The organism is Streptomyces sp. NPDC087263 (assembly GCF_044744645.1).
Lineage (GTDB): Bacteria > Actinomycetota > Actinomycetes > Streptomycetales > Streptomycetaceae > Streptomyces.
Window position 1 is genome coordinate 510,982 of the sequence record NZ_JBIUYT010000001.1, and the last position, 55,628, is coordinate 566,609.

Genomic DNA, 55,628 nt, shown 5'->3' on the forward strand with positions numbered 1-55,628 from the left:
CCTGTGGCGCCCCGCCGGGCGACAGGTCCACCATCTCCCCGCCCCCGAGGGGTGGTTGACGGGAGCGGGCCTGTGGAGCGGCGAGGGGGTGCTCCAACTCCCTTACGCGACAGGGTCGGTGGCGTACGGGGTGGCGAGGGTGAAGGCACCTGCGGAGGAGCAGGAGGAGGAGCAGGAGAAGGCCGCTCCGGCTCCTCCTGAGCGGACCGCCACCCCTCGCCCGATCCCTCTCCAGCAGGCACCTCTGAACGGAGGGAAGGTCTCAGCCCGTCTGGGGGCACCCCCTCTGGGGGAGTTCGAGGACGAGGCCGTCCAGGCCGAATGGGGGTCCGGGGGCGCGGCCCCCCGGGACGGGAAGGGCAGGAGCGGCGGGGGCGAGAAAAACGCAGCCCCCGCCGAAGCGCCCGCCCTGACCGCCGGTTAGAATCCCCCGGCACAAGAAGGATCTTGTCTACGGGGTGAACACAAGATGAGCGAAACCGGCACGATGGAATGGCCGATCACTGACACCCAGACCGAGGGCCACGGAAAGCACCGCGGCCCGGTGGTCTCCGGCGGGGACGCGGACGCGACCCCGCAGGGCCGCCACCGCAAGCCGTCCGACCAGGGCAACCAGGCCTGACGACAGCTCGCAGTCAGAACCGGCGACACCACGGCCCCGCCCGCTACAGAGCGAGCGGGGCCGTTCCGTGCACCAGAGCCCTCCCCGCCAGGAGAGCTATCCGCGCCTGAGCCCCAACACCTCCGCCGCAGCGAACGTCTCCCCCGCCGGCCGCTCCGCGTAGTACGGGCTGAGCAGCGCGTCCAGTTCGTCGTACGTGAAGGTGTCCTGCTTGCTGTCGAACTTGGCGGCCACCCGCGGGCGTTCGACGATCGCGACCATGCCTCCGTGCACGACGAGAAGCTGACCGTTGACGTGCGCTGCGGCGGGCGAGGCCAAGTAGCCGACGAGCGGGGCGACATGCTCGGGAGCGAGCGGATCCAGGCCGTCCGCGGGCTCGGCGAGGCCGGCGAACACGTCCTGGGTCATACGGGTTCGGGCGCGCGGGCAGATCGCGTTCGCGGTGACGCCGTACTTCGCGAGAGCCAGTGCCGTGGAGGTGGTCAGCCCGACGATTCCACCTTTGGCCGCCGCATAGTTGGGCTGCCCCGCCGAGCCGGCGAGGAACGCCTCCGACGAGGTGTTCACGATCCGCCCGTACACCGGCCCGCCCGCCTCCTTGGACCGCACCCGCCAGTGCGCGGAGGCGAAGTGGATGGTGTTGAAGTGGCCCTTCAGGTGCACCCTGATGACCGAGTCCCACTCGTCCTGCGACATCGAGAAGACCATCCGGTCGCGCAGGATGCCCGCGTTGTTGACCAGGATGTCGAGCTTCCCGAACTCGGCGACCGCCAACTCGACCAGGGCGCGCGCCTGTTCGTGGTCGGCGACGTCACCGGCGTGGGCGACGGCCCGGCCGCCCGCGGCCCGGATCTCGGCGGCGACCTCCTCGGCGGGGGTGTCCGACGCCTCGCCGGAACCGTCCCGTCCGGGCCGGCCGTAGTCGTTGACGACGACGGCCGCGCCGAGACGTCCGAGTTCGAGCGCCTCGGCCCGGCCCAGCCCGCGGCCGGCGCCCGTGACGATCGCGGCCAATCCCTCAAGTGGCAGTGACATCAAGGTCCTTAGAGGTCGCGAGGAAGCTGTGGTCGGGGTCAGATCTCGATGCACGTACGCAGCGCCGTGCCCGTCCGCATCTGGTCCAGTGCCTCGTTGATCTCGGCGAGCGGCACCCGGTGGGTGATCAGGCCCTCCAGGTCGATGCGGCCCGCGCGCCACAGGGCGACGGTCCGCTCGTAGGAACGCAGGACGTCTCCGCCGCCGTACATCGAGGGCAGGATCCGCTTCTCGTCGAAGAACAGCTCGAACATGTTGAGCTGGAGGAAGTCGTCCATGGCGCCCGCGCCGACGATGACGAGGGTGCCGCCGCGCCGGGTGTTCTCGTACGCGGTGCGCGCGGTGGCGGAGCGGCCGACGACCTCGAAGACGTAGTCGAAGCCCTCGCCGGCGGTGATCCGCTGTTTGGCGTCCGGGAGTTCGTCCGGTGAGACGGCCTGGGTGGCGCCGAACCGCAGCGCGGCCTCGCGGCGGGAGGCGACCGGGTCGACGGCGACGATCTCGGCGGCGCCCTTGAGCCGTGCGCCCTGGATGGCGGAGATGCCGACGCCGCCGCAGCCGATGACGGCGACCGACGAACCGGCTTCCACGTCCGCGGTGTTGAGGGCGGCGCCGAGTCCGGTGGTGACCCCGCAGCCGATGAGGGCGGCGATGTCGAAGGGCACGTCGTCGGGGATCGGCACGGCGCAACCGGCGTCGACCACGACCTCCTCGGCGAAGGTGCCGGTGCCCGCGAAGCCGAAGACATCGCCGCCGGGGCGCCGGAAGTTGGGGGTGCCCGCGTTCATGAACCCGGCCAGACACAGTTCGGTCTGTCCTCGCTTGCAGGCGGGACAGACGCCGCAGGCCGGCAGCCAGCAGACGACGACCCGGTCACCGGGTTTGACGTTCATGACGCCCTCGCCGACCTCGACGACCTCACCGGCGCCCTCGTGCCCGGGCACGAACGGCGCGGGCTGCGGCAGTACGCCGCTCATCGCCGACAGGTCCGAATGGCACAGCCCCGTGGCGCGCACCCGGATCCTCACCCGGCCCGGACCGAAGCCCACCGCCTCGATGTCGTCGAGGACTTCCAGCTTGTCCTGGCCTATCTCGTGCTGTACGGCTGCGCGCATGGTGCGGCTCCCCTCGGGAAGGACGTCGGGAAGGACGTCACGGAGGTACGTACGACGGTCAGGCGTGCTCAACGATCGTGTCGGCGAGGACCGGAGCGTCGTCCCGCTCCGCCGCGGTCACCGCCACCTGGATCCCGCCGGGGCGCCGCCACATCCGGATACGCAGGGTCTCGCCGGGATATACGACACCGGCGAAGCGGGTCGTGTACGAGCGGACGCGGGCCATGTCTCCGCCGAGCAGCGTGTCGACGACCGCCTTGAGCGTCATCCCGTACGTGCACAGCCCGTGCAGGATCGGCCGGTCGAACCCGGCGACCTTGGCGAACTCGGGGTCGGCGTGCAGCGGGTTCCAGTCACCGGAGAGCCGGTAGAGCAGGGCCTGGTCCTCCCGGACCAGGCGTTCAACTGCCTTGTCCGGCGGCCCGGTTGGTGCTTCGAGGCGGGTGGCGGGGCCCCGGTCGCCGCCCCAGCCGCCTTCGCCCCGTACGAAGATCTGGGCGTCGTTCGTCCACAACGGGCCCTCGGTGTCGGTGACTTCCGTGCGCATGACGAGGATCGCGGCCTTGCCCTTGTCGTACACCGCGGCGATCCGCGAGGTGGCCGTCGCCCTGCCCTCGACCGGGATCGGGCGGTGCAGGGTCAGGCTCTGGCCGCCGTGCAGGACGCGGGCGAGGTCGACCTCGACGCCGGGCATGGAGAGGCCGGCGATCACACCCGGGCGGCCCGCACCGGCGACGGTCGCGAAGCTCGGCAGGACGTGCAGCCTGGACTCCAGGGTGTAGCGCAGCTCGTCCGGGTCGGTCGCGGGGTTCTCCCTGTCGGGATTCGCGCCCGCGCCGAGGCCCAGGTGGTAGAGCTGGACGTCCTTGTGACCCCAGGTGATCTCTCCGGTCCGGGGTTCGGCGGCGAGGGCCTTGGCGGCGTCGATGGGCATGGGGCTCCGCTCCTGGTCACTCGTGATCGCCGGCAATCGATGGTTGGCTGGTTGGCTGGTTGATCGTCTGTGGAAAACCTCGGTACGGCCGTCCGCACCGTCGGCCGTACCGAGGTCGACGCTGGGCCGTGGAACCCGCCTCTTCTAGAACGCGTTCCAGTCCGGCGAACCCCTTGTATAGCCCAGCACCGGGTAGTTGTGAAGACTCCTGACACCATGTCAGATCGGGGCGGGATCGAGGAGTCATGACATTTGTCCCACCCAACTCCTTACAAACGCATCTCCCGGTCGGGGCCCCCTGTCCGTAGCGTCGTACCCATCGCATTCGACGAGGGGGAGACGCGATGGCCGGGACGAAGAAGAGGAACTGTCGCATCCCCGAGCTCGGGAAGTCCGGGAAGTCGCGGCCGGACGACGTGGGCCACCCGCCCAGCGGCTTCGCGCTGCTGCCCTGGCTGCTGATGGGCATGGGCTCGTTCTCCAACCTCGTCCAGGGCAGGACACCGAACCCCCTGATCGCCGGTCTGGGTCTGCTCGCCTTCAACTCCCTCTACATCTACGTCGTGTTCCGCGCCTTCGCGAAGGAGACGCGGGAGGCCCGCTCCACCCGGGTGGCGCTCGCCCTGATGGCATTGCTGACCTCTGGCCTCACCATCGGGTACGGCGACACGTGGCTGTGGTTCTTCCCGCTGCTTGGCCTGGCCGTGGGCGCGGTCGTCAGGGGCAAGCCCCTCGGCCGGATCGCGCTCGGCCTGAGCGTCCTCGCGGGGACCATCGCCTGGTTCCACGAGGGCTGGGCCGCGGTCAACATCGCCTACGGCACCTTCCTGTCCACCGCGGTGACCGCCGCGATCCTGTCCCTCTCCGACGCGGTACGTGAACTGCGCGCCGCCCGAGAGGAGTTGGCGCGCCGTGCGGTCGAGAAGGAGCGGCTGCGTTTCTCCCGCGACCTGCACGACCTGCTCGGCCACACGCTCTCGGTGATCGTCGTGAAGTCGGAGGCTGCCCGCCGGCTGGCCCCCCGCGACCTGAGCGCGGCCCTCGTCCAGATCTCGGACATCGAGTCGGTCGGCCGCCAGGCCCTCACGGAGATCCGTGAGGCGGTCACCGGCTATCGCGAGGGCAGCCTCGACACGGAACTGGACGGCGCCCACTCCGCGCTCTCCGCGGCCGGAGTCGAGCCGGCCGTCCGCCGGTCGGGCATACCTCTCGCGCCCCAGACCGAGGTCCTCCTGGGCTGGGTGGTCCGCGAGGCCGTCACCAACGTCGTACGGCACAGCGGCGCCACGCATTGCGACATCAGCGTCGACAGCACCTCCGAACGGGTCCGCCTGACCGTCACCGACGACGGCACCGCCCCTGCCACCACGCAGGAGCCGGGTACCGGTACCGGCATCAAGGGCCTCACGGAGCGCCTCGCGGCGGCGGGCGGCTCGCTGGAGGCGGGGCAGGGTTCGCGCGGCGGGTTCACGGTGTCGGCCGAACTTCCGGTGGAGCCGGTGGACCCACTGGGCCTGAGGGATCCGGGAGAACCGCAGCTGGTCAGTCACCGGGGGTGAGCACGACGCGCCGACCGGGCGCCGTGGGGGCGTTCCATACCTCCTCGACCTCGGACAGGGGCACGGCGAGGGGGTCGACCGCGAGGGTTCCGGCGGCGATCTCGGCAACGAGGGCGGGCAGTTCGGCGAGGATTCCGGCGGTGCTGACCGAGCCCTGGCCGCTGCCCATGATCTGGAGGTTCGCCGCGCGCAGCAGGGAGGAGGGCAGGGTGATGTCCGCGCCGGCCATGGAGCCGATCTGGATCCAGGCCAGCGGCTTGGCACGGTCGGAGCGGGCGGTGAGCAGGGCGGCCATGGCGTGTTCGGCAGTCGGGCCCCACAGGTAGTCGATCACCACGTCCGCGTCACCCGCGCTCCGGCCGAGCCGGTCGGCGACCTTCTCGGGGTCGTCCAGCAGCGAGACGGTCTCGTCGGCGCCCAGGCCGGGCAGCAGGTCCAGGCGCTCGGCGTCGCGGCCGGCGCCCACGACATGGGCGGCGCCGAGATGCTTGGCGATCCGGACGGCGAGTTGTCCGGCGTTGCCGGTCGCGCCCAGGACCAGGACGCGGGCGCCGGGCTTGAGCGTGACGCGGCTGCGGAGGGCGACCCAGGAGGACATGGCGGGGTTCATCGCGGCGGCCACCGCGACCGGATCGGTGCCGGCCGGCAGGGTGATGGCGCGGCGACGGTCGACGACGGCCTGCTCCGCCATGGTGCCCAGGCCGGTGTCGTCGGCGACGAAGTAGAGCAGTTCGCCCTGCGCCGTACGGCCGACCGCGTCGACGCCGGGTACCAGCGGCAGGACACCGCCGGAGGTGTAGTGGGTGCCGTCGGCATCGGAGCGCACCCGGGGGTGGAGACCGGCGGCCAGCACGTCCACCAGGATCTCGTGCTCCCCGGCGGGCCGGGGTGTGTCGATGATGTCGAAGCGGGGCGGGGTGTCGAAGGAACGGACGACGGCTGCGTGCATGACTGGCCTCCTGGGGCGGGTGGGCACCCGCATGATGTGCGCCGCATGATGTGCGCCGCATGGTTTGCGCCGCATGGTTTGCGGCGCATGGTTTGCGGCGCATGGTTTGCGGCGCGTACTGCTTTCGTTTCGACAGACGCGATAGTTTGCGTCACGTACCAATTCGAAGGTAGTTTGTGCCACGTACTAAGTCAAGCGGAGGCGGCGACGATGACCCCAAGCTCCCCCAGTTCCCCCGGCCCCGGCCCCACCTCGGACCCGGCGGGCGGCCCGGCCGCCCGGAGAGTCGATGAACCGCAGAACACCGTCGACGCCCTGGTCCAGCTGTCGTTCCTGGTCCAGGGCGTCCTGATCCGTATCGCCACCGACCACGACCTCTCCCTGATCCAGGTCCGCCTTCTCGGCATCCTGCGCGACCGCACGCCCGGCATGCTCGAACTCGCCCGTCACCTGGGTCTGGACAAGTCCTCCATGACCGGCCTGGTCACCCGCGCCGAGAAACGCGGCCTGGTCCAGCGCCTGCCCTCCCCCGACGACGGCCGCGCCGTCCTGGTCGGCCTCACCCCGCAAGGCCGTCAGCTCACCGAGACATGCACCGCTGAGGCCGAGCAGCAGATCACCGCCCTGACCGCGTCCCTGACCGGCGCCGAACACACGCAGATCCTCGCCCTGGCCGCGAAGCTCCTGCACAGGCCCCCGACCCATACTCTGACCCCGTGAACGAGATGCCCCGGGACCACCGGCCCGCCAAGTCCATTCGCGTCCTGCTCGCCGAGGACCAGGGGATGATGCGGGGCGCGCTCGCTCTGCTGCTGGGCATGGAGGCGGACATCGAGGTGGTGTCGCAGGTGTCGGCGGGCGACGCGATCGTGGACGCGGCGTTGACGTACCGGCCCGATGTGGCGCTGCTGGACATCGAGTTGCCGGGGATGAGCGGGCTGGACGCGGCGGCCGAACTGCGGGACCAGGTGCCGGACTGCCGGGTACTGATCCTCACGACCTTCGGGCGCCCCGGGTACCTGCGGCGGGCCATGGAGGCGGGGGCGGCGGGGTTCCTCGTCAAGGACGGGCCCGTGGAGGAACTCGCCCAGTCGATTCGCCGGGTGCTGACCGGCGAGAGCGTCATCGATCCGGCGCTCGCCGCGGTCGCACTGAGCGCCGGGCCCAATCCGCTCACCGCCCGCGAGTGCGACGTACTGAACGCCTCGGTGGACGGCGCCACCGTCGCCGACATCGCGGCCAAGCTCCACCTCTCCGAGTCGACCGTCCGCAACTACCTCTCCTCCGCCATCGGCAAGACGAGCACGCGCAACCGCATGGAGGCGATGCGGGAGGCGCGGCAGCAGGGCTGGCTGTAACTCCGGCCTTTGCTGTCAGTGGCGGTCGTCAGCCCGAGTCGTTCTTCCAGCTCCGGCACCTCGAGGCCGCCGACCTGCGGTACACCGTCCTCGACCGGCCGACCGCCGACCGGCTGCGCACCGCGTTTCCCGACCTCGGGCAGGATCTGCGGTCCTGAGGCGGCAAGCAGAAGCTTCTCGAACGTACGTACGTTTCATTCTGACGCCAGGTCAGATCTTCATGCGTAGGTCAAGAATTCGTTAGTGCGCCGAAGTATCGGAATAGTTGCCCGGGCACACCGGGTTCACCTTGCACGTATCCCGCACGGATCGCTCACCCCCTTTTCTTTCTCGTCCGGCCTGGAGGCCCCACGTAATGACGCACACGACGACCGAACAGCCCACCCGGAGGCCGAGCGGCGCGATCGTGCCGGTGCTGGCCTTCGCGGGCATCGTTGTCGCGGTGATGCAGACCCTGCTGGTGCCGGTCATCAAGGACCTGCCGGAGCTGCTCGGCACCTCGCCCAGCAACGCCACCTGGGTGCTGACCTCGACCCTGCTCGCGGGAGCCGTGGCCACGCCGATCATGGGCCGCCTCGGTGACCTGTACGGCAAGCGGCGCATGCTGCTCCTGAGCCTGTCCGTGATGGTCGTGGGCTCACTGATCGCCGGCTTCACCAGCCAGCTCCTCGTGATGATCGTCGGCCGTTCCCTCCAGGGCTTCGCCATGGGTGCCATCCCGCTGGGCATCGGCCTGATGCGCGACATGCTGCCCCGCGAGAAGCTCGGCAAGGCGATGGCCCTGATGAGCTCCTCGATCGGTGTCGGCGGCGGACTCGCGCTGCCGCTCGCGGCCGTGGTCGCGCAGCACGCCGACTGGCACTCGCTCTTCTTCCTCTCCGCGGGCCTGGGCGTCCTCTCCATCGGCCTCACCCTCGTCGCCGTACCGGAGTCCCCGATGCGCGCGAAGGGCACCTTCGACGTCCTCGGCGCGATAGGGCTCTCCGCGGGCCTCATCCTCTTCCTGCTGCCGATCACCAAGGGCAGCGACTGGGGCTGGACCTCGGTCACCACGCTCGGTCTGTTCGCCGCGGCGGCCGTCGTGTTCCTCCTGTGGGGCGTGATGGAACTGCGGGTGAAGGCCCCTCTGGTCGACCTGCGCACCACTTCCCGTCGCGCGGTGCTGTTCACCAACCTCGCCTCGATCATGGTCGGTGTCGCCTTCTACGCCGTCTCGCTCGTCCTGCCGCAACTGCTCCAGCTGCCGAAGTCCACCGGCTACGGCCTCGGCCAGTCGATGGTCGTCGCAGGTCTGTGCGTGGCGCCGCTCGGCCTGACGATGATGTTCACGGCGCCGGTGTACGCCAGGATCTCCGCCAAGTACGGCCCCAAGGTCACCCTGATCCTCGGCATGCTGATCATCGCGATCGGCTACGGCGCGGGCCTCGGCCTGATGAGCGCCGCCTGGCAGACCATCGTCATCGCGGTGATCCTGGGCGCCGGTATCGGCCTCGCGTACTCCTCGCTCCCCGCGCTGATCGTCGGTGCCGTCCCCGCTTCGGAGACCGGCGCGGCGAACGGCCTCAACACCCTGATGCGTTCGATCGGTACGTCGGTGTCGAGCGCCGTCATCGGCATGGTGCTCGCGAACACGGCCACCGACGTCGGCGGCGTCGCCGTCCCCACCATGCACGGCTTCCGGGTCTCCTTCATGATCGCCACCGGCGCGGTGGCCGTCGGCCTGGTGATGGCCCTCTTCCTGCCCCGCGGGCGCCGGTCGACCGCACCGCAACTGCGGGCCAGCAGCGAGGAGGACGCCGCCCTCGATCGGGCCCAGGAGCTTCTCGGCGGCTTCCGCGGCCGCGTCCTCGACGCCGGCGGCACCCCCGTCGCCCGCGCCAAGGTCACCCTCATCGACCGGCGCGGCCATCAGGCCGGTGCCACGCTCTCCGCCGAGGACGGCAGCTACACGCTCGCCGTACCCGCCGAGGGCCCGTACGTCCTGGCCGCCAGGGCCACCGGCCACGGCCCGCTCGCCTCGTCGGCGACACACGCCGGGGACGACCGTACGGTCGCTGTGGACCTGGCGCTGCCGGGCGAAGCCGTTCGGGCCTGACCTGTCATCGTGTGCACCCCCGTCGCCCAGGCGACGGGGGTGCTGGTGCACCATGGGGCGCCCACACACACGTACACCCTGTTCGTACTGCTCCTATGGAGGACCCCCATGCCCGCGGCACCCAAGCCGGAGATTCTCGCCGCCTTCGAGGGCGCCAAGGGGTTCATGCCCACGGGCGAGGGGCTCGCGCTGTACGAGGCCGCCGTCGAGGCCGGTCGGCTCGGGCTGCCGCTTCTCGAGGTCGGCACCTATTGCGGGCGCTCCACCGTTCTGCTCGCCGACGCGGCGCGCGAGGCGGGGGTCACGGCGATCACGGTCGACCACCACCGGGGCAGCGAGGAGCAGCAGCCGGGCTGGGAGTACCACGACCCGTCGACGGTCGACCCGGAACTCGGCCTGATGGACACCCTCCCCACCTTCCGCCGCACCCTCCACAAGGCGGGCCTGGAGGACCACGTGGTCGCCCTCGTCGGCCGCTCGCCGCAGATCGCCGCCTTCTGGAAGTCCCCCCTCGGCCTGGTCTTCATCGACGGCGGTCACACCGACGAGCACGCCTCCGGCGACTACGAGGGCTGGGCGCCGCACGTCGCCGAGGGCGGGCTGCTGCTGATCCACGACGTGTTCCCGGACCCGGCAGACGAGTTCACCGGCCAGGCTCCGTACCGCGTCTATCTGCGGGCCCTGGAGTCCGGCGCGTTCACGGAGGTCTCGGTGACGGACTCGCTGCGGGTGCTGCGGCGTACGGGGCCGGGGATCTGAGGCAGGGCGCGTCCGTTGGAAAATGCCTGGAGGCGGTCACGGCCTCCGTGCTCACATGGACCGCATGATGTCTGCCGACCGGCTCCTGGCCTTCGCGGCCATGTCGTTCCTGCTGATCGTGATACCCGGCCCGAGCGTGCTGTTCGTGATCGGGCGGGCGCTGGCGCAGGGGCGTCGGGCCGCGCTGACGACGGTCGCGGGGAACACCCTCGGGGCGTACGTCCTCGTCGTGGCGGTGGCTCTCGGGGTCGGGGCCGTGGTGGAACGCTCGGTCCTCGTCTTCACGGCGCTGAAGCTGGTGGGCGCCGCCTACCTGGTGTACCTCGGGGTGAAGGCGGTGCGCCAACGCCGTTCGCTACAGGCCGCGTTCACCGCTCAAGGTCCCGCGCACGGCGGACTGCGGACGCTGTGGGAGGGGTTCGCGGTCGGGGTGGCCAACCCGAAAACCATCGTGTTCTTCGCCGCCGTACTGCCCCAGTTCGTCGACCGGAGCCAGGGGCACATCACGGCTCAGATGCTGCTACTCGGCCTGGTCTTCAATCTCATCGCGGTGGTGTCCGACAGCGCCTGGGGGCTGGTCGCGGCCACCACCCGCGGCTGGTTCGCCTCTTCGCCCCGACGGCTCGCCCTGATCGGCGGATTCGGCGGGCTCACGATGATCGGCCTCGGCGTGACGGTCGCGGCGACGGGCCGCAAGGAGTAGCTCCGCCGAGCGGATCACGGCGCTCGCGGCACCCTGCGGACCGCGTGGAGCGCCGACCCGTAGGGTGGCACCCGTGTCGTACCTGGGCCCTGAATTCAATCCTTCCCAGCCGCGCCGTCCCCGGCGCGGGCCGCTGACCGTGGCGGTCGCCGCGCTGGTGCCGGGTGCGCTGGCCGGGTGGCTGGTGTGGCAGACGGTGGGTGACGACTCCGGGGGCGGGGCCGCGCCGCAGCAGCAGGCGCGGGGGACCGCCCCCTCCGCGGCCGGATCCCCTCAGGCGTCGAGCACGAGCACCGACGACGGCAAGGAAGCAAACCCCGCGTCGTCCGCGCCCGCCGCCGCGACCCCCCTCAAGGGCAAGGTCGTCGTCATCGACCCGGGGCACAACCCCGGCAACTTCCAGCACACGGCCGAGATCAACCGCAAGGTGGACATCGGCACGAACTCGAAGGAATGCGATACGACGGGTACGGCGACCAACGCGGGTTACGCGGAGGCGCAGTTCACACTCGACGTCGCGCGACGGCTGCGTACGATCCTGCAACAGCAGGGCGCCACGGTGAAGTTCACCCAGGACGGGGACCGTTCCTGGGGTCCGTGCATCGACGAACGGGCCGCGATCGGCAACGAGGCGCACGCCGACGCGGCCGTCTCGATCCACGCGGACGGCGCGGGCGCCGGACAGCGCGGTTTCCACGTGATCCTTCCCGGGCCCGTCCACGACGGCGCGGCCGACACCCGCCCGATCGTCGCCCCGTCCCGCGAACTCGGCGAGCGCATCGCGGGCGACTTCGCCCGTGAGACGGGCACCGCACCCTCCAACTACATCGGCGAGGGCACCGGTCTCGACGTCCGGACGGACCTCGGCGGTCTCAATCTGTCAACAGTTCCGAAGGTGTTCATCGAGTGCGGCAACATGCGTGACAGCAAGGACGCGGCACTGCTGACCAGCGGCGCCTGGCGGCAGCAGGCGGCACGAGGGATCTCTGAGGGAATCGTGAGTTTCCTGCGCGGGTGACGATCAGTGCGCTCAACCCGGCGGACACCCTGGTGGGACGGGAGATAGTGTCGTCCCTACGATGAGGGGCCACCCCCGCGCTTCACACCACGGCCTTACGGGGACAAGGTGAACAGCGACGCCTCCCGACCGACGACGAGACGACCTGCGAAGGACCGACTGAAGTGAATATCCGCTCCCTCACTCGAGGCGACGGCGTGGTGATCGGAGCAGCGGTACTGCTCCTCATCGCCTCGTTCCTCGCGATCTACTCCATCGACGGGGCCCCCGACAGCTACGAGATCCCGAACGCCTGGCAGAGCGGGCCCTTGTTGCTGGGCGTCGTCCTTGCGGGGATCATCGGCGCCGCGCTGATCGTGGTCTCCCACGGCCTTCCGCAGCCTCCCAAGGTCGCCGGCCTGGACATCGGCCCGTTCGGCGTCGCGTTCACGGTCTTCGCCGCCTGGAGCGCGCTGGGGAACCTCTTCGACCCGCTCGGCGGCACGGACAACGTGGGTAACGCCTCGGACAGCGGCGTCAGCGCCGGTATCGGCCTGATCCTCATCTTCATCGCGACCCTGATCCTCGCCGGCGGCGCCATCGCCACACCTCTCGTCCCGGCCCTGAAGGTCGCGCTGCTCCCCGCCCCCAAGCCGGCCGCCCCCCAGCCCTACGGCGGTCAGCCCCAGGGTGGGTACGGCTACCCGGGCGCGGGCGCCCAGCAGCCCGGTCAGCCGTACGGTGCGCAGCCGCAGGCGGGCCAGCCGTTCGGCGGTCAGCCCAGCCAGCCGCAGCAGGCGCCTGCTCCGCAGGTGCAGCAGCCGGCCGGGGACTTCTCCCCGTTCTGGTTCGCGGTGCCGGTGCCGCGTCCGCTGTACGCGGAGGACGGTTCGCCGACGCCGATCGCCGAACTGGCGCCGGGCACCTGGTATCTGGCCGTCGAGCAGCGCGGCCCGAGCCTGGTGGCGCAGACACAGGACGGCCGTCGTGGCGTTCTGCAGGACACCTCGGGGATCCAGCGCGGCTGACGCGCACCACGGTCCCGCACGGCCCCTCGCCCTTCCGGGCGGGGGGTCGTTGTCGTACGCTCACCCGGCCGACAGCTGACACTCCGTCAGAGCAGGGCGTCTGGAGGGCACATGCGACTCGGTCTCGCACTCGGCTACTGGGGCCGCGGCCCTGCCGCCGACCACATACCGCTCGCGCAGGAGGCGGAACGTCTCGGCTACCACTCCGTGTGGACGGCCGAGTCCTGGGGGTCCGACGCCTTCACCCCGCTGACCTGGATCGCCGCGCGGACCTCCCGCATCCGGCTCGGCACGGCCGTCGCACAGATGGCCGCCCGCTCCCCCACCACCACCGCGATGCACGCGCTCACGCTCGACCATCTCTCGGGCGGGCGCATGATGCTCGGCCTCGGGCTGTCGGGCCCGCAGGTCGTCGAAGGCTGGTACGGGCGCCCGTTCCCGAACTCGCCGCTGACCGCGACCCGGGAGTACGTCGATGTCGTACGCCAAGTCCTCAGGCGCGAGGCCCCCGTCGAGCTGGACGGACGTTTCCACTCCCACCCCTACCGCGGCGCCGACGGCACCGGCCTCGGCAAGGCGCTCAAGTCCATCACGCATCCCCTGCGGGCCGGCCTGCCCGTCCTGCTCGGCGCCGAGGGCCCGAAGAACATCGCGCAGACCACCCGCATCGCGGACGGCTGGCTGCCGCTGTACTGGTCGCCGACACGTCCGCAGGCGTACGAGGGCTCACTGACCGGCCTTCGTGACGGCTTCCTCATCGCCCCGATGGCCCACGCCCACGTCTGCGACGACGTCACCGAAGGACTGCTGCCGGTCAAGGCCATGCTCGGCTTCTACATCGGCGGGATGGGGCACGCGGCACGCAACTTCCACGCCGATCTGATGGCACGGATGGGCTTCGAGGCGGAGGCCCGGCGTGTCCAGGAGCTGTTCCTCGCGGGGCGCCGCGAGGAGGCCGTACTCGCCGTGCCCGACGCCTTCGCCGACGAGATCTCCCTCGTCGGTCCGCGCGAACGCATCGCCGAACGCCTGGAGTTGTGGCGCAAGGGCCCGGTGACCGACCTCCTCGTCCTCTCCCCCGACCCGCACACACTCCGCGTACTCGCCGAGCTCAACTCCTAGGACCTGTCCGGCCGGGCGAACCCGTTCGGGTTTCATGCACCGTTCTCGGGCAACACGGAACACATGTCCTCTCGAAACCGCAACGGTTCCAACCAAGCGGGGAGGGTCATCGCGATCGTCGCAGACGTGATGGCGCTCATCCTCGGGGTCTGGATCCTGATGTACCTACTGGACGCGAACCGCGCCAACGACCTGGTGCAGTTCATCCACAACGTGGCAGCGTGGCTGGCCGGCTGGTCCCGCGACCTGTTCACGTTCGACAAGGAGTGGGCGCGCGTCGTCGCGGGCTACGGCCTCGCAGCCGTCGTGTACCTCTTCATCGGCCACGCCATCGCCAACCGTATGCACCGGTACTGAGAACCTGCGCATCCTGGGGCTCCGGCTGAGTCTGCTATCGGCAGCAGTCGGGGTCCAGGCCGGTCGGGAGGCGTTCGCCGCTGAAGACGGCGCAGGTGGGCTCGTCACCGCCCAGTGCGGCGACGGCCAGCAGAAGCGAACCGGCTGTCCAACTGGTGAGTTCCTCGGGCCAGACGGCCTGGTCCTCGAAGACATAGCCGGTCCAGTACAGGCCGGTCTTCGGGTCGCGCAGGTGCTGGATGGACTGGAGGATCTCCAGGGCGCGGTCGGACTCACCCACGGCCCAGAGCGCCAGGGCCAGTTCGGCCGACTCACCGCCGGTCACCCACGGGTTGGGGACCACACAGCGGACGCCGACCCCGGGAACCACGAAGCGGGCCCAGCCCTCCTCGATACGGGACTTGGCCTCGGCGCCGGTCAACGCGCCGCCGAGCACCGGGTAGTACCAGTCCATCGAGTAGCGGCCCTTGTCGAGGAACCGCTCGGGGTGCCTGCCGATCGCGTGCCGCAGCGCGCCCACCGCCAACTCCCAGTCGGGCTGCGGCTCCTCACGCTGCTCGGCGATGGCGAGCGCGCAGCGCAGGGCGTGGTGGATCGACGAACTCCCGGTCAACAGCGCGTCGTTGACGGCCCGTCCGTCCTCCTCACGCTTCCAGCCGATCTGCCCACCGGGCTGCTGGAGCCGCAGCACGAACTCCATCGCCGCGTAGACGGTCGGCCACATCCGGTCCAGGAACGCGTCGTCGCCCGTCGCGAGATAGTGGTGCCAGACGCCCACCGCGACGTACGCGCAGAAGTTGGTCTCCAGGCCGCGGTCGGTGACGTCCGCGAAGTCCCCGTCGGCGTACGCCGCGTACCACGAACCGTCATGGTTCTGATGGCGCGCGAGCCACTCGTACGCGCGCTCCCCCGCCTCGTGCTCCCCCGCCGCGTCCAGCGCCATGGCCGCCTCGGTGTGGTCCCACGGGTCCAGGTGATGCCCGCGGAACCACGGGATGGCACCGTCCGGGCGCTGCACCGCGAGGATCCCGCGCACCGTGGCCGCAGCCTCCTCGGCGGTGAGGACCCCGGGCAGGACGAGGTGTTCTGTCCGGGGAGTCGTCACCGGCCGGCCACCTCGACGGACTCGGCGGAGTCCGCGGACTCGACTGCTTCGGCCGACTCGACCGGCAGGTGCGGCTTGGTCGCGTACGCCACGAAGCTCTTGCCGAGCAGCGGGTTCAGTGCCTGTTCGGCGACCCGGGTGGCGAGCGGTTTCTTCATGATGTCCCAGACCAGGAGCTTGTGGTACGCCCGCACGGGCAGCGCCTTGTCGTTGTCGACGCCGAACGCGCACTTCAGCCACCAGTAGGGCGAGTGCAGGGCGTGCGCGTGATGGGTGCCGTACGGCCTGAGCCCGGCTTCCCGGATCCTGGCGAGGAGTTCGTCCGCCTTGTAGATGCGGATGTGGCCGCCCTCGACCTCGTGGTACGCGTCGGACAGCGTCCAGCAGACCTTCTCCGGCCCGTATCGCGGGACGGTGATCGCGATGCGGCCGCCCGGCCTGAGCACCCGGACCATCTCGGCGAGTACGCCCTTGTCGTCCGGGATGTGCTCCATGACCTCGGAGATGATCACGACGTCGAAGGACTCGTCGGGAAAGGGAAGCGCCAGGGCGTCGCCCTCCATGGCCGTCGCGGTCGCCCCGGCGGGCGCCTCGCCCGCCTCCTTCATCGCCGCGAACCACTTGGCGACCTCGCGGATCTCCTCGCCGTTCTGGTCCAGCGCGACCACCTGGGCACCGCGCCGGTAACACTCGAACGCGTGCCGGCCGGCACCGCACCCGAGGTCCAGTACGCGGTCACCCGGGGCGAGCGGGAACCGGGAGAAGTCGACGGTCAGCACGTGGCCCTGCTTTCGCGGTCGGGGGTGGGGGGTGCGGGGGCCGCCGTGGGGGCGGGGGCGCCTGTGGCGGGGGCGGGATCCGTTGAGGCCGCGGAGTGGCCGGGAGGTTGGGCCGCGGAGCGGTGAGGGCTTGGCGCGGAGCGGCTTACGGCCCCGCCCGCGGGATCGGCGGTGGACCCGGACGCAGGGCCACTGGGGGACCTGCCCGCGGAGCGGGTCATTGCCTCGCGGTAGTGGGTCACGGTGCCCTCGGCGGCGCGGGCCCAGGTGAAGCGGGCCAGTACCCGCGCGCGTCCGGCGGAGCCGAGTCGGGCTCGGAGTTCGGGGTTGCCCAGGACGCGGCTCAGCGCGGCGGCCAGCGCACCCGAGTCACCGGGGGGCACCGCGAGGCAGGTCTCCCCGTCGGGCCCGGCGACCTCCGGGATCGCACCGCCGGTGGTGGCCACGAGCGGTGTCCCCGTCGCCATCGCCTCGGCGGCGGGCAGCGAGAACCCCTCGTACAGGGAGGGCACGCAGGCGACCTCGGCCGACCGTACGAGGTCGACGAGTTCGGCGTCGGAGATCCCCTTGACGAACTCGACGGCGCCTTCGAGGCCGTACCGCTCGATGGCCTGGGCGACGGGCCCGTCCTCGGCACGCCTGCCGACGACGACGAGGTGCGCGCCGGGGCGCTCGGTACGTACCTTCGCGAGCGCCTCGACGAGGAAGACGAGCCCCTTGAGCGGTACGTCCGCGCTGGACGTGGTGACGATCCGGCCCGGCACCTGAGGCACCGCCGGATCCGGCGAGAAAAGGTCGGTGTCCGCGCCGATGTGGACGACGTGGATGCGGTCGTCGCGTACGCCGAGGTGCTCGACGATCTCCTGGCGTGACGTACCGGAGACGGTGAGCACGGAAGGCAGGCGGCGCGCGACCCGCTTCTGCATGCGGGTGAAGGCGTACCAGCGGCGGACGGACATCCGTCGCTTCCAGCCCTCGGCCGCGTCGATCTCCAACTGCCGGTCGACGGTGATGGGATGGTGAATGGTGGTGACCAGCGGGGCACCGACATCCCCCAACAGCCCGTACCCCAGCGTCTGGTTGTCGTGGATGACGTCGAACTCGCCGCGCCGGGCCCGGAGATGGTGGCGGGCGCGCAGCGAGAAGGTCAGCGGCTCGGGAAAGCCGCCGGTCCACATCGTGCCGACCTCCAGCGCGTCGACCCAGTCCCGGTACTCCCCGCGCTTGGGGGTGCGAAAGGGGTCCGGCTGGCGGTACAGGTCGAGGCTGGGCAACTCGGTGAGACTCAGGGCAGGAAGGCCTTCGTCCAGCACCGGATAGGGCTGGGAGCCGATGACCTCGACATGGTGTCCGAGTCGGGCGAGCTCGCGCGAGAGGTGTCGTACGTACACACCCTGGCCGCCGCAGAACGGGTTCCCCTTGTAGGTGAGAAGCGCGATGCGCAACGGTCGTTCGCCGTCGGCGGCCGCGCCCTCGCCGGGGCCCGCCTCCATGGCCTCAGCGGTCACTCTCGGCCCCCTTCTCCCTGCACATTCCCGCGAGATTACGCCGGGACGCTAATCTAGAACAAGTTTCAGACTTGATCGTTCAAGGAGCTTTGAATCTACCGGCAGGTAGCCCCGCTGTGAGCGGTGCATCGGGTGATTCACGCCACGACCGCGTGGCGTGGTCGCCCGGTCCGCGCGACGGTCGTGAGCCCTGCCGTGCCGACTCGTCACTCCTCTCGCTGATGTCACGGAATGTCACGGAACGGGACCCATGCCTGCGGAAGCCAAGGCGGACACGAACAGCGCGCGAACAGACTCACGACCGGACTCACGACCGGAGCGACCGGACTCACGACAGGACTCACGACAGGAGCGTCCGGACTCACGACGGGGCTCGCGTCCGGAGTCGCACCCCACCGCGCAGCACCACACCCCTCGCCCCCTCTCGTACTCCACCGCGCTCCCCGACTCTCCCCCGCTCACCGAGCGGCAGGAGGCGCGCCGCCGCCGGATCCTGCACGCGAGCGCGCAGCTGGCCAGCCGGGGCGGTTTCGACGCGGTGCAGATGCGTGAGGTCGCGGAGTCCTCGCAGGTGGCCCTGGGCACGCTCTACCGCTACTTCCCGTCGAAGGTCCATCTGCTGGTCGCCACGATGCAGGACCAGTTGGAGCACATGCACGGCACCCTGCGGAAGAAGCCGCCGTCCGGGGACACCGCGGCCGAGCGCGTCGCGGAGACCCTGATGCGGGCCTTCCGCGCCCTGCAGCGCGAGCCGCACCTCGCCGACGCCATGGTCCGCGCCCTCACCTTCGCGGACCGCAGCGTCAGTCCCGAGGTCGACCAGGTCTCCCGGATGACCACGGTGATCATCCTGGACGCGATGGGCCTCGACGACCCGACCGCCGCCCAGCTCTCCGCGGTCCGCGTCATCGAGCACACCTGGCACTCGGCCCTCATCACCTGGCTCTCCGGCCGTGCCTCGATCGCCCAGGTGAAGATCGACATCGAGACGGTCTGCCGGCTGATCGACCTGACGTCCCCGGATGACAAGGGCTGATTCACCTCGTACGGCTACTCCTCGGGCGGGAACACCGGCTCCCTGCTCCCCAGCAGTGTGATCATGATCGCCTCCACCGGGCACCCCTCCGCCGCCTCCAGGATCTTCTCGTTGGCGTCGGGCTCCGGGTCGGCCGGGTGGGACTGCCTGCCGGTGTCGAGGCGGAACGCGTCCGGGGCGAGGTGCACGCACTGGGCGGAGCCGATGCAGACGGAACGGTCGACCTCGACCTGCCAGCGGTCACCCATCCCTACGCCTCCCAGCCGGCCGGCAGGTGGATCATCTTGTGCTCCAGGAACTCACCGAAGCCCTCGGGGCCGAACTCCCGACCCAGGCCTGAGTTCTTGTAGCCACCGAACGGGCCGAGCATGTCGAGGCTGAAGGTGTTGACGGAGTAGGTGCCGGTGCGGACCTGGCGTGCGATGTCGATGCCGTGCGCGACGTCCGCCGTCCAGACGCTGCCGCTCAGCCCGTAGTCGGAGTCGTTGGCGATCTTCAGCGCCTCGGCCTCGTCGCCGTAGGGGAGGAGGCAGATCACCGGGCCGAAGATCTCCTCGCGGGCGATCCGCATGGAGTTGTCGACGTCGCCGAAGAGGGTCGGCTCGACGTACCAGCCGCGGTCCAGACCGGGCGGACGACCGCCGCCCGTAAGGACCTTGGCGCCTTCCTCCTGGCCGATGCGGATGTAGTCGAGGCTGCGCTGCTGCTGCCGCCTGGCGACCAGCGGGCCGACCTGGGTCGCCGGGTCCAGTGGGTCGCCGACGACCAGCGCGCTCGCCGCCGTCGCGAAGGCGTCCGCGAACTCGTCGTAGCGCGAGCGCGGCACGAGGATGCGGGTCTGGGCGACGCACGCCTGGCCGTTGTTCATCCAGGCCGCCGAGACGATGCCGGGGACGGCTGTGGCGAGGTCCGCGTCCGGCAGGACCACCGCCGCCGACTTGCCGCCCAACTCCAGTGTCACGCGGGTGAGATTGCGCGAGGCGACCTCCATCACCCGCCTGCCCGCCGCGACGGACCCGGTGAAGGACACCTTGTCGATCCCCGGGTGACCGACCAGGTACTCGCTCACCTCACGGTCCGCCGGGAGGATCGAAAGGACGCCCTCCGGCAGCCCGGCGTCCTTCGCGATCTCCCCCAACAGGTAGGCGTCCAGGGGCGATTCGGGCGACGGCTTCAGTACGACGGTGCAGCCGGCCAGCAGCGCGGGCGCGAGCTTGGCGGCGGTCACGAACTGCGGCACGTTCCACGGCACCACGGCCGCCACGACCCCCACCGGCTCACGCCGGACGAGGATCTTCCCGAGGACTCCGTCGCGGGTCTCCTCGTACGTGAAGCCGCGGGCGACCGTGATCGCCGCGTCCCACACCATCATCGCGCCGAGGGCCTGCGCGAGGATGCTCCAGGAGTACGGGGAGCCGTTCTCGGAGGAGATGACACGGGCGATCTCCTCGTGCCGTACGGCGATCCCGCCCTTGATCCGGTTCACCACCTCGATCCGCTCGTCGAGGCTCATCCGTGGCCAGGGCCCCTCGTCGAACGCCTGCCGCGCGACGGCGACGGCCCGGTCGACGTCCGCCGTGGAGGCGTGCGGCACCCTCCCGATGACCTCCTCCGTGTGCGGCGAGATCACCTCGATGACGTCCTTGCCCAGGGGGTCCGTCAACTCCCCGCCTATGAACAGCTGTCCGTGTTCCGTGAGTTCGGTCATGGCCGACTGCCTCCCCGGGGACGTTCTCTGACGATGCATCAGATGACTAGAACTGATACCAGTTCCGGTGAGTGGAGTCCACGGGTCGGACTCTCGGCTCTTCGGGCCGCCTTCGGCTCGCTCTTCGACTCTTCGGGTCTTCGGCTCTTCGGGCCCATAGGGCGGACAGTCGTCTCGGGCTCCCATTGGAACTGGTTCTAGTTATAGTGGCCGGTACCCGGGACGCGGCGATTGGTGGAAGCCCATGACGCAGGTGACCGATCACAGCGGCGGCGTACGGTCGATCCGGGTTCCCATCCCGGACAACCCCCTCGGCCACACGCTCGTGTACGTCGTCGACACCGACCGCGGCGCCGTCCTGATCGACACCGGCTGGGACGACCCCACCTCCTGGGACACCCTCGCCGAGGGGCTCACCGCCTGCGGCACCTCCGTCGCCGAGGTACACGGTGTGGTCATCACCCACCATCACCCCGACCACCACGGCCTGTCGGGCAAGGTGCGGGACGCGTCCGGGGCGTGGCTCGCGATGCACGCGGCGGACGCCTTCTTCGTACGGCGCACCCGAGAGAACCGGCCCGAGCGGTGGTACGCGTACATGGCGGCGAAACTGACGGCCGCGGGCGCGCCCGAGGAACACCTGGCGCCCCTGCGCAGGGCTCGCCCCGGCGCCCTGCCCGGCTTCTCCCCCGCACTCCCCGACCGCGAGATCGTCCCCGGCGAACTCCTCGATCTGCCCGGCCGCCGCCTCCGCGCGATCTGGACCCCCGGCCACACCCCCGGCCATGTCTGCCTCCACCTGGAGGAGGCCCATCCCGCCCAACTCCCGGGCAACGGACGCCTGTTCTCCGGCGATCACCTGCTCCCGGAGATCACCCCGCACATCGGCCTGTACGAGGATCCGGACGACGCCACCGTCACCGACCCGCTCGGCGACTACCTCGACTCCCTGGAGCGCGTCGGGCGCCTGGCCCCCGCGGAGGTGCTCCCGGCCCACCAGCACGCGTTCGCCGACGCCCCTGCCCGCGTAAGGGAGTTGCTCGACCACCACGAGGACCGCCTCACCGGCCTCCACACCCTCCTCTCGGCTCCGCTCACCCCCTGGCAGCTCGCCGAGCGCATGGAATGGAACCGGCCCTGGGACCAGATCCCGTACGGATCAAGGACCATCGCCGTCTCGGAGGCGGAGGCCCATGTGCGGCGGCTGGTGAAACTGGGGCGGGCGGAGGCCGTGACGGGGACCGATCCGGTGACGTACGTGGCTGTCTAGGGCAACCGTGTCTCTGCGGTGGGCACCGTCAGTGGCTGTGGGCCGCGTAGTCGAGCCCCTCCTCGTACCGCATGGCGCGCCCCTCCTCGTACGCCTTCTTGTATGCCGTTTCGCCGATCTCCTCGCGAACACGGAGCTCGTGCGAGCGGCGGGTGGCGATGAGGTCGGGTGAGTCCATCTGGGCGCGGCCGGTGAGCTCCCAGACACGGGCGGCTATACCGAGGAGGCGGGCGGCGCGGGGCCCGTCGCCGGCCGCGACGACGGCGGCGGCGAGGACGTCCAGGGCGAGGGCGGCTCCGACGGTGTTGTGCATCAGGACGTGCCCGGCCAGTGCGGTACGGGCGTTACGGACCGCCGCGCGCACGTTGCCGGACGCCAGGTCCGCGTGCGCGACGATTCCGTCGGCGAAGGCACCCGCCCAGGACTCGCCGCACTCCGCACTGACCTCGCGCGCCTCGTCGGCCACCGTGCGGGCGCGTTCGTAGTCGCCGCCCAGCAGGTGCGTGAAGGAGAGCGCGACGCGGACCTGGAGTTGGGCGGCCCCGAACGCGTCCGCCCCGATGGGCAGCCGGGGAGCCGAGGACAGGACGTCGACCGCTTCCGACAGACGTCCGCTCAAAGCGATTTGACCGCCCGTCAGATACACGGCGGCGACCATCGCCACCGGGTCGCCCTGCTCCTGAGCCGCGTCCGCGCAGCGCACCGCCCAGTGGGCCGCGACCTTCAGGTCACCCTGGAACAGGGCGACCGAGCCGCGCACCCACAGGGCGCGGGTGCGGTCGGGTCCGGGGGCCGGGTCGGAGGCGAGCGCCAGGTCCAGGCAGTGCTGGGCGTCGCGCAGATAGCCGCAGTGCCGCCAGAGGAAGCCGACGTCGGCGGCCATTTCGAGGGCGACGCGGCTATCGGGTTCGGTGAGGGCGCAGTCCACGGCGGCGCGCAGGTTGGCGTGTTCGATGAGGACGCGTTCGCACCAGGCGACCTGGCGTCCGGTGTTCCACTCGGCGCAGCCCTCGCGGGCCAGGCGCCGGTAGTGGTCACGATGGCGCAGGCGTACGGCGTGCTCCTCACCGAGGGCACGCAGCCAGTCGGCGCCGAACTCCCGCACCGTGTCGAGGAACTGGAAGCGGGCCGGGTCGGTGCGGTGGCGTCGCACGATGGACTGCTCGACGAGGCGGGTCAGCAGCCCCGCGATGCGCCGGGCGGGCAGCGGGCCGCCCGCGCAGACCTCCTCGGCGGCGCCCACGCAGAAGCCGTCGGTGAACACCGAGAGGCGGGCCCACAGCAGCCGTTCCAGCGGTTCGCACAGCTCGTGGCTCCAGCCGATGGTGGTACGGAGGGTGTGGTGGCGGGGTGGGCCTTCGGGGGGCGGGCCTTCGGGAGGCGGCCCGTCGCGGGGCGGGTCTTCGCGGGGCGGGCCTTCGCGGTCTTGTGCGTCGCGGTCCTGTGCGCCGCGGTCTTGTGCCTCGCGAGGCGACCCTTCGCGGTCCCGTGCGTCACGGCCCCGTGTCTCGCGGTCCCGTGCGTCACGGTCGCATGCGTCACGGTCGCATGCGTCACGGTCCCATGCGTCACGGTCCCATGCCTCGCGGTCCCATGCCTCGCGGTCCCATGCCTCGCGGTCCCATGCCTCGCGGTCCCATGCGTCACGGTCCCATGCCTCGCGAGGCGAGCCTTCGCGGTCCCGTGCCTCACGGCCCCGTGTCTCGCGGTCCGGTGCGTCACGGCCCCATACGTCACCGCCCCGCACGTCGCGAGGCAGGCCGTCGCGTTCCCGCACGTCACCGCCCCGCACGTCGCCGTCTCGCGAGCCTTCGTCTCCCGGCTTGCCGCCCCCCGGGAGACGGCTCCCCTGGTCGCCGTTCCGCTGGTCACCGTTCCGCCGGTCGCCGTTCCGCCGGTCGCCGCTCCCCGGGCCCTCGCCTCGCGGGACGAGCACGTCGAGGCGGGATGCCAGGTGTTCGCCGAGGCGGCCGTGCAGTTCGGTCAGGGAGAGTTCCGAGAGGCGGACGGCCGCAAGTTCGATGGCGAGCGGGATGCCGTCGAGGTGGCGGCAGACGGCTTCCACGGCGGGCCGGTTGGTGTCGTCGAGTGTGAATCCGGTGGCGGCCGCGCGTTCGGCGAACAGAGCCACCGCGTCGTCGGCGACCGGCAGCGGATCCACTGGGAGCACGCGTTCACCCGGCAGGCCGAGCTGCTCCCGGCTGGTGACGAGGATGCGCAGCCCCGGCAGGACGGGCAGCAGCGTCTCGGCGAGCGCCACGCAGTCCGCGAGGACGTGTTCGCAGGAGTCGAGGATCAGCAGCAGCCGCTTGCCCCTGGCCCATTCGGCCACCACCTCGGTGACCGGGCCCGTCGACTGGTCCGCGAGCCGCAGCGCCTCCACGACGGCCAGGCCCACCAGGCCGGCGGTGTGCAGCGCGGAGAGCTCCACCAGCCAGACGCCGTCGGGGTACGCGTCCCGGACCCGGGCAGCGGCCCGCGATGCGAGCCGGGTCTTGCCGACCCCGCCGACTCCGACGAGGCTCACCAGTCGGCCGACACCGCTCCCCGGATTCAACTCCTCGTTCAGCCAGGCGAGTTCCTCGACCCGCCCGACGAAGCTCCGTGTCTCCGGAAGCAGATTGCCGGGACGATGGGGACGGCCGGAACCACCGGAACCACCGGGACGACCGGGACGACCGGGATGCGGATCGCCGGGACGACCGGGTTGGGCGGCGTCCCGGCCACCGCTCTCGCTCATCTCGGGCTCATCCCTCGCCGGGCGCGCGCTCACGCCGTCCCGTCTCTTCGGATCGCCTCGTCGGACACACCGATGTTCGTCTCGTCGGACACATCGACCAGTCTGACCCGATCACACCCACCCGTTACCGATGTCCGACAACTCGGACAGAAAGACGACGGAGCTCCGTCAATTCCGGGCAGCTTTCGACGAGATGCGATCAACTCCCTGTTGGTGAGGGCGAGAAGGCCGATATTCGGTGATTGTCGGGTGAGTGATGAACGGACGAGAGGGAGCTGGGGAACGGATGGCCGCCACGGGCGGAGGCGGTGGGGGCATCGGGAGGCGGCCCGCGGGCACCGAGAGGCTGACGCGACGGACGCCGGCCCAGCACACCGAGAGACCTGCGCGACTGCTGGCGCCCCCGCCGGGCGTCGGAAGACGCACGTGGCGCCCGCTGCCGGGGCCGCTGCCGCCCGGCGCCGAGTGGCGGGCCCGCCGGCTGCTGCTCGCCCCGCTGGTCGCCTGCCTGCTGATCGCCCTGCCGGATCTGCTCGTCTCCCAGGTGCCGCCGCTCATCACGCTGTTGCTGATCGGACCGCTGCTGGCCTGCGTCAGGTTCGGGGTGCGGCACACCGTGGTGGTCTGCTGCTGGTCGGCGGCGCTGGGCCTGGCCATGGGCATCGGTGACGGCACGGTGCCGGGTTTCGAGTTCGGCGTGCGGTGGATCGGGCTGCTGTTCGGCTGCGCCCTCACCGTGTACGCGGCCCGGCAGTGCGAGCGCCTGACCATGACACTCACCCAGGCCCGCGAGGTGGCCCGGATCACCCAGGAGGCGATTCTGCGGCCCATTTCCCGCACGCTGGACGGCACTCAGGTGTGCACCCGCTACCACAGCGCCGCCCGCGAGTCGACCGTAGGGGGCGATCTGTACGACGTCGCGGTGACGCCGTACGGACTGCGTGTCCTCATCGGTGACGTACGCGGCCACGGCCTCGACGCCGTCCGGCTGACCGCCGACACCATCGCGGCCTTCCGCGAACTCGCCTATACCGCACCCACCTTGACCGTCCTGGTCGGCGCCCTCGACACGCGGCTCGCCCCGGAGCTGGGGCCGGAGGACTTCGTCACCGCCGTGTTCGCCGAGTTCGCGCCCGGTGAGGTGCGGCTCGTCAACTGCGGCCATCCGCCGCCCCTGCGCTCCGGCCACCGAGTCGAGTTCCTCGAACCCGTCGTCCCCACACCGCCGTTGGGGCTGCACCCGGAACCACGCCAGTACCGCGTACGCCTCCAGCCCGGCGACCGTCTCCTCCTCTACACCGACGGCCTGACCGAGTCTCGCGACGCGGAGGGCATCCCTTTCCCGCTCCTCGGCGAGGCCGCCCTGGCCCTGCGCGAACCCCTCCCCGACGAGGCCCTCAACACCCTCTGCGCCCGCCTGGCCGTCCACACCGGCACCGCCACCCCCACCGACGATCTGGCCCTCGTCCTGTTGCAGCCCACAGCAACGACGATCCCGGCGCGCACATGGTGAGGTTCAAGGACGAGCAGACCCCGAGAAGGGCGGCAGCAGCCTGCGGACCAGCTCCTCCGCCTCGCCCAGGATCTGCACCTCGGTCTCGGTCATCGTCGGATTGACCGCCCGTCGCTGCCTGGCCTCCCTGAGGCCGGTGTCGGTCACGCCGGATGGGCCGTCGCCGAGCATCGCGGCAAGCGTCTCGCGGGCCACCTGAGCGTGCGCCTCGCCGCTGACGGCGACCTGCGCGAGGATCACGGCGGACATGCCCCAGTCGAGTCCGGGCGGGCCCTCCTCGGCGTTGGCCCAGTCGATGACCTTGGGGCCTTCCGGGGTGAGCATCACGTTGTCGGGGTGCAGGTCCAGGTGCAGGACGCGGACGGCGGGGTCGGCGGAGAGCCGGGCGGGCACGGCGTGCAGGGCGCGGAGTAGTCGGGCGAGCGTGACGCCGGCCTCCTGGGGGTCGAGCTCCCCGGCAACGAACGCCTCCAGCATGGTCGGCCCGGACAGCCGCTCCATCACCAGGTCCGTGCGGGTCGCCAGCCGCACACCCGGCGCCGGAAAGTCATGACCTCGTACGTGTGCCATCACCGCGGCTTCCGCGGTGGCATCGCCCCATCCCCCGCGGGTCCGGCGCAGCACCCACGCCTCGTCTATCTCGTAGACGTCCGCCGAACGCCCCGAGCCGAGCAGTCTCCCCGTTGACCTCATGGGCCGAACCTACCGGGGGCTCACCGGCGCAAGGCCCTGGGCCGGGCCGCTTTCGAGACCCCGGTCACCTTCGAACCGGGGCGTTCCGTGGTGCCCGTCACACCGTCCGGCAGCACGCGGTGCACAAGCGCACGCCGTCCGTCACACGGGGGGTGAGCCGTCCCACAGGACCTTGGTCACATACGAAGCGCGGTAGTAGGTGAAAGTGATGACATGTACGCGTCCGCAACCCCTCTGACCTGGGGTTTGAGAGCCACATCACACAAGGTACTTTCTACTCGCATGCGACCACCACTAGTAAAAGGGGTCATTGCGGACGGGCCTCCAGCCTGTTTCTCTGGAGCAGTCGCCAGGCGCCGACGAGCCCACCCGGGCCTCGGCGCCGACGCATTCCCACCACGCACCGCGTGGCTCCGGCATGCGTACGACGACTCCTTGTCCCCGAAGAAAAAGGTTCTCCGTGTCCGTCTCCGTCATCCGTCGCATCGCTTCCCCGAAGAAGGCCCTCACCGCCGTCGCCCTGGCCGCCGCCACGACCGGCATGGTGCTGACCGCCGCTCCGGCGCAGGCTGCGACGACCTCGGCCTCCTCCGCCAAGACGATCGCGCACAAGATGATCCCGAACGCCTCGCAGTACAGCGCGTTCAGCAAGATCGTCGAGCACGAGAGCGGCTGGAACGTCGACGCCACCAACTCCTCCTCCGGCGCCTACGGCCTGGTCCAGGCCCTGCCCGGCTCGAAGATGGCCTCCGCCGGCTCCGACTGGAAGACCAACCCCGAGACCCAGATCGAGTGGGGCCTCAACTACATGAACGACCGCTACGGCAGCCCGGTCGGCGCCTGGAACTTCTGGCAGGCCAACGGCTGGTACTAAGCCACCCATACGCAGAAGGCGGCGGCCCCCGATCCCCTGGGGCCGCCGCTTTCGCACACCCACGCACGGCCGGTCACGCCCAGGTGCTGCCACTACACGCCCAACCACCACACCCATGGTCCACTGGACCGGTGAGCACCGAGCCACCGCCCCGCGACCCCGAAGCGCGCGGCCTGCCCCTCATCGTCGTGCTGCTCGTACTGACGGTGGTCAGTGGGCTGATCGACGCGGTGAGCTACTTGGGGCTCCATCACGTGTTCACAGCGAACATGACCGGCAACGTGGTCGTGCTCGGCTTCGCCGCTGCCGGGGCGCCGGGGTTCTCGGTGCCCCACACGGCGACATCGCTTGGCTGCTTCCTGGCGGGTGCGCTGGCCGGAGGGCGCGTCGCGACCTGGCTCGGAGGCGGTTCGCGGCGGACCTGGGCCCGGGTGACCCTCGCCGCGGAGGCGGTACTGGTGGGTGCGGCGTCGGCGGTGGCCTTCGCGGCCCCGGACGCGAACGGTACGACGTACGCGGTCATCGCCCTCTGCGCCCTCGCGATGGGCCTGCGCAACGCGACCGTACGCAAGCTCGGCGTACCCGACCTGACAACCACCGTCATGACGATGACCCTGACCGGCCTGGTCTCGGACTCCCACCTGACCGGCGGCACGGGCACCCGAGCCCCGCGCCGAGCCGCTTCGGTGCTCGCGCTGCTCGCGGGAGCGCTGCTCGGCGCGTGGCTGGTGCTTCACCACGGTCTGGGGATTCCGCTCCTGATCGCCGCTCTGGCGGTGGGGCTGCTTGCGGTGACCGCGTCGGGCCGGGAGCGGTAACCCATCACCAAGAGGTCCGGTCAGTGGGCGATCTGCGCCTCCAGCAGGTTCGGGTCCTTCGCCGTGAAGTACGCCCCGCTGGCGATGTACGCGGTGTTCCCCCGTACCGCGACCGAGGTCGGGTTGGACAGCCCGTCGGCGCTGGTGAGCACCGTCGTGTGGGTGCCGTCGGGCTTCACCAGGTAGACCTCGCTCGCGACGTTGGCCGCCGCCAGTACGGTGTCGCCCTTGCCGGTGAACGCGAAGTCATCCATGCCGGACAGCCCGGTGGCCTCGGTCGTGAAGGCGCCGGCGCTGCCGTTGGCGCGGATGGGGACACGGGTCAGGGTGCCCTGGGAGGTGTTGCCGACCCAGACCGCGCCGTTGTGCACCTTGATGCCGTTGGACCCGTATCCGGCCGTGCCCGCGTCGAACTGCTCACCCGAGGCCCACAGCCCGACTTCGCCGGTCTTCAGCGAGATCCGCCAGACTCCGCCCTTCTGAGAATCGGTGGCGTACAGGGTGCCCGTCTTCTGGTCGAGCGCGAGTCCGTTGAGGGCACCTATGTCGGGCAGGGAGGCGATCCGCTCAGGCGTTCCGCCCGGCCGCAGCCGGTAAATGCCGGAGTTCGCACCGGCGTTGTAGTTGACGTACAGCGTGCCGTCGGAGGTGCGGACGATGCCCGAGGCCGACGCCGTCCCTGTGGTGGGCGCGGGCAGCGTCGCCAGGACCGTGACCTTGCCGTCCTTGTCGATGTGGGCGATCTGCCGGGCCCGGGAGAAGGTGACGTCGGCCGAACCGTTCGGCTCCACGGTGATGTTCTCGGGCTGCTGCTTGGTGGCGACGTCGAAGTGCGCGATCACCGTCGGGTGGGTCAGTGGTGCGGTGACCGCGAACGCGGGGGCTACCGCCAGCGTCGTCGCCATTCCGGCCGCCAGGACGGTGGTCAACAGGGACACGGCTCGGTAGGACCTCATAAGAACCTCCACATAAAAGCAGTACGGCCGCCGCCGGGAACGCTCCCGCCGGGGCGGCGCCCATGCTCACACGGGAAGCTGTCACCGGCCTGAGAGGATCGGGAGGCGCCGTGACATCATGAGCAAGCGGAACCATGTTCCGGTAACGCTCGACAGCGAACGAGCGACAGAGACAGACACAAGGAGCGGCGGCACCGTGAACGACAGCGAAGAGGGAGCCGGGCACACAGCGGCCCCGTCCAGGCGCAAGGACGCCCGGCGCAACAACGAGACCCTGCTCGCCGCGGCCGCCGCGGTCTTCGTCACCTCAGGCGTGGAAGCGCCGGTACGCGACATCGCGACCAAGGCCGGCGTCGGCCTCGGCACGATCTACCGTCACTTCCCGACCCGGGCGGACCTCATCATCGCCGTCTACCGGCACCAGGTCGAAGCCTGCGCCGAGGCCGGTCCCGCCCTGCTGGCGACCAGCGCGACGCCGCACGCCGCACTGGGTCAGTGGATCAACCTCTTCGTCGATTTCCTGGTCACCAAACACGGACTCGCCGCCGCACTCCAGTCCGACAGCACCGGCTTCGAAACGCTGCACGCCTACTTCCTCGACCGCCTCCTACCCGTCTGCACCCAACTCCTCGACGCAGCAGCCGCTTCCGGCGAGATCCGCCCCGACATCCAGGCCTACGAACTCATGCGAGGCGTCGGCAACCTCTGCATCGGCGCACACGACGACCCCCAGTACGACGCCCGCCGCCTGGTCGAGCTCCTGATCGCGGGACTACGGCGGCCGAACTGACGAACGGCCGTCCAGGACCTTCCCTCCGGGAACAGGTCGTGCGTGCGCTCTTCAATGCCTCTCGCCAGAACTTCACCGCGTTCCTGCCCCTCTGCTAACAGAATTCGGGTGCGCAGCCTGACGTTCCGTGGCGTCTCAGCGGATACCGCACGCTCGCCCGTGGGGTCGCTGGAGGTGACCGGGTTGTTGTTGGCGCAGGTGTAGCCGTTGTCGGCAGGAACTCGCCCCTTGGGTCGGAGACGGCCACGCGCACCGCGCGCTCGGTGAAGGTGAGTTCGATATGGAAGAGGCGATCACGCAGGCATCCGGGAAGGACGGCGTTGCCTCCGAGTTCGGAGACCAACAGGGCGATATCTGCGGCGAGTTCGGGGTGGCCCCAGTCGCTTGAGATCGATGTTCGACAGCCCGCCAAGTGGACCCTGGTGGCATCCAGGTGAGCGCCTCCATCGATCCCGGAGCGGTTCACCTTGCCGTCAACCTCGGCCCTACCAACGCCTACCAGCACGCCTCGCACGTTAGTCAGTGTCGGTGGCCGCCAAAACGGCGATCTCTTGCCCTCCGGACCGCAGTGCCGCAACTGCAAGGTCCCAAGCGATGCCGTGGAACCACCCGGAAGCGGTATCCATATGGAACCAGTCCACTCGCCCCACCATGTCAGCCACGGACAGGATGGAGGCGTCCGCCGGAGTTCCCACCAAGCCTCCAAGGGAGCGCCAAGTGGCAAGCCTTCCGTAAGCACCATACAAACCATGGCCATAGGCCGATCCACGGACTGCGGCGCTGAGCAGAGCTCTGAACACGGAGTCAGGGGATGAAGGGTAGAGGCGCGCCGAAGCCTGACCTTCAGGCCAGGCCACTAGTGGCAGGAGTGCAAAGGCGGCCGGGAAGTCCTCGTTCCTGACTGGCTCCGACGCCCAGAACTCCTGGGCGGCGATTGTGCCGTTGGAGTCGGCGCACCAGTGCTGGACGGCTGACCCCATGGCCTCGGCCGATTCTTCGACGCTCACCTCTGTCACCTCAATGCCGGCGACTCGCTGACGCATCGGTAACGTGGAGTGCAGTTCAGGCGCGTCGAATGTCGTCATAGGGGTGGGAGGAACTGCCCAGGTCCAGTCGTCCGCAGCACCAAGCGGACGGTGCAATCCGCTCTCCACGGGCAGAAGGCTCAGCGGCAACACGGTGAGGGGATGCCCCGCGTCCACGAGAGCCACCGCATAGGACCGGATTGAAGTGAATTCCTCCAGCTCCACTGAAAGAAGTACCAACTCATAGAGAACGCAGGCTGGAAATTCGACTGAATGCACCGACTGACACTCTGGGTTGAATACCGATCGTGCAATATCGCCAGGCCGGTAGTTGCGGGCGACAAGAGAGGCCAGCCGCCGCTCAGCCGCCATTGCACCGGGTCCGCCCAAGTGAGGTGACGCGGGTACGCGAAGCAAGGCATACAGGCTCTCCACGCCAGGGTGTGCGAGTAGCACTCGAAGAACATGCTCGAGGGCTGCCGTACAGAGCCCTCGGGTGTCCTTTCCAGCGGCACCCTGGGACGCAAGCTCCGCCCCCACTTCAGCGACCCAGCCGAACTCGCGAGCACATCGCATCTGACAGCACAACATCCCCCGTAGCCGCACAGCTTTCACGTTGAGGTCACAGTTGTACTCAGATTGTCCGCACACCGTCAAGATCTCTCGGATATTTCACCAACCACACACCGGCTAAGCGATTAAACCGAACGGCCGGTAATTCAAAGGGACTTCACAGGGTCCCGGGCGGTCCGGACGGTAGCCATTCGAATACAAGACTTCGCCCCGGACCGCCCGCCTTCCTCTCGCTCAGAGGACTACAGCCGCTGAATGATCGTCCCCGTAGCCAGCCCCCCACCGGCGCACATGGTCACCAGCGCGAACTCCTTGTCCCTGCGCTCCAGTTCATGCAGGGCCGTGGTGATCAGCCGCGCCCCCGTCGCCCCCACCGGATGCCCGAGGGCGATTCCGCCGCCGTTGACGTTGACCTTCTCCAGGTCCTGCCCGAAGACCTGGGCCCAGCTCAACACCACTGACGCGAAGGCCTCGTTGATCTCGACGATGTCGATGTCCTTCAGGGACATGCCGGCCTTCCCGAGCACCGCGCGCGTCGCGTCGATCGGCCCGTCGAGGTGGAAGTGCGGGTCGGCGCCGACCAGGGCCTGGGCGACGATCCGGGCGCGCGGGCGCAGTTTCAGCGCACGGGCCATCCGCTTGGACGCCCACATGATCGCGCAGGCGCCGTCGGAGATCTGGGAGGAGTTGCCGGCCGTGTGGACGGCGGTGGGCATGACCGGCTTCAGGCGGGCCAGTGCCTCCATGGACGTGTCGCGCAGACCCTCGTCACGGTCGACGAGCCGCCACATGCCCTGCCCGGCGCGCTGCTCCTCCTCCGTGGTCGGCACCTGTACGGCAAAGGTCTCGCGCTTGAAGCGTTCCTCGGACCAGGCGCCCGCGGCGCGCTCCTGCGAGATCAGCCCGAGCGAGTCGACGTTCTCGCGGGTCAGACCGCGATGGCGCGCGATGCGCTCCGCCGCCTCGAACTGGTTCGGCAGGTCGACGTTCCACTCGTCGGGGAACGGCTTGCCCGGCCCGTGCTTGGACCCGGACCCCAGCGGCACCCGCGACATCGCCTCGACGCCGCAGGAGATCCCGACATCGATGACGCCCGCCGCGACCATGTTGGCGACCATGTGCGAGGCCTGCTGCGAGGAGCCGCACTGACAGTCGACCGTCGTCGCGGCGGTCTCGTACGGCAGGCCCATGGTGAGCCAGGCGATGCGGGCGGGGTTCATGGACTGTTCGCCGGCGTGGGTCACCGTGCCGCCGACGATCTGCTCGACGCAGTCGGCCTGGATGCCGGTGCGGCCCAGCAGTTCACGGTAGGTCTCGCCCAACAGGTAGGCGGGGTGCAGATTGGCGAGCGCGCCGCCGCGCTTGCCTATGGGGGTGCGTACGGCTTCGACGATGACGGGTTCCGCGACCATGGGGGCTCGTCCTCTCCTTGGGCCTGTCCACCCGCGCGGCGCGGGCGTCCCGGCCACCCGCCGCGCCGAACTAGTACGCGTTCTAGTTCTGTCTGCAGTCTGCTGAGCAACCCCCCGGTGCCGCAAGGGTCGTGCAGCCGTGGAAGTCGCGTTCCGTACGAATCCCGCACAGGATTCGGGCTGCCGTGCCCCTTGCGGGTTGTAGAACCCGTTACTACCTTCACGGCAGTTTCCCCATCCCTGATGGACCGTCAGAACAGTCGGGGACACCGAGAAGACCAGAAGGCCGTCTGAACGGCGGGAGTTGCCGATGCCCTGTCCAGCGCTGCCCGAAGGGTTCGATTTCACCGACCCCGATCTGCTGCACCACCGGGTGCCCCTTCCGGAGTTCGCCGAGGTGCGCGCGACCGAACCGGTCCACTGGATCGCCCAACGACACGGAATAGCCGGCTTCCAGGACGACGGCTACTGGGCCGTGACGCGGCACGCGGACGTCAGGTACGTCTCCACGCACCCCGAACTCTTCTCCTCGTTCCTCAACGCCGCCGTCATCCGTTTCAACGAGCACATGAAGCGCGAAGCGATAGAGGTCCAGCGGCTGATCATGCTCAACATGGACCCGCCCGAGCACACCCGGGTCCGCCAGATCGTGCAGCGCGGATTCACCCCGCGCGCGATCCGCTCCCTGGAGGCCACCCTGCGCGCCCGGGCCGGTTCGATCGTCGAGAGCGCGCTCGCGGGCGCGGGTCCCGACGGCGCCTTCGACTTCGTCACCCAGGTCGCCGGCGAACTGCCCCTCCAGGCCATCGCGGAACTCATCGGCGTCCCGCAGGACGACCGGTCCAAGATCTTCGACTGGTCCAACAAGATGGTGGCGTACGACGATCCGGAGTACGCGATCACCGAGGAGGTCGGCGCCGAGTCGGCCACCGAACTCATCTCGTACGCCATGAACCTGGCCGCCGACCGCAAGCAGTGCCCCGCCAAGGACATCGTCAGCACGCTGGTGGCGGCGGAGGACGAAGGCAACCTGGCCTCCGACGAATTCGGCTTCTTCGTCCTGCTGTTGGCCGTCGCCGGCAACGAGACGACCCGCAACGCCATCACCCACGGCATGCACGCCTTCCTCACCCACCCCGACCAGTGGGACCTCTACAAGCGCGAGCGCCCGAAGACCACCGCCGAGGAGATCGTGCGCTGGGCGACCCCCGTCGTCTCCTTCCAGCGCACCGCGACCCAGGACACCGAACTGGGCGGGCAGCAGATCAAGAAGGGCCAACGCGTCGGCATCTTCTACTCCTCCGCCAACAACGACCCCGAGGTCTTCGACCGGCCCGAACTCTTCGACATCACCCGCGACCCCAACGCCCACCTGGGCTTCGGCGGCGGAGGCCCGCACTTCTGCCTGGGCAAGTCCCTCGCCACCCTCGAAATCGACCTCATCTTCAACGCCATCGCCGACACCATGCCGAACCTCCGGCTCGCCGGCGACCCCCGCCGCCTCCGCTCCGCCTGGCTCAACGGCGTCAAGGAACTCCAGGTCAGCCACACATAACGCCGTATCCACGCTCGGGCCGACGGCCTCCCGGCACCGTTGGCCCGTCTCACGGGAGGCGGGGGCTCCCCCGCTCTCCCCCTCTGATCACTGCTTCACCAGAAGCTCCTCTTCGAGGAGACTCCGGGTCGAATCGGTCCACGGCGCGGGTTTCCCCGTGCTCGGATCGAACTTGACGATCACGCGGCGACCATGAGCGTGCTCGGTTTCCTTGGAATGAAACCGGAAGGCGAACGTCGCGCTGGTCCTGCCCAGTTTCTCGATCCAGAATGTGAGCTCAACAGGGCCGACCCCCCTAATAGATTGTTCAAAGGTGACAGCCAGCTCACGCACAACGACGTTGAGATCCTCATGCCCATAAGTGAGCCCTACTTCGGTGAAGTAGGTAGTAACGCCGCGTTCGAGGATCGCCGCATACCTGCCGTGATAAAGCATGCCAAAGGCGTCGAGATCATCAAAGAAAATCCCGACGATTTCCGTGTGACTCTTCTGATTACTCATGACGTGATCGTAAGGGATGACGATGATTCCGGCCTTCGCAGGCGGGCCCCGGCACTGAGCCCGAAAGCGGGCGGTCACGGGGGCAGCGACGCCCTCGGCCCCGTCCTCCTGGAGCGCAAACTCATACCAAACTCACAGCGACCCCGATTGCTGTTCACTCCTGAACTCACCTCACAGGAGAACCCATGAGTGAGCCCGAGCCCGAGCGTTCGACGATTTCGTTCCCAGGGCGAATCACGACACTGCTGACGACGGGGTTCGACCGAAACAGCGAAAACCGCGTGGATCATCGAAGGCGTCATCCCGTACCTGTCTGCGGACCAGGAACAAGGACCCGGAACAAGGAACAAGGAACAAGGAACAGGTACGCAACAGCAACAGCGAGATCCACGTCGAAACCACAGGAAGACAGGCGTCCGTACTTCGGAACGTGCGCCCGGGATCGCCGCGAGAGCCTTCGGGCCGGACGCGGCGAGGGCGTCGACGAGCCGGGAGACCGTCGGATCGGAGGCCACCGGTGCCCGGTCGCGGCGCCGGCGGACCTCTGCGAACCTCTGCGGTCAGAACATTCCGTGCGGGTTGAGCACCTGCTCGGGTACCGGCTGGACGACATCCCAGTGCTCGACGATCATGCCGCCGTCGAGCCGGAAAAGGTCGACGGTGGCGAGGTCGCCTTGTGGGGTGGCCACGTGGGTGTGTACGGCGACCAGGTCGTCGTCCGCGAGCACGTGCTTGGCCGCCACGGTCGCGTCCCGCAGGTGCGCGCTGCCGGGCCCGCTCAAGAAGTCCGCGAACGCCTGGCGCCCTGACTGCGTCGCCGGGTCGTGCTCCACGCGCGGGTTGTGGGAGATGAAATCGCCGCCCAGCATTTCGGTGAAGCCTGGGATGTCGCCCGCGCCGAACCGGGAGACGGCCTCCAGGACGAGCAGCCGGTTCTGGTGGGTGGAGAGGGTCGATGTCATGTCGGGCCTTCCGAGTCTGTGGTCGGTATCTACTTGGTACGGATCTACTTGGTACGACGGATCCGGGTTCGTCGACGTCACGCGTGACGTCGGCCCCCGCTGAACCGTCTTAACCGGTGAGGTGTGTACGGGAGGGTGAGATGAGCACGGCGGGCGAACTGTTCGAGAGGCACCGGGCCGCGCTTTCGGCAGCGGCGTACCGGATGCTCGGTAACCGGGCGGACGCCGACGATGTCCTTCAAGAGGCATGGCTTCGCTGGAGCCGGGTGGACCCCGGCTCGGTCATGGACCCCGGCGCGTACCTGTTCCGGCTCGTGACCCGTCAGGCGATCGACGAGCTTCGCAGGGTACGGGCGCGCCGGGAGGTATACACGGACGACGAGTGGCAGGACGAGCCGACGGCCGGCTCGCCCGACGGGCTGCGGCCGGTCGACGCCGTGGCGGATGGCCTGCTGGTCATCATGGAGACCCTGGCTCCCACGGAGCGTGCGGTGTTCCTGCTGCACGACGTGTTCGGCTTCTCGCACGCGGAGATCGCAGCCATCGTCGGGCGTACCGAGCGGGCGGTCCAACAGATGGCGTACCGGGCCCGGGGGCATGTCCGAGCGCGCCGCCCGCGGTTCCGGCCTGCGCCGGACGAGCACCGGGCGGCCACCGAACGCTTCCTGGCCGCCGCGGCCCTTGGCGGCGACCTGGTCGGCTACGGCATGGCCTGCGCCAGGGCCTCCGGGGAGAGTCGGGTGAGTCCCGGTTCGGCCGGTTGATCATCAGGGAGTTCGCACCGGCCAACTCCCAAACGCGCGCCCGCACTTGGGAACGTGAGCCCAGGATCGCGAGCTACAACTGGCGTACTAGAGCAGGGCGACGAAGGCGGCGAAGGCGGCGGGCGTGAGGGCGAGGGCGGGGCCTGTGGGGTTCTTGGAGTCGCGAACGGCGATGGCGGCGCAGGGAGTTGGGGCGATCTCGACGCATTCCCCGCCCTGGTCGCCGCTGTACGTCGACTTGCGCCAGGCCAGCGGTCCGAGCGGGGCGCACTCGACGCAGTTGCCGCCCTGATCTCCGCTGTAGCTGGACTTACGCCACTGGATGCCGGTCGGAATCGCGTTGCTCCCCATAGCGTTCCTCCATTGCGCGCCGGATCACCTCCGCCGAGTCCCTGAGGGACAGTGCGGCGGCCTGAAGATGATCGTAACGGAGCGAACAGTCCTTGACAGTGTCCGGGTTGGCGGTCGGATGCCCCATCCCGTAACCCTCGGTGTAGACGATGTCCGGGTCGCTCGCGAAGCGGAAGAGGGTGTAGGAACCCTGTAGCCCGGTATGGGCACCGGCCGAGTACGGCAACACCTGGATGTTGACCCGGGAGTTCTCCTCGAAGTCCAACAGCCGGGCCAGTTGGCCCCGCATGGTGTCGGGACCGCCCATCTCCTGGTACAGAGCGGCTTCACTGATAACAGCCCACAAGACCGGCGGCTCGCTCTTCTCGAAGATGCGCTGCCGTGCCAGCCGCACGGCCGTCCGGTCATCCAGCCTGCTGCTGTCCAGCGCTCCGAGCACGGCACGCGCGTACGCCTCGGTCTGCAACAGGCCGTGCACCATGTGCGTCTGGAAGGTGCAGATCTCGACCGCCCGCGCCTCAAGCTCCGCAGCCCGCTGAAACCACCCCGGAAGCTGACTCCGCAACACCAGCCCCACCAACCGCGACAACAACCCCCCGGTCCCCAGCGCCGCATCCGCCCGCTCGCTGAACACCACCGTCGGCAGCTTCCGTGCCGTCTCGATCTGTCCCACCAGTGACCCGGTGTAGTTGACGATGTCTCCGAACTGCTTCTGTGTCAGTCCCGCGGCCTCCCGGTGCCGCCGCAGCTCGAAGCCGTAGTAGTCCAGCGGCGACGCGCTCGGATCGAGGACGCTGATGTTGGTCACGCACGGCCCCTCTCGCCCAACTCGGCCCGCGAGTCAGTTGTGTTCGGTCGGTAGCTCAGCGTAGCGAGTGGCCGTCACGCTCGTCCTGTGAACGAACTCATTCCTCCCCCACCCGTCCGGTACGGCATGCGCTTCACGGTCGGCGAACACTCGGCCGGTCACGTCCGGCGGATCGTCCGCGCGTACCTCCGCTACTGGGAGATGCCGGAACTGGCCGACCCGGTGGGCCTGGCGGTCACCGAGCTGCTCGCCAACGTGCTGCGTCATGTGCCGGACCGCCGCTGCGAGTTGCTGGTCCTGCGGCAGCCGTACGGCGTCCGCGTCGAGGTGTCGGACGGCTCGGCCGACCTCCCGACCGTCGCGGCCCACGACAGCGACTCGGAAGGCGGCCGTGGCCTCGTCCTGGTCGAGGCGATGGCCGACGAGTGGGGGGTGGAGCCGACCGGGGACGGCAAGACCGTGTGGTTCGAGTGCCTGGGAGGAACTCTCGCCCCGTCGGAGACGTGACGGTTGTTCAGGGGGGTGCGGCTGGAGATGTCGGCGGAGCCGATGGTCGCCGCGGCTGCGACGGCGGGTACGACAACCTCCTCCGGGCAACGGGCCCGGCCCACCAGTTCCGCCACGTCGGACTCCAGGATCGTCCGGCGACCGCCCCGCGCCGGTGAACCGGCGGAGCAGGACACCGACGCGGCCCGGGAACCGGGCCAGCGACCGGACCGCCCGGTTCCTCAGCCGCGCGCACCCGTGAGCCGTGCCGCCCGCGTCACGCGACCCGCTCGCGCGTCGAGGTGCTCGACGACATGGCCCGCGTCCCGCCCGACCCCCTGCACCATCGACGAGGACAAGGAATGCTGGAAGAGCCCGCCCACGAAGTAGAGGCCGGGCTGTGCGTCCACCACTCCGCGTCGCTGCCGCGGTTCGCCGTCCGCGCCGAAGACCGGCAGGTCGATCCAGCTGTGGTCCGGCGCAAAGCCCGTACACCACACGACGTTGGCGACCCGGGCCGCGCCTCCGCCGGAGCCGTCGGAGCCGTCGGAGCCGTCGGAGCCGTCGGAGCCGTCGGCGAAGAAGGGCTGCCCGTCGCGCACGCCCATCACGCGGCCCACGCGTTCCACCCCCGCGGCGGCGAGATCCCTGGACTTCACCCGGATCAGCGGGCCGCTCTGCGTCAGGATGCGGGGCCGGGCCTTGCGGCCGATCGGTGTGCGTACGGTCAGGACGTGCCGGAAGGCGAAGAAGAGGAGGGGGCTGAGCACCCGGGCCGCCGCGGAGTCGATCCGCCATGGCAGGTTCCCCGGATGCCTGCCGGACAGCAGGACGCGGTGGGTCGCGGACAGTTCCAGGGCGATGTCCGCCCCCGAGTTTCCGGCACCGACCACCAGCACGTCGCCGTCCCGCAGTTGGGCCGGGCCGCGGTAGTCGGCGGCGTGCAGGCGTACGACGTCCGGGGCGAGGTCCGCCGCGAAGTCGGGGGCCTTGGGGAGGCGGTCGAAGCCCGCGGCCACGACGACGTTCTCCGCCTCGTAACGACACTCCCGGTCCGCCGACCCGTCGTCCGCCGACTCGGCCGTCTCGACGACGTATCGCTCCCCGTCGTGCCACAGCCGTCGTACGAAGACACCGGTGCGCACCGGCAGTTCGCACCACGCCGCGTAGTCCCGCAGATAGTCGGCGAACTCGGCGGCAGAGGGGAACGACCAGCTCCGGCCGGGAAACGGCAGGCCGGGCAGGGAGTCGTAGCGGGCCGGGGTGAACAGCCGCAGTGAGTCCCAGCGCTTGCGCCAGGCGTCGCCGATCCGCTCACCCGCGTCCAGGATCACGAACGACCGCCCGCGCCGGGCCAGGTGGTATCCCGTCGCGAGCCCTGCCTGGCCGCCACCCACGACCACGGTCTCGATCCGCTCGGTCCTCATCACAGCGTGCTCCTCTCCTGCCGGACATCCGGCCGGATATCGATACTCGCCGCGCACCGGCCCCGCCCGCATCGACAGGAATGCCCAACCGGCGGGAGCGGGCATGGGCAGTTCTACGCATCACGCCCGGTCGCGGCAGGTCCAGGTCCCGGCCGCGCTGTACCGGGGGCTCTACGGCCTGTCCCGCCGTACGAGCCCGTGTTCGAAGGCGTACGCGGCTACCGCCGTACGCGAGCCGACCTTGAGCTTGCCGAAGATATTGCTCACGTGCCGGGCAACGGTCCGCTCGCTGAGGACCAGCTCGGCCGCGATGGCGTGGTTGGTACCGCCCGCCGCGAGCAGCCGGACCACCTCCAGCTCGCGCGGCGACAGCCCGCAGTCGCCGTCCCGCCCGCCGGGGGCGTAGGAGGCGTGGGCGAGGTCCGGGGCGGCGCCGAGCCTGGCGAAGGTCCGGCGGGCCGCGTCCAGCTCCATCGCGGCGGAGTCCTCGTCGCCCAGAGTCCGGCAGGCACGGGCGATCAGCACCCGCGTCCTGGCCGACTCGTACGGCAGGTCCAGCTCGTGCCAGAGCCGGACGGCCCTGCGGAGCGGGGGCAGCGCCTCTCCCGCGGCTCCCTGGGCAAGCCGCACCGCGCCGGTGGCGTGCCCGGACATCGCCTGAAGTGCCGTGGTGTCCGGGTACGCCTCGGCGATGGCTGCCAGCTCGGCGGCGGCCCGTGCGGCATCGGCCAGGTCGTCGTCGTCGGGAACGGCCGCCGTCTCCGTGCCGGTCAGGATCTCCACGGCCGCGGGCAGCAGTCGTACCCGGGACATCGGCTCCCCCACCCCGGCCGTGCCGCCCGGTCCCGGCGTCGCGGTCGTCCCGGACGTCTCGGCGAGGGCCCTGCGGATCACCGCCACCGCCGTGTCCCGCCTGCCCTGGGCCAGCCGTAGCAGCGCCGTGCCGGGCTGCGGATCCCAGCCGTACCGCAGGGCGTCCTGGTACGCCTGCTCGGCGTCGGCGAACTCACCGCGCAGCCGGTGGACTTCGCCGAGCTGGTAGTGCGCCCCGCCCGCGACGGCCGTACCGTATCCGCCCGTCAGCTGGTCGCAGGCCAACCGTGCCTCGCGGACCGCGTCCGGCCACTCGCCGCCCTGCCTGAGGATCGCCACCCGGTGCACCCGGCACAGGCCGCGGTAGGCGCCGGTGAAGTCGGGCTGCGCCGCGCACCAGTCGGCCAGCGCGTCGGACCACTCACGGGCCCGGCGCACCTCCTGGTACTCCTCGCAGACGCCGATGACGACGCAGTAGACCATCGCGGTCGCCCGTGCCGACGGCTCCCCGCCCGCCACCGCCGTCATCGCCTCGTCGAGCTGGGCGAGCCCGGTCCCGATCTCACCGCTCTTGACCAGCCCGATCCCGAGCGTCATCGCCGCGCACGCCATGAGGTCGGGATCCTCGCCCGCATCGGCCATCGGACCCATCCGTCGCGCCACCGCAAGGCACTCGGCGTACTCCCCCGCCCTGAACAGCAGTTCCGCATCGAGCAGGAGCAGGTAGGCGGACTCCGGACAGTCCTCCGAGGCATCGGCCAGCCGCCGCGCCCGCGTCAACCAGACCCCCGACTGTGCGAACTCGCCGCCCCACGCCAGCGTCTTGCACAGCCAGTACGCACAGCGCAGCGCGGGCCCGACGGCGCCGGACCCGGCGTACTCCTGATAGGCCCGCCGCAGCAGCCGCACCGTGTCGTCGCAGCGCCCGACCATGTCGGCGGCCTCGGCGAGCCGCTCCAGGTCGCCGGCAGGCAGCGGACTCCCCGCGTCGGCCCGCACGAGCAGCTCGTACGCCTCGTCCCAGGCCTCCCGCCGACAGGCCTCCCGCCCCCTCACGAGGTCCGTCTCCACATCGCCACCGTTGTCCATGTCGTCCCAGTCCATGCGGCCTCCACCGACATTGTCCTCGGCCCGACTCCCCGCGGCTTCTCGACGAGCGCTTCCAAGCCTCCGCAACCGTCTTCGCCACGGGTTGGCGCCCTCCTAGGGCGACGCTGATCCGAGCCCGCGACTTCCGAACACCCCGTCCTCGCAAACTGGCCTCGAACTTGCCAAAGTTGCTGCTGGCGTGTGCATCCCTGCCTCCTCCGCGGGCCACGTCCCTCGCCTTGAGAGCGCTATCAAGCCAGCTCGAGGAGCCGGCGCCGAGACGAACCGTGTCGGCGCCGCATGCATCCCCTCGACCGACCTGCATGTTTGCAGCGGGGCCCCTCGGTTGCACAGCGGGAAGGCAGTGGATCACGACCAGCCAATCCCCCAGGAGCATCAATTACCTCGTTGACGTGCACAGGGAAATCGCATTGAATCTTGGTGCGCGACAAAATAACGTCGGCCCGCGATGAACGGAACTGGCCATTCCGGTGGCTCGCGGGCTCGCAAAGTTCACACTCGATGAGAGGGAATAACCCCATGCGTAAGCTTGCTCTGTCACTCGGTCTCGCGGCAGTCTGTGGTACCGCCCTCATCGCTGTCGCCCCCGTCGCCACCGCCTCGGAGACCGGCGCCCAAGCGGCGTGCTTCACTCTCTGGGACACGGCCGGCTACAAGGACGGATCCCGCGTCTTCTCCGGCAACGACAGCGACTTCTCCAACAACAACTGGTCGAGCGGCAAGTCAAGCAACAACTCCGCCAACTCCGGAAAGAACGCCTGTAGCCACAACGTCTACATGTACGCCGAGACGTCCTACGCGGGGCAGTCGTACTACCTGCAGGACAACAGCGTGGACTCCGACTTCGGCAACAACGGGTTCTCGAACACAGCGGAATCGCTCAACGGTTTCTAGTGAGCAGACCCGCCGGGGAGTGTCGCGCGGCACTCCCCGGCGGGGCCCCGCCGTCACGAAAAAGGGTTGTCGCATGCTTCGCCGCCTCCACTTCCCGGTGATCGCACTCCTGCTGCTCACCGTCGGTTGTTCCATGTCCACCGGCCAAGACGACGCCAACGGCCAACTCCTCGACATCCCGGAGCCGACCGCGCTGGCCCGTTCCCTCGTGCTGCCGTTCGACGCGTATCAGCTGTCGGACGGCGAGACGCACGCCACGTACCAGGGCCGCGACGCGCTGATCCGCGACTGCATGAAGAAGGACGGGCGATCCTGGGCCACCATTCGGATGCCGACGGATGTGGCCAGCTGGCGAAACCGTCTTCATTTCGGTGTCATCGAACCCGAAGTCGCTCGCAGATTTGGATATCACACACCGGCAGAACTTCTCTCGTCGCCAGTTGTGAGAAAAGTGACCGCGGAAATGAAAATCCGGGAGGCCGGTCTCGACTCAGATTCCACGAAAGCTCTTCAGAAATGTCAGGCGTCCGCCAAAAAAACTCTGACGCATAATGCCATGTACAGTTTCGTAAAATTCAATGAATTCAAATCGGAAACATATTCTGCCGCGCAACTGGACCCCACCGTCCTAAAGGGCATACAAGCCTGGAGCGCCTGCATGAGAACCAAGGGGATGGATTACCCAACGCCATCATCCGCAAAGAAAGACGCCAAGTGGTACACCGAGGACACGGATAAGGCGTCACGAGCCGAGATCGCCACAGCCACGGCCGACGTCGAATGTAAAAGTCAGGTCTCACTGGTAGTCGTCATGTTTGCAGCTGAGAAGAAACTGGAGGAGCAGGCCATCCAGGCCGACCTCGCCTACTTCAAGGGGCTCAAGGACGCCAATCGGCGCTACGTGGCCAACGCCCGGGCGGTCCTGGCCCAGAGCTAGCCGGAGAGGTTAGCGTCTGTCCGTGCCACCTTCAGCCGAGTCAGCCCAATTGCCAGCGCGAACAGCGCACTTCGTCAACACCCCGACTGTCGCGGGCCTTTGGGAGCGGCACCGCGTCCCGCTCCTCGCCACCGCGCTCGCCCTCCCGCTTTACGCGCTCTGGGCGGCCTTCCTGGCCACCGGTGGCGGCGATCTCGCGGCCCAGGTGGCCTGGACGGACTTCGTCGCAAGGCACCCCGGCACGCCGTACGACCTCGCCTGGTACGGCGGTATCCACGTCGGCAGTTACAGCCTCGTCTCGCCCTGGCTGATGGCGGTGTTCGGGGTGCGCACCGTCACCGTCGTCGCCGGCGTCGCGGCCTCCTGGCTCGCGGCCAGTGTTTTCGTCCGCAGCGGTATCGACCGGCCCCTGTGGCCCGCGCTGCTGTCCACGCTCACCCTGTGGTGCAACATCGCGTCCGGCCGGTCCACCTTCGCACTGGGGGCAGCGATCGGCCTGGCCGCCTGCCTGGCGGTCACCGGACCGGCCCGGCGGCCCGTCCTGGCGGCCGTGTGCGCCGCGTTGAGCACCCTGGCCAGCCCGGCGGCCGGGCTGTTCCTGCTGGTCGTCGGAGCGGCCTGGCTGCTGGGCCGGGAGTTCACGAAGGCCCTCGCCCTGCTCGTGCCGCCGCTCGTCATGGTCGGGCTCACGACGCTGCTGTTCCCCATCGACGGCGAACAGCCCATGCAGACAAGCGACATCTGGAAACCGCTGCTGTTCGGCGCGATCCTCGTGGCGGCCGCACCGCGCACCTGGCGGAGCCTGCGGCTGGGCTCCGGCATCTACATGGCGGGGATCGTCCTCACCGTGCTGGTCGCCTCCCCCGTCGGCTCGAACGTCGTACGCCTCGCCGAGCTCTTCGCCCCGCCCGTCCTGCTGGCCGCCCTCCTGACGCCCGGCCTGGCCGCCCTACGCCGGATCGCGCTGGTGGCCGCGCTCGCCGTCTCGGTGAACTGGGTGGCCCAACACACCCAGCACGTCCTGGAGATGTCGACGCCGGTGCCGGCCTGGGCGACCCACACGGACGGCGTGGTGGCCGCACTGGACCGCCTCGGCGCCGACCGCACCCGCGTGGAGGTGGTTCCGGCCCTCAACCACCGGGAGACCACCGCTCTGGCTCCCCACGTCAACACCGCGCGCGGCTGGAACCGGCAACTGGACGTGGAGCGCGGCCCGCTCTTCTACGACGGCTCGTTCACCGAGCAGCGCTACCGTGCCTGGCTCGACCGGTGGGCCGTCGGCCTTGTCGTGCTGCCGCACGGCACCCCGGACTGGGCCGCCGAGGACGAGGCCGCCCTGGTACGCGCCGAGCCGGACTGGCTGGAACCCCTGTGGCAGGACGCCCATTGGAGCGTCTACCGGGTCGAGAACGCGACGCCCCTGGTCTCCGGAGGCGCCTCGGTCGTCGAGTCCGACGGGGCCGACATGGTCGTCCACGTCCCTGCACGCGGCTCCGTTACCGTCCGGGTCGCCCACTCCCCGTGGCTGCGCGCGGAGGGCGCCTGCCTTGAGCAGGCTGGCGACTGGACCCGACTCACCGTGCCGGCGGCGGGCGACTACCGACTCAGCTCCTCGTACCGACTGCCTTGGCAGGGACGGTGCTGATATCCACCGCCGGTTCCCTCGCAGCCACCACAGCCGCCGCGCGCGGCCCCGACAGCAGATAGACCAGCCCGAAGCCCGCCCCGATCACGAGCGCACCGCCCACGGCGTCCAGCACCCAGTGGTTGCCCGTGGCCACGATCGCGGACAGGGTGAAGAGCGGATGCAGTAGACCCAGCGCCTTCATCCAGCGCTTCGGGGCCATGACGACGATGATGATGCCGCACCACAGGGCCCAGCCGAAGTGCAGCGAGGGCATCGCCGCGTACTGGTTGGTGACGGCGGTCAGGGCGCCGAAGTCGGGGTTGTCGAGGTCCTGCGTCCCGTGCACCGTGTCGATGAAGCCGAGGCCCGGCATCAGGCGGGGCGGCGCCAGGGGGTACAGCCAGAAGCCGAACAGGGCGAGCAGGGTGCCGAGTCCGAGAGTGGAGCGGGCCCAGCGGTAGTCGGCCGGGCGGCGTGCGTACAGGACTCCCAGGATGGTCAGCGGCACCACGAAGTGGAACGACGTGTAGTAGAAGTTGAAGAAGTTGACGAGCCACGGAATGCCCGCGACCGCGTGGTTCACGGTGTGCTCGACGTCGATGAAGAGCGCCTTCTCCAGCGAGTGGATCTGGTGGCCGTGTTCCTCGGCGGCGGGACGGCCGCCGCCCGCCGCGAGCCGTACGGAGGCGTAGGCGGCGTAGAACACGCGGATGAGGAGCAGTTCGAGCAGCAGGCTGGGCCGGGTGAGGGCCCTGCGCCAGGACGGGAGCAGCGGTACGCGCTCGAACCTGGCGGGGCGGGCAGGCGCGTACAGCGTGGAGTCGGGTGCCCGGAAGTAGGGCGACTGCAGCGAGAGGAACGGCACCGCGCACGCGGCGGCGAGGGCCGCGAGCAGCACCACGTTGTCGCGCAGCGGGTACAGAGCCGGCATGTTCGGCACCAGCATCTTCGCCGGCAGTGTCATGACGAGGATGACGACGACGGGCCACATGTAACGGTCAGAGGTCTTCCTGCCGACCCGCCCCACCACCGCGAGCAGCACCCACAGCAGCTGGTGCTGCCAGGTCGTCGGCGAGACGGCGACCGCGACGCAGCCGGTGATCGCGACGGCGAGCAGCAGCTGTCCGTCGCGCGCGTACCGCACGGCGCGGCGCAGGCCGAGGACCGCGACGGCCGCGCCGAGCAGCAGGAACAGGCCGATCTCCAGCGGGCCTTGGAGACCGAACCGGAGCAGCGCGCCGTGCAGCGACTGGTTGGCCAGACCGTCGGCTTCGCCGCCGAGGCCGACGCCCGCAAGGTGGTGCACCCAGTACGTGTACGAGTCCTGTGCCATCGCGGCCCACGCGACCGCCGTGAGGGCGGCGAAGGTGGCCCCCGTGGACACGGCCGCCTGTCTGCGGCCGGTGAACCAGAGCAGGGGTGCGAAGAGCAGCACGGTGGGCTGGAGGGCGGCGGCGAGGCCGATCAGGACGCCGCTGGCCCGCTGGCCGCGTACGGCGAAGCAGCCGAGCAGGACGAGCAGCACCGGGATGATGCTGGTCTGGCCGAGGTAGAGGGTGTTGCGCACCGGCAGGGACAGCATCAGCAGGCTGATCGTGACGGGCGCGGCGAGCAGGGACGCCCGCCGGGTCACGGGCTTGGGCAGGGCGCGTGCCGCGACCAGGCCGAGCGCGACGACCAGCAGCAGGGTGCCGAAGGTCCAGCCCCAGCCGAGGGCCTGCTCCGCGGAACGGGTGAGAGGTTTGAGGACGAGTCCGCCGAAGGGGGTGCCGGTGAACTGGGTCGAGTCGTACAGCGACCCCTTCACATGGAGCACGCCGTTCGTGCCGACCCAGGTCTCCAGATCCGTCACCCGCTCCCCTTTCGGGGTGCTCAGGACCACGGCGAGCTGCCGTACCGCGAGGACCCCGGCTATCACCCACAGCCCGATGCGGAGAACCCTCAGCCGTGCCCTCGCCCGCTCGGCCGCCCCCCCGCCGAAGGCATTACCCGCTCTTCCGCCGTGCTCCACATTCGCCACGCCGCGCCGGCCCTCCCGCCCCACTCGTCCCACGCGTCCCGTGCGCGGGTTCCCGTCCCGGTCCCCATGAGGCTCGCACCGCCTCCGGTGAAAGACGCAGGCAACCCCCTCTTCACCTGACGTCCTTCCGTCTTTTGTCCGGATGACGATAGTCGGCGCACGGTTCCGTTCCACCCCGGGTCCGCGACGCAGGTCACAGAGAGCCGCCCACCACCGCCTGGGCTGGCTCGAAACCACCGTCGCCCGACCGGGTTCCGGGCGTGAACACGGCGAAACCCACTGACAACGCCCGGCTTCCGCGACTAGATTCCCCTCATGGACTAGTTAGCGCATCTAACTAGGCATACGAAAGGCATGGTGCATGACCGAGTCGCAGCGCTGGAACGACGTCGACGACTACTTCACCACCCTCCTCGCCCCCGCCGACGAGGCCCTCACCGCCGCACTCCGCGACAGCGACGCGGCCGGACTGCCCCCCATCCACGTCGCCCCGAACCAGGGCAAACTGCTCCACCTCCTTGCCCAGATCCAGGGCGCCCGCCGCATCCTGGAGATCGGCACCCTCGGCGGCTACAGCACGATCTGGCTGGGCCGCGCCCTCCCGGCCGACGGCCGCCTGATCACCTTCGAGTACGACCCCACACACGCCGAGGTCGCCCGCGGCAACCTCGCCCGCGCGGGCCTCGACAAGATCGCCGAGGTACGGGTCGGGCCCGCCCTGGAGTCGCTCCCGAAGCTGGCCGAGGAGAACCCGGAGCCGTTCGACCTCGTCTTCATCGACGCGGACAAGGTGAACAACCCGCACTACCTCGAGTGGGCCGTCAAGCTCACCCGGCCGGGCAGCCTGATCATCGTCGACAACGTCGTCCGGGGCGGCACGGTCACCGACGCGGGCAGCACCGACCCGAGCGTGCGGGGCACCCGGGCCGCGCTCGAACTGATCGCCACTCACCCGAAGTTGAGCGGTACGGCGATCCAGACGGTGGGAAGCAAGGGGTACGACGGGTTCGCGCTGGCGCGGGTACTGGCCTAGAAACACCGGTCACACCTCGTGGTAGAAGCCCACGTTCACGCTGTACGGGCCGGTGCGGTCCAGGATCACGATCTCGCCGGAGCTGCCTGCGGGAAGCCTGGCCGTACCGCCGTACGGCAGGGGCTGGGTCACCTCACCGGCCAACGTCAGCCGCACCTCGGAGGAGGGCTCGGGCTGGGAGCCCTGGAGCCAGGTGACCTGCCAGGAGCCGTCCGGGCCGCACAGGAACTCCAGGTGCACCCTGGACACGAACAGCCAGTCGTCCGGGGTCACGAGACGGCACACGGCCTTGTCCCGGCCCACCCGCAGCATGGCACCGGGGTCGCTCGGCGCATCGGCCATCAGCATCCCGGCCGTCGCGCCCGCGTCCGCCCCGGTGACCGATGCCATGGTGAGTTCGAGCACGTGCGCTCCTTCGGTTCCCGCCGTCCAATTGTCCACCTACGGAGCGTGCTTGACGCGCCGCCGCCGAATGATAGTTCGCCCCGTCGCCCCTGCGTGCAGCCTCCTGCACAATGGACTCATGACCGAGCGCAAGCCACCCGATGTCAGCTTCGAGACGTGGGTCGACCGGCAGATTCGTGAAGCGGAGGCGCGCGGGGAGTTCGCGGAGCTCCCCGGTGCGGGCAAGCCGATGCCCGAGATCACGGACACGTCGTACGACGAACTGTGGTGGATCAAGCGGAAGATGGTCCGCGAGGGCCTGTCCGTGCTGCCTCCCACGCTGGCCCTGCGCAAAGAGGCCGAGGACGCGCTCGCGGCGGCTTCCGCGGCACCCTCGGAGCGGGTCGTGCGCCGCATCGTCGAGGACATCAACGCCAAGATCCGCGAAGTCATGTTCAAGCCGCCGCCCGGCCCACCCCTCGGGCTCAAGCCGTACGACGTCGAGGAGATCGTCCGGGAGTGGCGCGAGCGCCGGGAAGGTCCGGCCGCCGCCGCCCGGTGACGACTGAGGCCGCGCCCCGGGACATGGTCCGGGGCGCGGCCTCACTGGTGCCTGTGGTGCACCCGTACGTCGGGTGCGTCGCCGGTTCAGAAGTGGAGCAGGCGTTCGGTCACCTCGCGGTAGTCGCGCAGGGCGATCCGGAGCTGCTCGGTGTCGGCGCCGTTGCCGGTCTTCTCGTCGGTCTTCTTCTCGCCGGTCTTCTGCTGCCACGACGTACGCAGCGTGCTGCGCCGCCGGGTGACGGCGTCCGAGAACCGTGCGGCGAGCTCCTCCAGCACCTGGTCGGCCTCCGCCACCGAGTCCCGGGGCCCGTCGACGAACCCACCGACCGCGTGCCGCATCCGCAGCTCGAACTTGTCGCACTCGTCCTGCGGGAGCAGACGGGTGTCGTGATTGCGGTCGTTATCGTGGTCGTGGTCGTGATCCTGGTCCGGGAGCTGCCGGGTTTCTTGCGCGGTGGGCCGTGCGTGGGCGCCCGTAGGTGTAGCGCCGCCCTTGCCCTCGCGGGCCGCACTCTCACGGGCCGCACTCTCGCGGGCCGCACTCTCGCGGTTCGCGCTGTCGCGGTTCGCGCTGTCGCGGTTCGCGCTGTCGCCGGTCTCCCGGTCGAGGGCGCCGGCGCCCTCGCGGGAACCCATGCCGGAGGTGCCGATGCCCTCACGGGGCTCGGTAGCAGGGGCGGAGGCGGGGGCCGCGGTGGGGCGGGCCGGGTCCGTCCGGCGGGCGCTCGTGTCCTCGCCCAGCGGGGACTTCTGGCCCGCGGGAACCTCGCGGGCCGGAGGGGCCTCGCCGGGCACCGGGGGAACGCGGCCCTTCATCGGGTCGGAGCGGGTCGGGTCGGAGCGGGTCGGATCCGAGCGGGTCGCGTCCGAACGGGTCGCGTCGGGGCGTGACTCGTCGCGGCGGGACTCATCGCGGCGGGTCGGGTCCTTGGTGCCGTCGTCCGAGATGTCCTTCACGTTTCTCAACTCCCCTTCGCCTGGCGTTTGTTGACCGACCAGGGCAGGTGGGATCGGCCCTCGGGGGCGGAGCCCTCGGGGCGGGTGGCTGTGGTCCGGGCGGTGGACGACTTCTCGTCCGCGTCCGTCCGGTGACGGGGGGCGTCCTGGCCGCTGGGGGTCACCAGTTCCTCGAAGAGGACGCGGGCCTCGATCATGGCCTCGCGCAGCTCCTCGGTACTGCCATGACCGTCCGGGACGCGGGCCTGCGCGGCCCGGTGCACCCGGCGGTAGCCGTGGACGTGCGGGCCGTGGTGGACGGAGAGTGCCGCGTACTGCTCGTCGTACTGGCCGCCGTCGGGGAACCCCCGGGCGCCGGCCACTTCGCCGAGCAGCTGGTCGGCCTCGGTCACGGCTTCTTGCGGCGACTCGACGAAACGTTCCTGGGCGGCCGCCCAGCGGGCCGCGTACTGCTCGCGGACCGCGGGCTCGATGGCCCGCTCCCGCAGCGAACCGTGCCGGCTCACGCGTTCCGCGAGGTCCTGCTCCGCGGCCTTCACGTCTCCGTGGTGCCGGGCGACGGCCCGGTCGTATTCGGGCCCGAAACGCCGCTGCAGGCTGCGCCCGCCCTGCGGCCTTCGAGCGAGGAGGGTCACGGCGGCCGCGACAACGACAACGGCCGCCACGATCACGATCAGAGCGATGATCACGCCTGTGGACATGGGTGCCTTCCGAGGTATTCCCGGCCCAACGTCGGGCCGGTGCACCAACCGGGTTGCCCGCACAGCGCCTCTCAAACAGTGCGCGCCGCAGGGCCGTCCACCGAAATCCGCTTGCCTGCCCGGCAGGACAACCCGCGACAATGCCCGCCATGACCACGCCCCGTACGCCGGCTTCCTGGACCGTCGCCCCCGAACCCTTCGACTCCCCGATCGCCGCCGCGCTCTGGCGGTCGTACTACACGGAGGTCAGCGACCGCTGGTACCGGCTGCACGAGGGGCACCCGACGGATCCCGAGGAGCTGGAGCGTGAGGTCGCCGCCGACAACGGGGCCTGTTTCGTGCCGCCGGGCGGGATGCTGCTGGTCGCGCGGTACGACGGGGAGCCCGGCGGCACGGCGGGCGTGCGGATGCTCGACGCGGGCACCGGTGAACTGAAGCGGGTCTTCGTGCGCGAGGACCTGCGCGGCAAGGGCGGCGGCCCGGTGCTCCTCGCGGCGGCCGAGGAGGCGGCGCGGCGGCTCGGCGCCGAGCGGCTGGTTCTCGACACCCGCGGTGACCTGGTGGAGGCGCGTGCGCTGTATGCCCGGCACGGCTACGTGGAGACCGCGGCGCACAACGACGACGTCTACGCCGAGCACTGGTTCGAGAAACGGTTGGGTACGTCGGGCCGGTGAGGGTCAGGTGGTGCGCCGGGACACCGTGCCGTTGTGGGGGCGTTCTCCGTCGGAGCCGCACAGCTCCGCGTTCAACTCCTTGACCAGGCCTGCCAGATCGGCCGGGCGGTCCGGGCCCCACCAGTCGCCGAGCAGCTCCCCCAGGGACTCCTCACGCGCCTGGGACAGCTTCCCGGCGGCCTCCCGGCCCTCGTCCGTCAGCACCAGGTCGAGTCCCTCGCGGACGGCGAGCCGGCGCTCCTCGATCTGCCGGGCGGCGGCCATCACGACGGGCAGCGGTACGGCGCTGCCCTCGGACAGCTGGGCGGGCTCGGCCCACCCGTACTTCCTGATCCGCAGCAGCAGCCAGCTCGCGGCGGGCAGCAGGTCGTAGCCGGCCCGCGCGGTGATCTTCTCGTAGATCTCCCGCCGCCCCTCGCGGGTGCCGAGCACGGACAGCGCCCGGCACACCTCGTCGTACGACGAACGCTGCACCGGATTGGTCGCGAGCGTCTGGGCGGCGTCCGGCGCCGTGACCGACCCGCGCAGCTTGTCCTCGCGCAGGAACCACGCCAGTACGAAGCCCAGAAGGGCGACCGGGGCGGCGTACAGGAAGACATCCGTGATGGAGGAGGCGTACGCGTGCACGACCGGCGGTCGCAGCGCCGACGGCAGATCGGCGATGCCCTTCGGGTCGGCCTTGAGCGTGTTCACGCTGATGCCCGCCGGGAGCTGCTGTCCGCTCAGTGCGCTCGTCAGCCTGTCGCCGAGACGGCTCGCGAAGAGCGAGCCGAAAATGGCGACGCCGAACGAGGCGCCGATCGAGCGGAAGAAGGTGGCGCCGGAGGTGGCGACGCCCAGATCCTCGTACGAGACCGAGTTCTGCACGATCAGCACCAGCACCTGCATGACCAGACCGAGGCCCAGACCGAAGACGAAGAAGTACGCGCTCATCTCCCAGGTGCCGCTGAACTCGTCGAGCTGGTGGAGCAGCAGCAGGCCGACGGCCATGACCCCCGTACCGGCGATGGGGAACACCTTCCAGCGGCCGGTGCGGCTGACGATCTGCCCGGAGCCGGTGGAGGCGATGAGCAGGCCGAACACCATCGGCAGCATGTGCACGCCGGACATCGTCGGCGTCACACCCTGGACGACCTGGAGGAACGTCGGCAGATAGGTCATCGCGCCGAACATCCCGAAGCCGACGATGAAGCTGATGACGGCAGCGAGGACGAAGGTGCGGATGCGGAAGAGCTTGAGCGGGAGGACGGGTTCGGCCGCCCTGCGCTCCACGTTGACGAAGACCACGGCCAGTGCGACGCCCAGCACCGCGAGGCCGATGATCTGCGGCGAGCCCCAGCCCCAGGTGTTGCCGCCGAGTGAGGCCACCATGACCAGGCACGTGGCGACGGCGGCGATGAGGAAGGTGCCGAGGTAGTCGATGACATGCTTCTTGGAGCGGACCGGAATGTGCAGGACGGTCGCGATCACGGTGAGCGCCACGATGCCGATGGGCAGGTTGATGTAGAAGACCCAGCGCCAGCTCAGGTGTTCGGTGAAGAGCCCGCCGAGGAGCGGGCCGAGCACGCTCGACATGCCGAAGACCGCGCCGAACAGGCCCTGGTACTTGCCGCGTTCGCGCGGCGAGACGATGTCTCCGACGATCGCCATCGACAGCACGATGAGTCCGCCGCCGCCCAGGCCCTGCAACGCCCGGAAGGCGATCAGCTGAGGCATGCTCTGTGCGAGGCCGCACAGCGCGGAACCGATCAGGAAGATCACGATCGCGGTCTGGAAAAGCCTCTTCCGGCCGTACTGGTCGCCGAGCTTGCCCCACAGCGGGGTCGCCGCGGTCGACGCGAGCAGGTACGCGGTGACGACCCACGACAGGTGCTCCATGCCGCCCAGGTCGCTGACGATGGTCGGCAGCGCGGTCGACACGATCGTCTGGTCGAGGGAGGCGATCAGCATGCCGAGCAGCAGTGCGCCGATCGAGACGATGACGCTGCCGTGGGCGGTCTCGCCGGCATTGGTGGCGGCCGCGTCGCGGCGCCGGTCGGCGCTCTCGTTCACACCCCGCGGGGTGGGGTTCTCACCCTGTCCCAGCGGGGCGGGGGTTCCACCCTGTCCCAGCCGGGCGGGGTTCCCACCCTGCGGCCCGGGCTGCTCGCCGTCCGTGCCGTGCCCGTCCTCGGTCATGCGGACCTCCCGCCGGTCCCCGCGTCTCGGTCATCCTCCATCCTGATCGGTGTGACCGATTATGGCCTGTTGAGTCCCGTCCGCTCCTGCGGAGGGACAGATTCCGGGGGCTCCGGGGAGTTTATGTGGGGCATACGGATAATCTCGGGAGTTCCTCAGGGGGAGGAGAGGGGAGGGACCCACGCGTGACTGGACCGAACAAGCATGTCTGCCCCGAGTGCACGGCACCCCGCACGCCGCAGGGCACCCCGACATGCGGCTGCACCCAGCGGGCGTCGGACGCGCTGCGGGATGCGCGTACCGCGGAGGCGGCTGCGGCGGAGGACTTTGATCCGCTGCGGATTCGGCCTTATGTGGAGTTGGAGGCGGGGGAGACAGGTAGCGGCACCAGTGGTTTGGTGCCGAAGTACGCGCCGGTGCCGGTCGCCGTGCCGGAGGTCTCCGAGGAGGCCTCGGCGGCGACGATGCGGTTTGCCGCGGTGCCGGGCGGGGTCGTGGCCGGGGTCGGCGTCGGCGAGCGTCCGGATGAGCCGGCCCGGCGTCGGCGGCGGTTCGTGTTCCTGGGCGTCGGCGGGGCCGTGGTCACAGTGGTGGCCGCTGCGGGGTTCGCGAGCGGGTTCTTCACGTACGAGTCTCCCTCGCGGGACGAGGCCGCGCCGGACCTCATACGGGCGAGCGTGCCGGACGCGTCGCCCTCGTCCGCCTCCGCGGCGCCGTCCGCGAGCGAGTCGTCGGCGACGCCGGCGCCGGCCGCCCCGGCCCCGTCGCCCAGCACGAGCCGGTCGGCCTCGGCGCCACCCGCATCGAGCTCCGCCGCGACCCCGTCCTCCTCAGCGACCCCGACGCGGACGACCACGACGGAGAACGCCGACGACGCGGTGGAGGCCTCCGGCGTCGCCCCGGACGACGAGACCGCCGTCGAGGTCCTGCACCTCGGCGACAGCGGCCCCGAGGTCACCGAACTTCAGCTGCGCCTGGCCGAGTTGGCCCTGTACATCGGTGAAGCCGACGGCGACTACGACAGTCAGGTCGAGGACGCCGTGACCCTCTTCCAGCGGACATGGGGGATCACGGCCGACGAGCCGGGGGCGTACGGCCGGGCGACTCGCACGAGCCTGGAGGCGAAGACCGCGGAGCCGTGAGCGCGCCCGGCTGAGGGGGTGTGCCGTCTGGTGGGTGGGTCGGGGGCGCGCCGGTACGTCCCGCCCGTCGCCGCCGGATCAGACGTCGGGCAGGCAGTGGCGGGTCCGGTGACGCGAACGTACGCGACGGGCATCTGGACGTACCGGCACGCCCCCTTCCGCCGTCGTTCGGCTGCGGGTCGTGGGCGTGGGGCGGCAGCAATGCATTTCGGCTCCGGCCCGGCGGTCTTGGGGTCTGCGGCGCGTGGGGAGAGATGCGCTGCCATCCCGATCCCCCGCCCACGGGGGCAGCGCCTTCAGCCCGCCC

53 protein-coding genes (1 of these 53 running past the window's edge) are annotated in these 55,628 nt (G+C 70.1%); 28 read left to right on the plus strand and 25 right to left on the minus strand.

The window, feature by feature from the left end; all coding sequences use genetic code 11:
* Together ACIPC1_RS02260 and ACIPC1_RS02265 are read left to right on the plus strand one after the other, a co-directional pair.
* On the plus strand, positions 1–424 hold the 3' end of the coding sequence (locus tag ACIPC1_RS02260) for a hypothetical protein (RefSeq protein ID WP_402512534.1). Its footprint begins 866 nt before the window's first position; only the last 424 of its 1,290 coding nucleotides appear in the window; its start codon lies beyond the left edge, outside the window; its stop codon occupies positions 422–424.
* 45 nt (positions 425–469) lie between these two features.
* Positions 470–622, plus strand: coding sequence for a hypothetical protein (locus tag ACIPC1_RS02265; RefSeq protein ID WP_402512535.1), 153 nt, complete (start codon positions 470–472; stop codon positions 620–622).
* 96 nt (positions 623–718) lie between these two features.
* Here ACIPC1_RS02265 and ACIPC1_RS02270 read toward each other — a convergent pair whose 3' ends face one another.
* From ACIPC1_RS02270 to ACIPC1_RS02280, 3 genes are read right to left on the minus strand one after another with little or no spacing between them, the layout of a single operon-like run.
* Positions 719–1,657, minus strand: a complete 939-nt coding sequence (locus ACIPC1_RS02270; protein ID WP_402512536.1) for a 3-oxoacyl-ACP reductase — start codon at positions 1,655–1,657, stop codon at positions 719–721.
* 38 nt (positions 1,658–1,695) lie between these two features.
* Positions 1,696–2,772, minus strand: a complete 1,077-nt coding sequence (locus ACIPC1_RS02275) for a Zn-dependent alcohol dehydrogenase (protein WP_402512538.1) — start codon at positions 2,770–2,772, stop codon at positions 1,696–1,698.
* A gap of 58 nt (positions 2,773–2,830) precedes the next feature.
* Positions 2,831–3,706, minus strand: a complete 876-nt coding sequence (locus ACIPC1_RS02280; protein WP_402512539.1) for a MaoC/PaaZ C-terminal domain-containing protein — start codon at positions 3,704–3,706, stop codon at positions 2,831–2,833.
* A gap of 344 nt (positions 3,707–4,050) precedes the next feature.
* On the opposite strand from ACIPC1_RS02280, the gene ACIPC1_RS02285 reads away from it, so the two are divergent.
* Positions 4,051–5,265, plus strand: a complete 1,215-nt coding sequence (locus ACIPC1_RS02285) for a sensor histidine kinase (RefSeq protein ID WP_402512541.1) — start codon at positions 4,051–4,053, stop codon at positions 5,263–5,265.
* Here ACIPC1_RS02285 and ACIPC1_RS02290 read toward each other — a convergent pair.
* A complete protein-coding gene (locus ACIPC1_RS02290; RefSeq protein ID WP_402512543.1) occupies positions 5,249–6,214 on the minus strand; it encodes a zinc-binding alcohol dehydrogenase family protein in 966 nt (321 codons plus the stop codon). The genes ACIPC1_RS02285 and ACIPC1_RS02290 overlap by 17 nt on opposite strands.
* A gap of 210 nt (positions 6,215–6,424) precedes the next feature.
* Here ACIPC1_RS02290 and ACIPC1_RS02295 point away from each other — a divergent pair, with 210 nt between their 5' ends.
* The 9 genes from ACIPC1_RS02295 (at position 6,425) to ACIPC1_RS02335 (ending at position 14,633) form a co-directional block, all read left to right on the plus strand.
* Entirely contained in the window at positions 6,425–6,934 is a 510-nt protein-coding gene (locus ACIPC1_RS02295) for a MarR family winged helix-turn-helix transcriptional regulator (RefSeq protein ID WP_402512544.1), read from the plus strand.
* Positions 6,935–6,939: 5 nt separating this feature from the next.
* Positions 6,940–7,572 carry a response regulator gene (locus tag ACIPC1_RS02300; protein WP_384384236.1) on the plus strand — a complete coding sequence of 211 codons (633 nt, stop codon included), beginning with the start codon at positions 6,940–6,942 and terminating at the stop codon, positions 7,570–7,572.
* Positions 7,573–7,927: 355 nt separating this feature from the next.
* Positions 7,928–9,667 (plus strand): MFS transporter, encoded by a 1,740-nt coding sequence (locus ACIPC1_RS02305; protein ID WP_402512545.1) that lies wholly within the window; start codon positions 7,928–7,930, stop codon positions 9,665–9,667.
* A gap of 108 nt (positions 9,668–9,775) precedes the next feature.
* Entirely contained in the window at positions 9,776–10,426 is a 651-nt protein-coding gene (locus tag ACIPC1_RS02310) for a class I SAM-dependent methyltransferase (protein ID WP_402512546.1), read from the plus strand.
* Between the two features lie 55 nt (positions 10,427–10,481).
* Positions 10,482–11,129 carry a LysE family translocator gene (locus ACIPC1_RS02315; protein WP_402512548.1) on the plus strand — a complete coding sequence of 216 codons (648 nt, stop codon included), beginning with the start codon at positions 10,482–10,484 and terminating at the stop codon, positions 11,127–11,129.
* 73 nt (positions 11,130–11,202) lie between these two features.
* Positions 11,203–12,147: an N-acetylmuramoyl-L-alanine amidase gene (locus ACIPC1_RS02320; protein WP_402512550.1), complete on the plus strand. Its 945-nt coding sequence runs from the start codon at positions 11,203–11,205 to the stop codon at positions 12,145–12,147.
* Positions 12,148–12,311: 164 nt separating this feature from the next.
* Positions 12,312–13,154, plus strand: a complete 843-nt coding sequence (locus tag ACIPC1_RS02325; RefSeq protein ID WP_402512552.1) for a hypothetical protein — start codon at positions 12,312–12,314, stop codon at positions 13,152–13,154.
* Positions 13,155–13,265: 111 nt separating this feature from the next.
* Entirely contained in the window at positions 13,266–14,276 is a 1,011-nt protein-coding gene (locus ACIPC1_RS02330) for an LLM class F420-dependent oxidoreductase (RefSeq protein WP_402512553.1), read from the plus strand.
* 63 nt (positions 14,277–14,339) lie between these two features.
* On the plus strand, positions 14,340–14,633 hold the full coding sequence (locus ACIPC1_RS02335; protein ID WP_384384132.1) for a hypothetical protein: 294 nt from the start codon (positions 14,340–14,342) through the stop codon (positions 14,631–14,633).
* Between the two features lie 34 nt (positions 14,634–14,667).
* On the opposite strand, the gene ACIPC1_RS02340 is transcribed toward ACIPC1_RS02335, so the two are convergent.
* The 3 genes from ACIPC1_RS02340 to ACIPC1_RS02350 are packed head-to-tail and all read right to left on the minus strand — an operon-like array spanning position 14,668 to position 18,025.
* Positions 14,668–15,738 carry a prenyltransferase/squalene oxidase repeat-containing protein gene (locus ACIPC1_RS02340; protein WP_402512556.1) on the minus strand — a complete coding sequence of 357 codons (1,071 nt, stop codon included), beginning with the start codon at positions 15,736–15,738 and terminating at the stop codon, positions 14,668–14,670.
* Positions 15,735–16,517, minus strand: a complete 783-nt coding sequence (locus ACIPC1_RS02345; protein ID WP_402512557.1) for a class I SAM-dependent methyltransferase — start codon at positions 16,515–16,517, stop codon at positions 15,735–15,737. Before ACIPC1_RS02345 ends, ACIPC1_RS02340 begins: the two co-directional genes overlap by 4 nt.
* Positions 16,511–18,025 carry a glycosyltransferase family 4 protein gene (locus ACIPC1_RS02350; RefSeq protein ID WP_402512558.1) on the minus strand — a complete coding sequence of 505 codons (1,515 nt, stop codon included), beginning with the start codon at positions 18,023–18,025 and terminating at the stop codon, positions 16,511–16,513. The genes ACIPC1_RS02345 and ACIPC1_RS02350 overlap by 7 nt, the downstream gene beginning before the upstream one ends.
* A gap of 250 nt (positions 18,026–18,275) precedes the next feature.
* Here ACIPC1_RS02350 and ACIPC1_RS02355 point away from each other — a divergent pair, with 250 nt between their 5' ends.
* The gene (locus ACIPC1_RS02355; protein ID WP_402512559.1) at positions 18,276–19,061 is read left to right on the plus strand and encodes a TetR family transcriptional regulator; all 786 of its coding nucleotides are present in this window, start codon (positions 18,276–18,278) and stop codon (positions 19,059–19,061) included.
* Between the two features lie 14 nt (positions 19,062–19,075).
* Here ACIPC1_RS02355 and ACIPC1_RS02360 read toward each other — a convergent pair whose 3' ends face one another.
* Positions 19,076–19,309: a ferredoxin gene (locus ACIPC1_RS02360; RefSeq protein ID WP_402512561.1), complete on the minus strand. Its 234-nt coding sequence runs from the start codon at positions 19,307–19,309 to the stop codon at positions 19,076–19,078.
* Positions 19,310–19,311: 2 nt separating this feature from the next.
* Entirely contained in the window at positions 19,312–20,769 is a 1,458-nt protein-coding gene (locus ACIPC1_RS02365) for an aldehyde dehydrogenase (protein WP_402512562.1), read from the minus strand.
* 244 nt (positions 20,770–21,013) lie between these two features.
* Here ACIPC1_RS02365 and ACIPC1_RS02370 point away from each other — a divergent pair, with 244 nt between their 5' ends.
* A complete protein-coding gene (locus ACIPC1_RS02370; RefSeq protein ID WP_402512564.1) occupies positions 21,014–22,039 on the plus strand; it encodes an MBL fold metallo-hydrolase in 1,026 nt (341 codons plus the stop codon).
* Positions 22,040–22,067: 28 nt separating this feature from the next.
* On the opposite strand, the gene ACIPC1_RS02375 is transcribed toward ACIPC1_RS02370, so the two are convergent.
* Positions 22,068–24,779 (minus strand): NB-ARC domain-containing protein, encoded by a 2,712-nt coding sequence (locus tag ACIPC1_RS02375; RefSeq protein WP_402512565.1) that lies wholly within the window; start codon positions 24,777–24,779, stop codon positions 22,068–22,070.
* A gap of 286 nt (positions 24,780–25,065) precedes the next feature.
* Between ACIPC1_RS02375 and ACIPC1_RS02380 the strand changes: the two genes are divergently transcribed.
* On the plus strand, positions 25,066–26,292 hold the full coding sequence (locus ACIPC1_RS02380; RefSeq protein WP_402512567.1) for a PP2C family protein-serine/threonine phosphatase: 1,227 nt from the start codon (positions 25,066–25,068) through the stop codon (positions 26,290–26,292).
* A gap of 3 nt (positions 26,293–26,295) precedes the next feature.
* On the opposite strand, the gene ACIPC1_RS02385 is transcribed toward ACIPC1_RS02380, so the two are convergent.
* Positions 26,296–26,985: a phosphotransferase gene (locus tag ACIPC1_RS02385; RefSeq protein WP_402512568.1), complete on the minus strand. Its 690-nt coding sequence runs from the start codon at positions 26,983–26,985 to the stop codon at positions 26,296–26,298.
* 460 nt (positions 26,986–27,445) lie between these two features.
* On the opposite strand from ACIPC1_RS02385, the gene ACIPC1_RS02390 reads away from it, so the two are divergent.
* The gene (locus tag ACIPC1_RS02390) at positions 27,446–27,859 is read left to right on the plus strand and encodes a transglycosylase SLT domain-containing protein (RefSeq protein WP_402512570.1); all 414 of its coding nucleotides are present in this window, start codon (positions 27,446–27,448) and stop codon (positions 27,857–27,859) included.
* A 131-nt stretch (positions 27,860–27,990) separates the two neighbouring features.
* The gene (locus ACIPC1_RS02395; RefSeq protein ID WP_402512572.1) at positions 27,991–28,677 is read left to right on the plus strand and encodes a YoaK family protein; all 687 of its coding nucleotides are present in this window, start codon (positions 27,991–27,993) and stop codon (positions 28,675–28,677) included.
* Positions 28,678–28,697: 20 nt separating this feature from the next.
* On the opposite strand, the gene ACIPC1_RS02400 is transcribed toward ACIPC1_RS02395, so the two are convergent.
* Entirely contained in the window at positions 28,698–29,633 is a 936-nt protein-coding gene (locus tag ACIPC1_RS02400) for an SMP-30/gluconolactonase/LRE family protein (RefSeq protein WP_402512574.1), read from the minus strand.
* 196 nt (positions 29,634–29,829) lie between these two features.
* On the opposite strand from ACIPC1_RS02400, the gene ACIPC1_RS02405 reads away from it, so the two are divergent.
* On the plus strand, positions 29,830–30,423 hold the full coding sequence (locus ACIPC1_RS02405) for a TetR/AcrR family transcriptional regulator (RefSeq protein WP_402512575.1): 594 nt from the start codon (positions 29,830–29,832) through the stop codon (positions 30,421–30,423).
* A 515-nt stretch (positions 30,424–30,938) separates the two neighbouring features.
* On the opposite strand, the gene ACIPC1_RS02410 is transcribed toward ACIPC1_RS02405, so the two are convergent.
* Together ACIPC1_RS02410 and ACIPC1_RS02415 are read right to left on the minus strand one after the other, a co-directional pair.
* Positions 30,939–32,039: a DUF6183 family protein gene (locus tag ACIPC1_RS02410; protein WP_402513365.1), complete on the minus strand. Its 1,101-nt coding sequence runs from the start codon at positions 32,037–32,039 to the stop codon at positions 30,939–30,941.
* 224 nt (positions 32,040–32,263) lie between these two features.
* Positions 32,264–33,433: a steroid 3-ketoacyl-CoA thiolase gene (locus ACIPC1_RS02415; protein WP_402512577.1), complete on the minus strand. Its 1,170-nt coding sequence runs from the start codon at positions 33,431–33,433 to the stop codon at positions 32,264–32,266.
* 310 nt (positions 33,434–33,743) lie between these two features.
* On the opposite strand from ACIPC1_RS02415, the gene ACIPC1_RS02420 reads away from it, so the two are divergent.
* Complete coding sequence (locus ACIPC1_RS02420) at positions 33,744–34,988, plus strand: cytochrome P450 (protein WP_402512579.1); 1,245 nt, start codon at positions 33,744–33,746, stop codon at positions 34,986–34,988.
* An 87-nt stretch (positions 34,989–35,075) separates the two neighbouring features.
* Here the strand turns inward: ACIPC1_RS02420 and ACIPC1_RS02425 are convergent, their stop codons facing one another.
* Together ACIPC1_RS02425 and ACIPC1_RS02430 are read right to left on the minus strand one after the other, a co-directional pair.
* Positions 35,076–35,489 carry an acyl-CoA thioesterase gene (locus tag ACIPC1_RS02425; RefSeq protein ID WP_402512580.1) on the minus strand — a complete coding sequence of 138 codons (414 nt, stop codon included), beginning with the start codon at positions 35,487–35,489 and terminating at the stop codon, positions 35,076–35,078.
* Positions 35,490–36,049: 560 nt separating this feature from the next.
* Positions 36,050–36,451, minus strand: a complete 402-nt coding sequence (locus tag ACIPC1_RS02430) for a nuclear transport factor 2 family protein (RefSeq protein WP_402512582.1) — start codon at positions 36,449–36,451, stop codon at positions 36,050–36,052.
* Positions 36,452–36,591: 140 nt separating this feature from the next.
* Here ACIPC1_RS02430 and ACIPC1_RS02435 point away from each other — a divergent pair, with 140 nt between their 5' ends.
* Complete coding sequence (locus tag ACIPC1_RS02435; protein WP_402512584.1) at positions 36,592–37,215, plus strand: sigma-70 family RNA polymerase sigma factor; 624 nt, start codon at positions 36,592–36,594, stop codon at positions 37,213–37,215.
* Positions 37,216–37,302: 87 nt separating this feature from the next.
* Here the strand turns inward: ACIPC1_RS02435 and ACIPC1_RS02440 are convergent, their stop codons facing one another.
* A complete protein-coding gene (locus ACIPC1_RS02440) occupies positions 37,303–37,566 on the minus strand; it encodes a DUF397 domain-containing protein (RefSeq protein WP_402512585.1) in 264 nt (87 codons plus the stop codon).
* Entirely contained in the window at positions 37,526–38,374 is an 849-nt protein-coding gene (locus tag ACIPC1_RS02445) for a helix-turn-helix domain-containing protein (RefSeq protein ID WP_402512587.1), read from the minus strand. The genes ACIPC1_RS02440 and ACIPC1_RS02445 overlap by 41 nt, the downstream gene beginning before the upstream one ends.
* 126 nt (positions 38,375–38,500) lie before the next feature.
* On the opposite strand from ACIPC1_RS02445, the gene ACIPC1_RS02450 reads away from it, so the two are divergent.
* Complete coding sequence (locus ACIPC1_RS02450; RefSeq protein ID WP_402513366.1) at positions 38,501–38,881, plus strand: ATP-binding protein; 381 nt, start codon at positions 38,501–38,503, stop codon at positions 38,879–38,881.
* A gap of 221 nt (positions 38,882–39,102) precedes the next feature.
* Here ACIPC1_RS02450 and ACIPC1_RS02455 read toward each other — a convergent pair whose 3' ends face one another.
* Together ACIPC1_RS02455 and ACIPC1_RS02460 are read right to left on the minus strand one after the other, a co-directional pair.
* Positions 39,103–40,287 (minus strand): flavin-containing monooxygenase, encoded by a 1,185-nt coding sequence (locus ACIPC1_RS02455; protein WP_402512589.1) that lies wholly within the window; start codon positions 40,285–40,287, stop codon positions 39,103–39,105.
* 171 nt (positions 40,288–40,458) lie between these two features.
* On the minus strand, positions 40,459–42,204 hold the full coding sequence (locus ACIPC1_RS02460) for a LuxR C-terminal-related transcriptional regulator (protein WP_402512591.1): 1,746 nt from the start codon (positions 42,202–42,204) through the stop codon (positions 40,459–40,461).
* A gap of 525 nt (positions 42,205–42,729) precedes the next feature.
* Here ACIPC1_RS02460 and ACIPC1_RS02465 point away from each other — a divergent pair.
* The 3 genes from ACIPC1_RS02465 (at position 42,730) to ACIPC1_RS02475 (ending at position 45,686) form a co-directional block, all read left to right on the plus strand.
* Positions 42,730–43,104, plus strand: a complete 375-nt coding sequence (locus tag ACIPC1_RS02465) for a hypothetical protein (RefSeq protein WP_402512593.1) — start codon at positions 42,730–42,732, stop codon at positions 43,102–43,104.
* A 73-nt stretch (positions 43,105–43,177) separates the two neighbouring features.
* Entirely contained in the window at positions 43,178–44,041 is an 864-nt protein-coding gene (locus ACIPC1_RS02470; RefSeq protein WP_402512594.1) for a hypothetical protein, read from the plus strand.
* A gap of 49 nt (positions 44,042–44,090) precedes the next feature.
* A complete protein-coding gene (locus ACIPC1_RS02475) occupies positions 44,091–45,686 on the plus strand; it encodes a hypothetical protein (protein WP_402512596.1) in 1,596 nt (531 codons plus the stop codon).
* On the opposite strand, the gene ACIPC1_RS02480 is transcribed toward ACIPC1_RS02475, so the two are convergent.
* Positions 45,646–47,688, minus strand: coding sequence for a bifunctional glycosyltransferase 87/phosphatase PAP2 family protein (locus ACIPC1_RS02480; protein WP_402512598.1), 2,043 nt, complete (start codon positions 47,686–47,688; stop codon positions 45,646–45,648). The genes ACIPC1_RS02475 and ACIPC1_RS02480 overlap by 41 nt on opposite strands.
* A 361-nt stretch (positions 47,689–48,049) precedes the next feature.
* Between ACIPC1_RS02480 and ACIPC1_RS02485 the strand changes: the two genes are divergently transcribed.
* Entirely contained in the window at positions 48,050–48,721 is a 672-nt protein-coding gene (locus ACIPC1_RS02485; protein ID WP_402512600.1) for an O-methyltransferase, read from the plus strand.
* A gap of 9 nt (positions 48,722–48,730) precedes the next feature.
* Here the strand turns inward: ACIPC1_RS02485 and ACIPC1_RS02490 are convergent, their stop codons facing one another.
* The gene (locus ACIPC1_RS02490; RefSeq protein WP_402512602.1) at positions 48,731–49,126 is read right to left on the minus strand and encodes a hypothetical protein; all 396 of its coding nucleotides are present in this window, start codon (positions 49,124–49,126) and stop codon (positions 48,731–48,733) included.
* Positions 49,127–49,244: 118 nt separating this feature from the next.
* On the opposite strand from ACIPC1_RS02490, the gene ACIPC1_RS02495 reads away from it, so the two are divergent.
* Complete coding sequence (locus ACIPC1_RS02495) at positions 49,245–49,667, plus strand: DUF1992 domain-containing protein (protein ID WP_402512603.1); 423 nt, start codon at positions 49,245–49,247, stop codon at positions 49,665–49,667.
* An 86-nt stretch (positions 49,668–49,753) separates the two neighbouring features.
* Here ACIPC1_RS02495 and ACIPC1_RS02500 read toward each other — a convergent pair whose 3' ends face one another.
* A complete protein-coding gene (locus ACIPC1_RS02500; RefSeq protein WP_402512604.1) occupies positions 49,754–50,626 on the minus strand; it encodes a hypothetical protein in 873 nt (290 codons plus the stop codon).
* Between the two features lie 5 nt (positions 50,627–50,631).
* A complete protein-coding gene (locus ACIPC1_RS02505) occupies positions 50,632–51,327 on the minus strand; it encodes a hypothetical protein (protein ID WP_402512606.1) in 696 nt (231 codons plus the stop codon).
* A gap of 140 nt (positions 51,328–51,467) precedes the next feature.
* Between ACIPC1_RS02505 and ACIPC1_RS02510 the strand changes: the two genes are divergently transcribed.
* A complete protein-coding gene (locus tag ACIPC1_RS02510) occupies positions 51,468–52,001 on the plus strand; it encodes a GNAT family N-acetyltransferase (RefSeq protein ID WP_402512608.1) in 534 nt (177 codons plus the stop codon).
* Positions 52,002–52,004: 3 nt separating this feature from the next.
* Here the strand turns inward: ACIPC1_RS02510 and ACIPC1_RS02515 are convergent, their stop codons facing one another.
* The gene (locus ACIPC1_RS02515) at positions 52,005–54,179 is read right to left on the minus strand and encodes a DHA2 family efflux MFS transporter permease subunit (RefSeq protein WP_402512610.1); all 2,175 of its coding nucleotides are present in this window, start codon (positions 54,177–54,179) and stop codon (positions 52,005–52,007) included.
* Positions 54,180–54,364: 185 nt separating this feature from the next.
* Here ACIPC1_RS02515 and ACIPC1_RS02520 point away from each other — a divergent pair, with 185 nt between their 5' ends.
* On the plus strand, positions 54,365–55,321 hold the full coding sequence (locus ACIPC1_RS02520) for a peptidoglycan-binding protein (RefSeq protein WP_402512611.1): 957 nt from the start codon (positions 54,365–54,367) through the stop codon (positions 55,319–55,321).
* The last annotated feature ends 307 nt before the right edge of the window (positions 55,322–55,628 follow it).

Excerpts from the sequence above, each read along its gene's own strand:
- ACIPC1_RS02265 (WP_402512535.1), top strand. The coding sequence starts at position 470 with ATGAGCGAAACCGGCACGATGGAATGGCCGATCACTGACACCCAGACC.
- ACIPC1_RS02270 (WP_402512536.1), bottom strand. The coding sequence starts at position 1,657 with ATGTCACTGCCACTTGAGGGATTGGCCGCGATCGTCACGGGCGCCGGC.
- ACIPC1_RS02275 (WP_402512538.1), bottom strand. The coding sequence starts at position 2,772 with ATGCGCGCAGCCGTACAGCACGAGATAGGCCAGGACAAGCTGGAAGTC.
- ACIPC1_RS02280 (WP_402512539.1), bottom strand. The coding sequence starts at position 3,706 with ATGCCCATCGACGCCGCCAAGGCCCTCGCCGCCGAACCCCGGACCGGA.
- ACIPC1_RS02285 (WP_402512541.1), top strand. The coding sequence starts at position 4,051 with ATGGCCGGGACGAAGAAGAGGAACTGTCGCATCCCCGAGCTCGGGAAG.
- ACIPC1_RS02290 (WP_402512543.1), bottom strand. The coding sequence starts at position 6,214 with ATGCACGCAGCCGTCGTCCGTTCCTTCGACACCCCGCCCCGCTTCGAC.
- ACIPC1_RS02295 (WP_402512544.1), top strand. The coding sequence starts at position 6,425 with ATGACCCCAAGCTCCCCCAGTTCCCCCGGCCCCGGCCCCACCTCGGAC.
- ACIPC1_RS02300 (WP_384384236.1), top strand. The coding sequence starts at position 6,940 with ATGCCCCGGGACCACCGGCCCGCCAAGTCCATTCGCGTCCTGCTCGCC.
- ACIPC1_RS02305 (WP_402512545.1), top strand. The coding sequence starts at position 7,928 with ATGACGCACACGACGACCGAACAGCCCACCCGGAGGCCGAGCGGCGCG.
- ACIPC1_RS02310 (WP_402512546.1), top strand. The coding sequence starts at position 9,776 with ATGCCCGCGGCACCCAAGCCGGAGATTCTCGCCGCCTTCGAGGGCGCC.
- ACIPC1_RS02315 (WP_402512548.1), top strand. The coding sequence starts at position 10,482 with ATGGACCGCATGATGTCTGCCGACCGGCTCCTGGCCTTCGCGGCCATG.
- ACIPC1_RS02330 (WP_402512553.1), top strand. The coding sequence starts at position 13,266 with ATGCGACTCGGTCTCGCACTCGGCTACTGGGGCCGCGGCCCTGCCGCC.
- ACIPC1_RS02335 (WP_384384132.1), top strand. The coding sequence starts at position 14,340 with ATGTCCTCTCGAAACCGCAACGGTTCCAACCAAGCGGGGAGGGTCATC.
- ACIPC1_RS02355 (WP_402512559.1), top strand. The coding sequence starts at position 18,276 with ATGCCTGCGGAAGCCAAGGCGGACACGAACAGCGCGCGAACAGACTCA.
- ACIPC1_RS02360 (WP_402512561.1), bottom strand. The coding sequence starts at position 19,309 with ATGGGTGACCGCTGGCAGGTCGAGGTCGACCGTTCCGTCTGCATCGGC.
- ACIPC1_RS02365 (WP_402512562.1), bottom strand. The coding sequence starts at position 20,769 with ATGACCGAACTCACGGAACACGGACAGCTGTTCATAGGCGGGGAGTTG.
- ACIPC1_RS02370 (WP_402512564.1), top strand. The coding sequence starts at position 21,014 with ATGACGCAGGTGACCGATCACAGCGGCGGCGTACGGTCGATCCGGGTT.
- ACIPC1_RS02375 (WP_402512565.1), bottom strand. The coding sequence starts at position 24,779 with ATGAGCGAGAGCGGTGGCCGGGACGCCGCCCAACCCGGTCGTCCCGGC.
- ACIPC1_RS02380 (WP_402512567.1), top strand. The coding sequence starts at position 25,066 with ATGGCCGCCACGGGCGGAGGCGGTGGGGGCATCGGGAGGCGGCCCGCG.
- ACIPC1_RS02385 (WP_402512568.1), bottom strand. The coding sequence starts at position 26,985 with ATGAGGTCAACGGGGAGACTGCTCGGCTCGGGGCGTTCGGCGGACGTC.
- ACIPC1_RS02400 (WP_402512574.1), bottom strand. The coding sequence starts at position 29,633 with ATGAGGTCCTACCGAGCCGTGTCCCTGTTGACCACCGTCCTGGCGGCC.
- ACIPC1_RS02410 (WP_402513365.1), bottom strand. The coding sequence starts at position 32,039 with ATGTTGTGCTGTCAGATGCGATGTGCTCGCGAGTTCGGCTGGGTCGCT.
- ACIPC1_RS02415 (WP_402512577.1), bottom strand. The coding sequence starts at position 33,433 with ATGGTCGCGGAACCCGTCATCGTCGAAGCCGTACGCACCCCCATAGGC.
- ACIPC1_RS02420 (WP_402512579.1), top strand. The coding sequence starts at position 33,744 with ATGCCCTGTCCAGCGCTGCCCGAAGGGTTCGATTTCACCGACCCCGAT.
- ACIPC1_RS02425 (WP_402512580.1), bottom strand. The coding sequence starts at position 35,489 with ATGAGTAATCAGAAGAGTCACACGGAAATCGTCGGGATTTTCTTTGAT.
- ACIPC1_RS02430 (WP_402512582.1), bottom strand. The coding sequence starts at position 36,451 with ATGACATCGACCCTCTCCACCCACCAGAACCGGCTGCTCGTCCTGGAG.
- ACIPC1_RS02435 (WP_402512584.1), top strand. The coding sequence starts at position 36,592 with ATGAGCACGGCGGGCGAACTGTTCGAGAGGCACCGGGCCGCGCTTTCG.
- ACIPC1_RS02440 (WP_402512585.1), bottom strand. The coding sequence starts at position 37,566 with ATGGGGAGCAACGCGATTCCGACCGGCATCCAGTGGCGTAAGTCCAGC.
- ACIPC1_RS02450 (WP_402513366.1), top strand. The coding sequence starts at position 38,501 with ATGCGCTTCACGGTCGGCGAACACTCGGCCGGTCACGTCCGGCGGATC.
- ACIPC1_RS02455 (WP_402512589.1), bottom strand. The coding sequence starts at position 40,287 with ATGAGGACCGAGCGGATCGAGACCGTGGTCGTGGGTGGCGGCCAGGCA.
- ACIPC1_RS02460 (WP_402512591.1), bottom strand. The coding sequence starts at position 42,204 with ATGGACTGGGACGACATGGACAACGGTGGCGATGTGGAGACGGACCTC.
- ACIPC1_RS02465 (WP_402512593.1), top strand. The coding sequence starts at position 42,730 with ATGCGTAAGCTTGCTCTGTCACTCGGTCTCGCGGCAGTCTGTGGTACC.
- ACIPC1_RS02470 (WP_402512594.1), top strand. The coding sequence starts at position 43,178 with ATGCTTCGCCGCCTCCACTTCCCGGTGATCGCACTCCTGCTGCTCACC.
- ACIPC1_RS02485 (WP_402512600.1), top strand. The coding sequence starts at position 48,050 with ATGACCGAGTCGCAGCGCTGGAACGACGTCGACGACTACTTCACCACC.
- ACIPC1_RS02495 (WP_402512603.1), top strand. The coding sequence starts at position 49,245 with ATGACCGAGCGCAAGCCACCCGATGTCAGCTTCGAGACGTGGGTCGAC.
- ACIPC1_RS02505 (WP_402512606.1), bottom strand. The coding sequence starts at position 51,327 with ATGTCCACAGGCGTGATCATCGCTCTGATCGTGATCGTGGCGGCCGTT.
- ACIPC1_RS02510 (WP_402512608.1), top strand. The coding sequence starts at position 51,468 with ATGCCCGCCATGACCACGCCCCGTACGCCGGCTTCCTGGACCGTCGCC.
- ACIPC1_RS02515 (WP_402512610.1), bottom strand. The coding sequence starts at position 54,179 with ATGACCGAGGACGGGCACGGCACGGACGGCGAGCAGCCCGGGCCGCAG.